General features: G+C 37.8%; 57 protein-coding genes (2 of these 57 running past the window's edge). 42 read left to right on the forward strand and 15 right to left on the reverse strand.

The genetic code is table 11. The annotated features are described in order from the left end of the window. Both rnjA and GZH82_RS03980 read right to left on the reverse strand, forming a co-directional pair. Window positions 1–1,363, reverse strand: the 5' portion of a protein-coding gene (rnjA, locus tag GZH82_RS03975; protein WP_162681411.1) for a ribonuclease J1. It extends 317 nt beyond the left edge of the window; 1,363 of the gene's 1,680 nt are visible here — the first part of the coding sequence; it begins with the start codon at window positions 1,361–1,363; its stop codon lies off the left edge, out of view. Continuing rightward, entirely contained in the window at window positions 1,363–1,578 is a 216-nt protein-coding gene (locus tag GZH82_RS03980; RefSeq protein ID WP_162681412.1) for a DNA-dependent RNA polymerase subunit epsilon, read from the reverse strand. The genes rnjA and GZH82_RS03980 overlap by 1 nt, the downstream gene beginning before the upstream one ends. Window positions 1,579–1,916: 338 nt before the next feature. On the opposite strand from GZH82_RS03980, the gene GZH82_RS03985 reads away from it, so the two are divergent. Next, a complete protein-coding gene (locus GZH82_RS03985) occupies window positions 1,917–2,189 on the forward strand; it encodes a hypothetical protein (protein ID WP_162681413.1) in 273 nt (90 codons plus the stop codon). 673 nt (window positions 2,190–2,862) lie between these two features. On the opposite strand, the gene def is transcribed toward GZH82_RS03985, so the two are convergent. Continuing rightward, window positions 2,863–3,414 (reverse strand): peptide deformylase, encoded by a 552-nt coding sequence (gene def, locus GZH82_RS03990; protein ID WP_162681414.1) that lies wholly within the window; start codon window positions 3,412–3,414, stop codon window positions 2,863–2,865. 245 nt (window positions 3,415–3,659) lie between these two features. Here def and GZH82_RS03995 point away from each other — a divergent pair, with 245 nt between their 5' ends. From GZH82_RS03995 to GZH82_RS04055, 13 genes are all read left to right on the forward strand, one after another. After that, complete coding sequence (locus GZH82_RS03995; RefSeq protein WP_162681415.1) at window positions 3,660–4,292, forward strand: YkyA family protein; 633 nt, start codon at window positions 3,660–3,662, stop codon at window positions 4,290–4,292. A gap of 163 nt (window positions 4,293–4,455) precedes the next feature. Continuing rightward, window positions 4,456–5,568, forward strand: coding sequence for a pyruvate dehydrogenase (acetyl-transferring) E1 component subunit alpha (gene pdhA / locus GZH82_RS04000; protein ID WP_162681416.1), 1,113 nt, complete (start codon window positions 4,456–4,458; stop codon window positions 5,566–5,568). A 3-nt stretch (window positions 5,569–5,571) separates the two neighbouring features. Beyond that, window positions 5,572–6,549 (forward strand): alpha-ketoacid dehydrogenase subunit beta, encoded by a 978-nt coding sequence (locus GZH82_RS04005; protein ID WP_162681417.1) that lies wholly within the window; start codon window positions 5,572–5,574, stop codon window positions 6,547–6,549. Between the two features lie 158 nt (window positions 6,550–6,707). Continuing rightward, a complete protein-coding gene (locus GZH82_RS04010) occupies window positions 6,708–8,021 on the forward strand; it encodes a dihydrolipoamide acetyltransferase family protein (RefSeq protein ID WP_162681418.1) in 1,314 nt (437 codons plus the stop codon). Between the two features lie 3 nt (window positions 8,022–8,024). Beyond that, on the forward strand, window positions 8,025–9,431 hold the full coding sequence (gene lpdA, locus GZH82_RS04015; protein ID WP_162681419.1) for a dihydrolipoyl dehydrogenase: 1,407 nt from the start codon (window positions 8,025–8,027) through the stop codon (window positions 9,429–9,431). Between the two features lie 193 nt (window positions 9,432–9,624). Further along, window positions 9,625–9,897, forward strand: coding sequence for a UPF0223 family protein (locus GZH82_RS04020; protein ID WP_162681420.1), 273 nt, complete (start codon window positions 9,625–9,627; stop codon window positions 9,895–9,897). 102 nt (window positions 9,898–9,999) lie between these two features. Then, window positions 10,000–10,539 carry a helix-turn-helix domain-containing protein gene (locus GZH82_RS04025; RefSeq protein ID WP_019165573.1) on the forward strand — a complete coding sequence of 180 codons (540 nt, stop codon included), beginning with the start codon at window positions 10,000–10,002 and terminating at the stop codon, window positions 10,537–10,539. 14 nt (window positions 10,540–10,553) lie between these two features. Further along, the gene (locus tag GZH82_RS04030; RefSeq protein WP_162681421.1) at window positions 10,554–11,654 is read left to right on the forward strand and encodes an ABC transporter ATP-binding protein; all 1,101 of its coding nucleotides are present in this window, start codon (window positions 10,554–10,556) and stop codon (window positions 11,652–11,654) included. Continuing rightward, window positions 11,641–12,447, forward strand: coding sequence for an ABC transporter permease (locus GZH82_RS04035; RefSeq protein ID WP_162681422.1), 807 nt, complete (start codon window positions 11,641–11,643; stop codon window positions 12,445–12,447). Before GZH82_RS04030 ends, GZH82_RS04035 begins: the two co-directional genes overlap by 14 nt. Then, complete coding sequence (locus GZH82_RS04040) at window positions 12,444–13,256, forward strand: ABC transporter permease (protein ID WP_162681423.1); 813 nt, start codon at window positions 12,444–12,446, stop codon at window positions 13,254–13,256. The genes GZH82_RS04035 and GZH82_RS04040 overlap by 4 nt, the downstream gene beginning before the upstream one ends. Further along, window positions 13,253–14,326 carry an ABC transporter substrate-binding protein gene (locus GZH82_RS04045; RefSeq protein ID WP_162681424.1) on the forward strand — a complete coding sequence of 358 codons (1,074 nt, stop codon included), beginning with the start codon at window positions 13,253–13,255 and terminating at the stop codon, window positions 14,324–14,326. Before GZH82_RS04040 ends, GZH82_RS04045 begins: the two co-directional genes overlap by 4 nt. Window positions 14,327–14,397: 71 nt before the next feature. Then, window positions 14,398–15,417, forward strand: a complete 1,020-nt coding sequence (gene auxB / locus GZH82_RS04050; protein WP_162681425.1) for a lipoteichoic acid stability factor AuxB — start codon at window positions 14,398–14,400, stop codon at window positions 15,415–15,417. 231 nt (window positions 15,418–15,648) lie between these two features. Beyond that, the gene (locus GZH82_RS04055; protein ID WP_162681426.1) at window positions 15,649–16,347 is read left to right on the forward strand and encodes a DUF4064 domain-containing protein; all 699 of its coding nucleotides are present in this window, start codon (window positions 15,649–15,651) and stop codon (window positions 16,345–16,347) included. Window positions 16,348–17,069: 722 nt separating this feature from the next. Here the strand turns inward: GZH82_RS04055 and GZH82_RS04060 are convergent. Next, window positions 17,070–17,681 carry a YktB family protein gene (locus GZH82_RS04060; RefSeq protein ID WP_162681427.1) on the reverse strand — a complete coding sequence of 204 codons (612 nt, stop codon included), beginning with the start codon at window positions 17,679–17,681 and terminating at the stop codon, window positions 17,070–17,072. 117 nt (window positions 17,682–17,798) lie between these two features. On the opposite strand from GZH82_RS04060, the gene GZH82_RS04065 reads away from it, so the two are divergent. Further along, window positions 17,799–18,617 carry an inositol monophosphatase family protein gene (locus tag GZH82_RS04065; RefSeq protein ID WP_162681428.1) on the forward strand — a complete coding sequence of 273 codons (819 nt, stop codon included), beginning with the start codon at window positions 17,799–17,801 and terminating at the stop codon, window positions 18,615–18,617. A gap of 228 nt (window positions 18,618–18,845) precedes the next feature. Here the strand turns inward: GZH82_RS04065 and GZH82_RS04070 are convergent, their stop codons facing one another. Further along, a complete protein-coding gene (locus tag GZH82_RS04070) occupies window positions 18,846–19,037 on the reverse strand; it encodes a DUF5325 family protein (protein WP_224398654.1) in 192 nt (63 codons plus the stop codon). Between the two features lie 90 nt (window positions 19,038–19,127). Here GZH82_RS04070 and typA point away from each other — a divergent pair, with 90 nt between their 5' ends. Together typA and GZH82_RS04080 are read left to right on the forward strand one after the other, a co-directional pair. Beyond that, window positions 19,128–20,978, forward strand: a complete 1,851-nt coding sequence (gene typA / locus GZH82_RS04075) for a translational GTPase TypA (RefSeq protein ID WP_162681429.1) — start codon at window positions 19,128–19,130, stop codon at window positions 20,976–20,978. A gap of 430 nt (window positions 20,979–21,408) precedes the next feature. After that, entirely contained in the window at window positions 21,409–22,536 is a 1,128-nt protein-coding gene (locus GZH82_RS04080) for an NADH-dependent flavin oxidoreductase (RefSeq protein WP_162681430.1), read from the forward strand. A 133-nt stretch (window positions 22,537–22,669) separates the two neighbouring features. Here the strand turns inward: GZH82_RS04080 and GZH82_RS04085 are convergent, their stop codons facing one another. Continuing rightward, a complete protein-coding gene (locus GZH82_RS04085) occupies window positions 22,670–22,873 on the reverse strand; it encodes a DUF2197 domain-containing protein (protein ID WP_162681431.1) in 204 nt (67 codons plus the stop codon). Window position 22,874: 1 nt separating this feature from the next. Beyond that, window positions 22,875–23,357 (reverse strand): hypothetical protein, encoded by a 483-nt coding sequence (locus tag GZH82_RS04090; protein ID WP_019165561.1) that lies wholly within the window; start codon window positions 23,355–23,357, stop codon window positions 22,875–22,877. A 136-nt stretch (window positions 23,358–23,493) separates the two neighbouring features. Between GZH82_RS04090 and GZH82_RS04095 the strand changes: the two genes are divergently transcribed. The 4 genes from GZH82_RS04095 (at window position 23,494) to GZH82_RS04110 (ending at window position 29,248) form a co-directional block, all read left to right on the forward strand. After that, entirely contained in the window at window positions 23,494–23,769 is a 276-nt protein-coding gene (locus tag GZH82_RS04095; RefSeq protein ID WP_014614230.1) for an Fpa/YlaN family protein, read from the forward strand. A gap of 70 nt (window positions 23,770–23,839) precedes the next feature. Continuing rightward, entirely contained in the window at window positions 23,840–25,072 is a 1,233-nt protein-coding gene (gene ftsW / locus GZH82_RS04100) for a cell division peptidoglycan polymerase FtsW (protein ID WP_162681432.1), read from the forward strand. A gap of 179 nt (window positions 25,073–25,251) precedes the next feature. Continuing rightward, entirely contained in the window at window positions 25,252–25,539 is a 288-nt protein-coding gene (locus GZH82_RS04105) for a DUF2087 domain-containing protein (protein WP_203232844.1), read from the forward strand. A gap of 259 nt (window positions 25,540–25,798) precedes the next feature. After that, on the forward strand, window positions 25,799–29,248 hold the full coding sequence (locus GZH82_RS04110) for a pyruvate carboxylase (RefSeq protein ID WP_162681434.1): 3,450 nt from the start codon (window positions 25,799–25,801) through the stop codon (window positions 29,246–29,248). A gap of 140 nt (window positions 29,249–29,388) precedes the next feature. Here the strand turns inward: GZH82_RS04110 and GZH82_RS04115 are convergent, their stop codons facing one another. Next, entirely contained in the window at window positions 29,389–30,303 is a 915-nt protein-coding gene (locus tag GZH82_RS04115) for a COX15/CtaA family protein (protein WP_162681435.1), read from the reverse strand. Window positions 30,304–30,511: 208 nt separating this feature from the next. On the opposite strand from GZH82_RS04115, the gene cyoE reads away from it, so the two are divergent. Next, complete coding sequence (cyoE, locus tag GZH82_RS04120) at window positions 30,512–31,423, forward strand: heme o synthase (RefSeq protein ID WP_162681436.1); 912 nt, start codon at window positions 30,512–30,514, stop codon at window positions 31,421–31,423. A 27-nt stretch (window positions 31,424–31,450) separates the two neighbouring features. Continuing rightward, a complete protein-coding gene (locus tag GZH82_RS04125; RefSeq protein WP_014614224.1) occupies window positions 31,451–31,912 on the forward strand; it encodes a DUF420 domain-containing protein in 462 nt (153 codons plus the stop codon). 278 nt (window positions 31,913–32,190) lie between these two features. Here GZH82_RS04125 and GZH82_RS04130 read toward each other — a convergent pair whose 3' ends face one another. Beyond that, complete coding sequence (locus GZH82_RS04130) at window positions 32,191–32,523, reverse strand: hypothetical protein (protein WP_162681437.1); 333 nt, start codon at window positions 32,521–32,523, stop codon at window positions 32,191–32,193. A gap of 492 nt (window positions 32,524–33,015) precedes the next feature. Here GZH82_RS04130 and GZH82_RS04135 point away from each other — a divergent pair, with 492 nt between their 5' ends. After that, window positions 33,016–34,086 (forward strand): CAP domain-containing protein, encoded by a 1,071-nt coding sequence (locus GZH82_RS04135; RefSeq protein ID WP_162681438.1) that lies wholly within the window; start codon window positions 33,016–33,018, stop codon window positions 34,084–34,086. Window position 34,087: 1 nt separating this feature from the next. Continuing rightward, on the forward strand, window positions 34,088–34,528 hold the full coding sequence (locus tag GZH82_RS04140) for a YlbF/YmcA family competence regulator (protein WP_162681439.1): 441 nt from the start codon (window positions 34,088–34,090) through the stop codon (window positions 34,526–34,528). 63 nt (window positions 34,529–34,591) lie between these two features. On the opposite strand, the gene GZH82_RS04145 is transcribed toward GZH82_RS04140, so the two are convergent. Continuing rightward, on the reverse strand, window positions 34,592–35,524 hold the full coding sequence (locus GZH82_RS04145; RefSeq protein ID WP_162681440.1) for a glycerophosphodiester phosphodiesterase family protein: 933 nt from the start codon (window positions 35,522–35,524) through the stop codon (window positions 34,592–34,594). 88 nt (window positions 35,525–35,612) lie between these two features. On the opposite strand from GZH82_RS04145, the gene GZH82_RS04150 reads away from it, so the two are divergent. Then, entirely contained in the window at window positions 35,613–35,858 is a 246-nt protein-coding gene (locus tag GZH82_RS04150; protein WP_162681441.1) for a YlbG family protein, read from the forward strand. Between the two features lie 2 nt (window positions 35,859–35,860). Here the strand turns inward: GZH82_RS04150 and GZH82_RS04155 are convergent, their stop codons facing one another. After that, window positions 35,861–36,250, reverse strand: a complete 390-nt coding sequence (locus GZH82_RS04155) for a DUF7147 family protein (RefSeq protein WP_162681442.1) — start codon at window positions 36,248–36,250, stop codon at window positions 35,861–35,863. A gap of 62 nt (window positions 36,251–36,312) precedes the next feature. Between GZH82_RS04155 and rsmD the strand changes: the two genes are divergently transcribed. Both rsmD and coaD read left to right on the forward strand, forming a co-directional pair. After that, window positions 36,313–36,864, forward strand: a complete 552-nt coding sequence (gene rsmD, locus GZH82_RS04160; protein WP_162681443.1) for a 16S rRNA (guanine(966)-N(2))-methyltransferase RsmD — start codon at window positions 36,313–36,315, stop codon at window positions 36,862–36,864. Next, complete coding sequence (coaD, locus tag GZH82_RS04165; RefSeq protein WP_162681444.1) at window positions 36,857–37,348, forward strand: pantetheine-phosphate adenylyltransferase; 492 nt, start codon at window positions 36,857–36,859, stop codon at window positions 37,346–37,348. The genes rsmD and coaD overlap by 8 nt, the downstream gene beginning before the upstream one ends. Before the next feature lie 656 nt (window positions 37,349–38,004). On the opposite strand, the gene GZH82_RS04170 is transcribed toward coaD, so the two are convergent. Then, on the reverse strand, window positions 38,005–39,141 hold the full coding sequence (locus GZH82_RS04170; RefSeq protein ID WP_162681445.1) for a nucleotidyltransferase: 1,137 nt from the start codon (window positions 39,139–39,141) through the stop codon (window positions 38,005–38,007). 126 nt (window positions 39,142–39,267) lie between these two features. On the opposite strand from GZH82_RS04170, the gene GZH82_RS04175 reads away from it, so the two are divergent. From GZH82_RS04175 to pheT, 5 genes are all read left to right on the forward strand, one after another. Continuing rightward, window positions 39,268–39,807, forward strand: coding sequence for a YceD family protein (locus GZH82_RS04175; protein ID WP_162681446.1), 540 nt, complete (start codon window positions 39,268–39,270; stop codon window positions 39,805–39,807). Between the two features lie 56 nt (window positions 39,808–39,863). Next, window positions 39,864–40,037, forward strand: a complete 174-nt coding sequence (gene rpmF / locus GZH82_RS04180) for a 50S ribosomal protein L32 (protein ID WP_014614214.1) — start codon at window positions 39,864–39,866, stop codon at window positions 40,035–40,037. 113 nt (window positions 40,038–40,150) lie between these two features. Further along, window positions 40,151–40,897: a TrmH family RNA methyltransferase gene (locus tag GZH82_RS04185; RefSeq protein WP_162681447.1), complete on the forward strand. Its 747-nt coding sequence runs from the start codon at window positions 40,151–40,153 to the stop codon at window positions 40,895–40,897. A gap of 407 nt (window positions 40,898–41,304) precedes the next feature. Continuing rightward, entirely contained in the window at window positions 41,305–42,375 is a 1,071-nt protein-coding gene (gene pheS, locus GZH82_RS04190) for a phenylalanine--tRNA ligase subunit alpha (protein ID WP_019166363.1), read from the forward strand. Next, entirely contained in the window at window positions 42,362–44,767 is a 2,406-nt protein-coding gene (gene pheT / locus GZH82_RS04195; RefSeq protein WP_162681448.1) for a phenylalanine--tRNA ligase subunit beta, read from the forward strand. The genes pheS and pheT overlap by 14 nt, the downstream gene beginning before the upstream one ends. A 106-nt stretch (window positions 44,768–44,873) precedes the next feature. Here the strand turns inward: pheT and merB are convergent, their stop codons facing one another. The 3 genes from merB to rnhC form a co-directional block, all read right to left on the reverse strand. Next, entirely contained in the window at window positions 44,874–45,230 is a 357-nt protein-coding gene (gene merB, locus GZH82_RS14180; RefSeq protein WP_238989638.1) for an organomercurial lyase, read from the reverse strand. Window positions 45,231–45,260: 30 nt separating this feature from the next. Further along, a complete protein-coding gene (locus GZH82_RS14185; protein WP_238989639.1) occupies window positions 45,261–45,428 on the reverse strand; it encodes a hypothetical protein in 168 nt (55 codons plus the stop codon). A 593-nt stretch (window positions 45,429–46,021) separates the two neighbouring features. Then, window positions 46,022–46,960, reverse strand: a complete 939-nt coding sequence (gene rnhC / locus GZH82_RS04205; RefSeq protein WP_162681449.1) for a ribonuclease HIII — start codon at window positions 46,958–46,960, stop codon at window positions 46,022–46,024. A 143-nt stretch (window positions 46,961–47,103) separates the two neighbouring features. Here rnhC and zapA point away from each other — a divergent pair, with 143 nt between their 5' ends. The 9 genes from zapA to sdhB all read left to right on the forward strand — a co-directional run. Then, on the forward strand, window positions 47,104–47,370 hold the full coding sequence (zapA, locus tag GZH82_RS04210) for a cell division protein ZapA (RefSeq protein ID WP_162681450.1): 267 nt from the start codon (window positions 47,104–47,106) through the stop codon (window positions 47,368–47,370). A gap of 43 nt (window positions 47,371–47,413) precedes the next feature. Beyond that, window positions 47,414–47,893, forward strand: coding sequence for a CvpA family protein (locus GZH82_RS04215; protein WP_238989640.1), 480 nt, complete (start codon window positions 47,414–47,416; stop codon window positions 47,891–47,893). Between the two features lie 72 nt (window positions 47,894–47,965). Beyond that, complete coding sequence (gene polX / locus GZH82_RS04220; protein ID WP_162681452.1) at window positions 47,966–49,675, forward strand: DNA polymerase/3'-5' exonuclease PolX; 1,710 nt, start codon at window positions 47,966–47,968, stop codon at window positions 49,673–49,675. A gap of 15 nt (window positions 49,676–49,690) precedes the next feature. Next, window positions 49,691–52,039, forward strand: coding sequence for an endonuclease MutS2 (locus GZH82_RS04225; protein WP_162681453.1), 2,349 nt, complete (start codon window positions 49,691–49,693; stop codon window positions 52,037–52,039). A gap of 78 nt (window positions 52,040–52,117) precedes the next feature. Continuing rightward, window positions 52,118–52,432 carry a thioredoxin gene (gene trxA / locus GZH82_RS04230; RefSeq protein WP_162681454.1) on the forward strand — a complete coding sequence of 105 codons (315 nt, stop codon included), beginning with the start codon at window positions 52,118–52,120 and terminating at the stop codon, window positions 52,430–52,432. A 262-nt stretch (window positions 52,433–52,694) separates the two neighbouring features. Next, a complete protein-coding gene (gene uvrC / locus GZH82_RS04235) occupies window positions 52,695–54,482 on the forward strand; it encodes an excinuclease ABC subunit UvrC (protein WP_162681455.1) in 1,788 nt (595 codons plus the stop codon). A gap of 166 nt (window positions 54,483–54,648) precedes the next feature. Then, the gene (locus tag GZH82_RS04240; protein ID WP_162681456.1) at window positions 54,649–55,260 is read left to right on the forward strand and encodes a succinate dehydrogenase cytochrome b558 subunit; all 612 of its coding nucleotides are present in this window, start codon (window positions 54,649–54,651) and stop codon (window positions 55,258–55,260) included. Between the two features lie 32 nt (window positions 55,261–55,292). Further along, window positions 55,293–57,059, forward strand: a complete 1,767-nt coding sequence (sdhA, locus tag GZH82_RS04245; RefSeq protein WP_096596146.1) for a succinate dehydrogenase flavoprotein subunit — start codon at window positions 55,293–55,295, stop codon at window positions 57,057–57,059. Next, a protein-coding gene (sdhB, locus tag GZH82_RS04250) for a succinate dehydrogenase iron-sulfur subunit (RefSeq protein ID WP_162681457.1) crosses the window boundary here: on the forward strand, window positions 57,059–57,671 show its 5' portion. Its footprint extends 203 nt past the window's final position; 613 of the gene's 816 nt are visible here — the first part of the coding sequence; the start codon lies at window positions 57,059–57,061; its stop codon lies off the right edge, out of view. Before sdhA ends, sdhB begins: the two co-directional genes overlap by 1 nt.

The raw sequence follows: 57,671 nt of genomic DNA on the forward strand, positions 1-57,671 counted from the left end.
TTACGACATTACCAATATCACCAATACCGCTACCATCGACTAATACATTGCCTGATGGAATACGGCCCGCTGTACGTGCGCTGTCTCGTGTCAACGCGAGAACGTCACCGATATCGTGAATGAAGACATTTTCTTCTGGTACGCCACAATCGACACCTGTTTGACCGTGTGCAACGAGCATACGATACTCACCATGGATTGGTAAGAAATATTTCGGTCTAATTAAGCGTAACATCAACTGTTGATCACCTTGAGAGCCGTGACCAGACGTATGGATGTTTGAAATCTTACTATGAATGACTTCAGCACCGGCTTGATATAAGGCATTGATTGTACGGTTAATGCTTTTCGTATTACCTGGAATAGGTGACGAACTGAATACGACCGTGTCTTCAGGAATGATTTTGATCTGCTTATGCGTACCATTTGCGATACGTGATAACGCCGCCATCGGTTCACCTTGCGAGCCTGTACATAAAATTAATAATTCATGCTTTGGAATGCTATTAATTTTGTTTGGCTCAACGAACGTTTCAGGGGGCGCTTTAATGTAGCCTAACTCTGTACCGATTTTGATGTTATTTTCCATCGAACGACCAAACGTCACGATTTTACGGTTGTATTTGACTGCGGCTTCGACGGCTTGCTGCACACGATAAATGTTTGACGCGAAAGTCGCAAAAATAATACGTCCTGTACAATTACGGAAAATTTTATCTACGTTTTGACCGACTTCACGTTCACTCAGCGTAAAGTCTGGCACGAGTGAATTGGTAGAGTCAGAAAGTAAACAGAGTACGCCTTCATCACCGAGTTGCGCCATTTTACCAATATTGGCTGGTGCGCCGACTGGTGTGAAGTCAAACTTAAAGTCACCGGTATGCACGATTTTACCTTCAGGCGTATCGACAATGACACCGTATGCTTCAGGAATACTGTGTGTTGTCAAATAAAAACGCACTTTAAAATGTTTTGAATCAATGACAGTATCCTCATCGATTTCAATCAGTTCAGCTTGGCGTAATAAATGATGTTCTTCTAATTTATTACGAATTAAACCGAGTGCGAGTGGACCGCTGTAGATTGGTACATTAATCTTTTTGAGCAGGTAGGGCACACCACCGATATGATCTTCGTGACCATGTGTGATAATTAAACCTACAATTTTATCTTGGTTTTGTTCAAGATATGTGTAGTCTGGTATGACATAATCAATACCGAGTAAATTATCATCAGGGAATTTGATTCCTGCATCAATGATTACAATTTCATCTTTATACTCGATGGCATAAGTGTTTTTACCGACTTCACCTAAACCACCTAACGCGTATACGCCAACTTCATTTTTTTGAAGTTGTTTCATTATTGCGCGCGCTCCACATTAAAATGTTCGGATTGTTGTTCATATTCTAAATGTGCGCCCTCTAATTTAGTTATGAATTCAATATTGTAGTTGCGTTCTTTCAAATAACGACGAACTTGTTCTTCAGATTGTGCTTCAACATAAATGCTTTGTGTATTTTCACGTACGATGACTTCATCGCGATGATGTTGATAAAAAACTTTAAAAATTGACATATATTTTCCTCCTAAGTTGGATCACTTATCTTTCATTGATTGATATGCTTGAACAATTGAAATGAAGAGTGAAAATAAAAAACATGAATCGAATATGTATCTCTAAGAATGTCTACATCATTCAATTCACCATTCATTCACTGCTCGTTTTCAATATGTATAGCAGTTATTAAATTTCCGTTCTCGTTTGAGTGTATGGCGATGCGCACATACAGCCCAGTTAGTATTATTTTACATGATGTTATCGAATAAATAAAGCGGAATGTGATAAACTAAATAGTATCTTATAATTAAATGAATGGAACCTCATTTAAAATTCCCCGAAATAGGTGATGAAGATGAAAAGTGCGAGTCAATTACTAGAAGAAGTTAAAAACGAACGGAACCGGGAAGATAAGTTTTTGCGCGAAATTCAATTTGAAGTAAGACGTAATGAAGTGACGATGTTTTTTGAGTATGAAGAAGTTCAAACGGCGACGCAAGAAACGCATTATTTCAGAAAACACAATCATGACCCTGAATTTTTGGACATTGAAACATTTGAAACACTTAAAAAGGCATTGGATGAAGAGGGCATTCGTTATAAACAACGTAGAGACATGTTTATGTAACTTATCGGATGAGTTGAAAAGGTATCACAGCGAAGAAAACAGCGGAGAAGGATTGACTTTCCCGCTCTTTTTTTATGCTGTAACATTGTGCAAATGAAAAAAGAAAGGGATGGGGGCATTAAGTTTTCTAAATCCCTATCTATTTATGGACTTATTTCTATTAATGATGATAAAACCATCGAAAAATGAGGATGAATTAGACATAAAAATGGATGCTATTGTTTTCATGATTTCATCAACTTGCCCTCAGTTTCGCTGTATTTCATATAAGATTGACCAGAAGGCTGAGACTCCTGAGGGAATGAGTGCATACTGCTAACAGTCACTTCTTTACTTTAATAGTGGTTGCTGTTTATCGCAGTAGCTGTCTGACTTCTCAATGGGCATGCTTTTGAGAAGTCTAGTCAGCCTTGCGGGGGTAGTACTACGAAACCTTTGTGACACATGAGATTTCAGTACTGCTCCCAAAATCCAATTCGGCATCGATCAAGTGTTCGTTTCAATCAAGCCGAATTGAGTTGAAGGTTCAGCCCTAAGAACGCGAAGCCATGAGGGCAATCAAAAACACAAATCGTAGGGAGAGGGCAAGTTAAACAAAATAATGCATCAATAGCAACCAAATTTTTATATCTCAGCCTCTACCTTCTTAATCGTTTTAAATAGTTTGTTATTCTTAAACTTCCATTGCACCATTTTTAGGTTGTAACGGATGATCTTGGTCGATATGATCATAAAACAGTACGCCGTTAAGATGATCCAATTCATGTTGCACTACAATCGCGGCATAACCTTTCAAGCGTAAGTTAATCTCATTGCCATCAATATCATAACCTTTAAGTTTGATACGGTAATGACGATGAACGAGACCTGGAATATCTTCGTCCACGCTCAAGCAACCTTCACCAGTTGGTAAGTATGCATCTTGAACACTATGACTCACAATTTTGGGGTTTACAATCGCAAAATCATATGAATGTCCTTCACCATCATCAGGTAAATAAACTGCAAACATGCGTTTCGGTACATTAATTTGAGGTGCCGCTAATCCAACACCACTACGTAATTGATATTTTTCAGCAATTTCTGGGTCTTGACTATTTTTTAAAAAAGTTTGCATATCTAATAAAGTTTGTCGTTCTTCTTCAGTTAATGGGAACTCCACTTCGTTTGCTCTTTGGCGAAGTGTAGGATGTCCATCTCGAATAATATCTTTCATTGTTAACATTTTTGACACCTTCCTTATTTAATAATATATCAAAAAAATTCCATAAAGTGATAGTCGAAAACTTTCAAAATTAAAATCGTATATTGACGTATTTTCAACTTCTACATTTAATACGTGTAATAAAGGCAGCATTGTGCATATATCGTTGGATGATGTGTAAAAGGACAAAAAATGTGCGAATGAATATTTGAATTATAACGCTATTTTCATTAATATTACGAGTGACGGATAAGGAGGTCTCCAGAATGAAATTTCATAAAACAATTGGAGTAGCAATTGCAGCAACATTTTTATTGGCTGCTTGTAGTAAAGATGGTGAACATATTGAAAAGTACAATGACGGACTTGAAAATATGCAAAAAGCTGAAGCACCTATTCAAGAAGTTAATAAAGAAATGAATAAGCTTGAGAAAGAAAAAGAAAAACTATCAAAAGAAATTAGTGGTAAAAATATTGCTGAAGTGCAAGATAAAGTGGATCAAGTACTCGACAATGCGAACAAGCGTGAAAAGCAATTGAAAAAAGAAGTTGAAGCGATGAACAATTCTAAAAAAGCTTTCGAAAAGGCAAAAGCAGAGTCGAACAAAATTGAAGATGAAGATGATAAAAAAGAGTTTGATGAATTGAACAAAGCGATTGAAGAGAAAAATAAAAAACATGATGCTTTCGTCAAAGGCTATCAAGATGTCATTAATAAAGAAAAAGATTTGTTCAGTTATTTTAAAGAAGATTCTGGTTCACAAGAGGAAGTAGACAAACGTTCTAAAGCGTTATCTGATGTTCAAAAAAATATGCAGAAAAAAGTAGAGGACTACACAAAAGCAATCCGTAAAGTACAAACAGAAAAGCAAGATGTTGATGAAATCGCTAACAAATAACTATAACAGTTTGAAAGAAATGGTATAACAGTTGCCTCTACTGTTGTGTTATCAAGTGTTACAGAACTTTAGGAAAACTGTTTAACAGTTCGTAGATTTTGTGTTACACTAGAGTAAGTCGAATGTTATTTATTTTATATACGGGAAAGGTATGGTGAATTGCATGGTTACTAAGTTAAACAACCAGTTCGATGCTGAAAAAGTATTGAAAGATACTGAGTCAAAATTTGAAATGGTTCAAATCTTAGATGCAGATGGAAATGTAACAAATGAAGATTTACTTCCGGACTTATCGGATGAGCAGTTAGTAGAATTAATGAGAAGAATGGTTTGGACACGTATTTTAGACCAACGCTCAATCTCATTAAACAGACAAGGACGTTTAGGTTTCTATGCGCCAACTGCTGGTCAAGAAGCATCACAACTTGCTTCACAATTCGCATTAGAGCAAGAAGACTTTATTCTTCCTGGTTACCGTGATGTACCACAATTAATTTGGCATGGCTTACCATTAACAAAAGCTTTCTTATTCTCACGTGGTCACTTCGTAGGGAACCAAATGCCTGAAGGAGTGAACGCGTTAAGTCCACAAATCATTATCGGTGCGCAATACGTCCAAACAGCTGGTGTTGCATTAGGACTTAAAAAACGTGGTAAAAAAGCAGTAGCGATTACGTATACAGGAGACGGTGGTTCTTCACAAGGTGATTTCTATGAAGGTATCAACTTTGCTTCAGCGTACAAAGTGCCTGCAATTTTCGTAATTCAAAATAACAATTACGCGATTTCAACACCACGTGATAAACAAACTGCGGCGCAAACATTGGCTCAAAAAGCGATTGCAGTAGGTATCCCTGGTATCCAAGTTGACGGTATGGATGCATTAGCAGTATACCAAGCAACGAAAGAAGCTCGCGACCGTGCTATCAATGGTGAAGGTCCAACATTAATCGAGACAATGACATATCGTTATGGTCCACATACAATGGCTGGGGACGACCCAACGAAATACAGAACATCTGATGAAGATTCAGAGTGGGAGAAAAAAGATCCACTAGTTCGCTTCAGAAAATTCTTAGAGAACAAAGGCTTATGGTCTGAAGAAAAAGAAAATGAAGTCATCGAACAAGCTAAAAATGAAATCAAAGCTGCGATCAAAGAGGCTGACAGCACTGAAAAACAAACAGTAACTTCATTAATGGAAATCATGTATGAAGATATGCCTGCAAACTTAAAAGAACAATATGAAATCTACAAAGAGAAGGAGTCGAAATAGGCCATGGCACAAATGACAATGGTTCAAGCGATTAACAACGCGCTAGCAACTGAACTTAAAAATGACGAAAACACTTTGTTATTTGGTGAAGACGTTGGTGTTAACGGTGGTGTATTCCGTGTAACTGAGGGATTACAAAAAGAATTCGGTGAAGACCGTGTATTTGACACACCTTTAGCTGAATCTGGTATCGGTGGTTTAGCGTTAGGTCTTTCAACTCAAGGATACCGTCCAATTATGGAAGTTCAATTCTTAGGTTTCGTATTTGAAGTATTCGATTCTGTTGCAGGACAAATCGCACGTCATCGTTTCCGTTCAGGCAACTCAAAAGTAGCGCCAGTTACAGTTCGTGCGCCATTCGGTGGTGGTGTACATACACCGGAATTGCACGCTGATAACTTAGAAGGTATTTTAGCACAATCACCAGGTTTAAAAGTGGTGATTCCATCTGGTCCCTACGATGCAAAAGGTTTATTAATCGAAAGTATCCGTAGCAATGACCCAGTTGTATATTTAGAGCACATGAAATTATACCGTTCATTCCGCGAAGAAGTACCTGAAGAAGAGTACACAATCGAAATCGGTAAAGCGAACGTTAAACGTGAAGGTACTGACTTAACAATCATCACTTACGGTGCAATGGTTCAAGAGTCAATGAAAGCTGCTGAAGAACTTGAAAAAGACGGCTACTCTGTTGAAGTGATTGACTTACGTACAGTTCAACCATTAGACGTTGAAACGCTTGTGAAATCAACTGAAAAAACAGGTCGTGTCGTTGTTGTTCAAGAAGCACAAAAACAAGCAGGTGTAGGCGCAAATGTTGTCGCTGAATTATCAGAACGTGCTATTCTGTCATTAGAAGCACCGATTGGACGTGTTGCAGCGCCAGATACAATTTATCCATTTACACAAGCTGAAAACGTTTGGTTACCAAACAAAACTGACATCGTTGAACAAGCGAAGAAAACTTTGGAATTTTAATGTGTAATTTTTGAAAAGAGTGGAAAAACAGAGAGCTGTGCCATCAGCTTTCTGTCCCACGCCCCTGCGTATGGAGAATGAAATGTTTTTTCGTTTCTTCTCCTATATGTGTGTAAACAAAGTATTGTTTATAATTTAATTATTTAGGAGGAAAGAACGTGGCATTTGAATTTAGATTACCCGATATTGGTGAAGGTATCCACGAAGGTGAAATCGTAAAGTGGTTTGTTAAAGCTGGAGACACTATTGAAGAAGATGACGTACTATGTGAAGTACAAAATGATAAATCAGTTGTAGAAATCCCATCTCCTGTAAGTGGTACAGTACTTGAAGTATTAGTTGAAGAAGGAACTGTAGCAGTTGTAGGTGACACAATTGTTAAAATTGATGCACCTGATGCTGAAGACATGGAATTCAAAGGCGGACACAGTGATGATGCGCCTGCTGCAAAAGCAAAAGAAGAAGCACCTAAAGAAGAAGCGGCTCCTGCTGCTCAAGAAGCTGTAGAAGTTGATGAAAGCAGACAAGTAAAGGCAATGCCATCAGTGCGTAAATACGCACGTGACAATAATGTGAACATTAAAGCTGTTAATGGTACAGGTAAAAATGGTAGAATTACTAAAGAAGATGTAGATGCATACTTAAATGGTGGCGGACAAGCGGCGCCAACTCAAGATACTGCATCAGCTGAATCTTCAGAAGCATCAACTGCACCAGCAGCATCAACTGCACCAGCAGCATCAGCACCAGCAGTTTCAACTGAAGATGAATTCCCTGAAACAACAGAAAAAATCTCTGCAATGCGTAAAGCAATCGCAAAAGCAATGGTGAACTCTAAACATACTGCACCTCACGTAACATTAATGGACGAAATTGATGTTCAAGAGTTATGGGATCACCGTAAGAAATTTAAAGAAATTGCTGCTGAACAAGGTACTAAATTAACATTCTTACCTTATGTTGTTAAAGCTTTAGTATCAGCATTGAAAAAATATCCAGCACTTAACACTTCATTTAACGAAGAAGCTGGCGAAGTTGTACAAAAACATTACTGGAACATTGGTATCGCAGCAGATACAGACAGAGGTCTTTTGGTACCTGTTGTTAAACATGCTGACCGTAAATCAATCTTCCAAATCTCAGATGAAATTAACGAACTTGCTGTGAAAGCACGTGACGGTAAATTAACATCTGACGAAATGAAAGGTGCAACATGTACAATCAGTAACATCGGTTCTGCAGGTGGTCAATGGTTCACACCAGTTATCAACCACCCAGAAGTTGCAATCTTAGGTATTGGTCGTATCGCTCAAAAACCAATCGTTAAAGATGGCGAAATCGTTGCAGCGCCTGTGTTAGCATTATCACTAAGCTTTGACCACAGACAAATTGATGGTGCAACTGGTCAAAATGCAATGAACCACATCAAGCGTTTATTAAACAATCCAGAACTATTATTAATGGAGGGGTAAAATATGGTAGTCGGAGATTTTCCAATTGAAACAGATACTATTGTCATTGGGGCAGGTCCTGGTGGCTATGTTGCAGCAATTCGTGCAGCACAGTTAGGTCAAAAAGTAACGATCGTTGAAAAAGGCAATTTAGGTGGCGTATGCTTAAACGTAGGTTGTATTCCTTCAAAAGCATTATTAAACGTATCTCACCGTTTCGAACAAGCGCAACACGGTGCAGACTTAGGTATCACTGCTGAGAACGTATCTTTAGATTTCGATAAAGTACAATCTTTTAAAGGTTCAGTCGTTAACAAATTAACTGGCGGTGTTGAATCATTATTAAAAGGAAACAAAGTTGAAATCGTTCGCGGTGAAGCTTACTTCGTTGATGAACACAGCTTACGTGTTATGGACGATAAGAGCGCACAAACTTACAACTTCAAAAATGCTATCGTAGCAACAGGTTCACGTCCAATTCAGATTCCTAACTTCGAATTCGGTGGTCGTATCCTTGACTCTACTGGTGCGTTGAACTTACAAGAAGTACCTAAAAAATTAGTTGTCGTTGGTGGCGGCTACATTGGTTCTGAATTAGGTACTGCCTATGCTAACTTTGGTACTGAAGTTACAATTCTTGAAGGTGCAAAAGAAATCCTTGGTGGTTTCGAAAAACAAATGGTTGCACCCGTTAAAAAAGAAATGAAAGCAAAAGGCATGATCATCGAAACAGAAGCTTTAGCTAAATCAGCTGAAGAAACTGATAACGGTGTTAAAGTGACCTACGAAGTTAAAGGTGAAGAGAAAACAATCGAAGCTGACTACGTATTAGTCACTGTAGGTCGTCGTCCAAACACTGACGAACTTGGTTTAGAAGAAGTTGGCGTGAAATTAACTGACCGCGGTTTAGTTGAAGTTGACAAGCAAAGCCGTACATCTGTTGACAGTATCTATGCAATTGGTGATATCGTTCCAGGCTTACCACTTGCACACAAAGCAAGCTACGAAGCTAAAATCGCAGCTGAAGCTATTGCAGGACAAAATTCAGAAGTGGATTACATCGGTATGCCTGCTGTATGTTTCACTGAACCAGAATTAGCTCAAGTAGGTTACACTGAAGCACAAGCGAAAGAAGAAGGTCTTGACATCAAAGCTTCTAAGTTCCCTTACCAAGCGAATGGCCGTGCATTATCGTTAAATGATACAAACGGTTTCGTTAAACTTGTAACACTTAAAGAAGATGACACGCTTATCGGTGCACAAGTTGTGGGTACGAACGCTTCAGACGTTATTGCTGAACTTGGTTTAGCCATTGAAGCAGGTATGAACGCTGAAGATATCGCTTTAACAGTTCACGCTCACCCAACATTAGGTGAAATGAGCATGGAAGCTGCTGAAAAAGCTTTAGGTTTACCAATTCACACAATGTAATAATAGTTGAATAGATAAGGGACTGTGCATGAATTTGTGCAGTCTCTTTTTTAATTTAATGCGCATATTGTCTAATGATAAATGGAAAAGCGAATAAATGCACAATAACCCAATCCATAATGGCAAGCACTTTAAAACTGACACAAAATGATTTATAGTCAACATGAAAGTTCAATCATAAAGGAGTGAAATGATGGAATACACATATCCGATAGATGTCGACTGGTCTCAAGAAGAAATGGTGGCTGTCGTCTCATTTTTTAACGCCATCGAATCGTATTACGAAAGTCAAATTGAACGTGAAACACTCATGACACGATACCGTGAATTTAAGCAAGTTGTCCCAGGCAAAGCAGACGAAAAAAATCTCTTCAATGATTTCAAAAAGCAGAGTGGCTACGACAGTTATCAAGTCATTCAAGAAGCGAAACTACATCCTGATCAAAAAACTTTAAAGAACAGCTAAAAAGGTATTGTAATTTAGTGCGCGATTTGTTATTTTTATTAAGCATTAAACCAAATGTTTAGTAAAAGTAAACAAGTCGCTTTTTTTGAGTGGAGGGACTCTATGGAGATTGGACAAAAGATAAAAAATTTAAGACGTTTAAAAAACTTAACGCAAGAGGAACTTGGAGAACGTACGGATTTGTCTAAAGGTTATATTTCTCAAATAGAAAGTAATAAAACGTCACCCAATATGGAAACTTTTTTAAATATTTTAGAGGTGCTTGGAACGTCACCACGCGATTTTTTTGATGACAAACAAGTAGCGAAAGTGCATTATCCAAAAAGTGAACAGTTAAGTTACTGTGAAGATGAAAAGGGTTATTATTTGCAGTGGCCTGTGAAACGTTCAAATGAGTTTGATATGGAGCCGTTATTGCTCACATTGGAACCACACGCTTCATATAAAGATTTTCAGCCGTCGACATCGGATACTTTCGTCTACTGTTTAGAAGGGGCGGTGACTTTAACTTTAGGGGAGCAACAATATACTGCAGAAGAGGGAGATGCATTATATTTTAAAGCGCTGGCTACTCATCGTTTATCGAATACAAGTCAAGTGAGTGCGAAATTGATGATTGTTGCAACGTCATCGTATTTATAGGAGGTTTTAAAGAATTGAGCGAATTACTAAAGTTTAAAAATGTTACAAAAAAATATGATACAACGACCATTTTGAATGATATTGATTTAGAAATCGAATCAGGACATTTTTATACCATTTTAGGACCATCTGGTTGTGGTAAAACAACAATGTTGAAATTGATTGCTGGCTTTGAAACTCCCGATGCAGGAGAAGTGATTTATTTAGGGAAAAACATTAATCAACTTCCAGCCAATCAACGTCAAGTGAACACAGTTTTCCAAGACTATGCGTTGTTTCCACATTTGAACGTCTATGATAACGTTGCATTTGGGTTAAAGTTAAAAAAGATGAAAAAAGATCAAATAGAGAAAAAAGTAACAGAAGCGTTAAAACTCGTTAAATTAGAAGACTATATGTACAGCGAGATTCATGCGTTAAGTGGGGGCCAAAAACAACGTATTGCAATGGCTCGTGCAATTGTTAATGAACCTGAAATATTGTTATTAGATGAGTCTTTATCAGCACTAGATTTAAAGTTACGTACAGAGATGCAATATGAGTTGCGCGAATTACAATCACGCTTAGGCATTACGTTCGTATTCGTCACACATGATCAGGAGGAAGCACTTGCTTTAAGTGACTTCATTTTTGTCATGCGAGCAGGTAAAATCGAACAGTTTGGGACGCCGCTTGATATTTACGATGAACCGGTCAACCGCTTCGTAGCAGACTTTATTGGCGAGTCGAACATTGTTGAGGGGACGATGGTTAAAGACTATGTAGTGAACATTTACGGACAAGATTTTGACTGTGTCGATAAAGATATCCCACCTCAAACTTTAGTCGATGTTGTCATTCGTCCGGAAGATATTACACTCGTACCGGAAGAAGAAGGGCTGTTTAAAGCGACTGTGACGAGCTCGTTATTTAGAGGCGTGCACTATGAGATGATTTGTGAAGATCGCAAAGGTTATGAGTGGATGATTCAGTCAACGAAAAATGCAGAGATTGGAACACGTGTAGGGTTAGATTTTGAACCTGAAGCCATTCACATCATGGTACCGGGTGAAACAGAAGAAGAGTTCGACAAACGTATTGAAGGTTATGGAGATTTGAATCATGAAACACATTAATCGTTGGCTCGCTATACCGTATTTACTTTGGATGGTTTTCTTCATTGTTATTCCAGTCATTTTACTCTGTTACTTTTCATTCGTTGACGATCATGGGCATTTCACATTGATGAATTACGAACAGTTTTTCTCTGTCCGCTATATGAGAATGCTATTTGAGTCTATAGTTTATGCGACTTTAATTACGCTGATTTGTTTATTAGTAAGTTATCCAGCAGCTTATTTCATTCACCAATCACGTCACGCAGCGTCTTGGTTGTTGGTGATGATTATTCCGACATGGATGAATTTACTACTTAAGACATATGCATTTATTGGGATTTTCAGTCATGATGGTCTTATCAATAAAATTTTGATGACTTTGAACATTCCATCTCAATCGATTTTATTTACCGCACCTGCATTTATTTTTGTAGCAGCGTATATTTATATACCATTCATGTTGTTGCCAATCTACAACAGTATGAAAGATATCCCAAATCAGCTGTTTTTCGCAGCTCAAGATTTAGGCGCGAATACGTTTACTGTCATTCGTAAAGTATTGCTTCCTTTAACAGCTGAAGGGATCAAAACAGGAATTCAAGTGACATTTATTCCTGCGTTGTCACTCTTCATGATTACGAGACTGATCGCTGGTAACAAAGTCATCAATATTGGTACAGCGATTGAAGAGCAATTTTTAGTCATTCAAAACTTTGGAATGGGTTCGACAATTGCGCTCTTCTTAGTGTTATTCATGGCATTGGTTATGATTTTAACACGTAGTAAGCATAAGGGAGGCGCTTCAAAATGAGATGGTATGGAAAGTTTTATTTAATCGCGATGTTAGTTGTATTATACTTGCCCATTTTCTTTTTAGTGCTGTACTCGTTTAATAGTGCTGGCAATATGGTGCAGTTTGAAGGCTTTACGTGGGAACATTATCAAACTTTATTTGACAACAAACGTTTACTTCAAGTTGTATTTAATACGATTGCGGTAGCGTTATTAGCAGCTGGTATTGCGACCCTCATTGGGATATTCGGTGCCCTATTATTGTACCAATTGCGCAATCAAACAGTTAAAATTTCGCTATTAACGTTAAATAACGTGCTCATGGTGTCATCAGATGTTGTTATCGGTGCGTCATTTTTAATTATGTTTACTGCACTAGGACATTTTACAGGATTTGGATTAGGCTTTACGTCTGTCCTCATCTCACATATCGCGTTTTGTATTCCGATCGTTGTCATTATCGTACTGCCAAAGTTGTATGAAATGAACGATTCGATTATGAATGCAGCACGTGATTTAGGTGCGTCAGAGTTTCAATTGTTAAGTAAAGTCGTGATTCCGCATATTATGCCGGGAATTATCAGTGGCTTTTTCATGGCATTAACGTACTCATTAGATGATTTTACAGTGAGTTTCTTCGTTACCGGAAATGGCTTCAGCGTATTATCGGTAGAAGTTTATTCTATGGCTCGACGCGGTATTAGTATGGAGATTAATGCAATTTCTACTATTCTGTTTGCTTTAATTATGCTCGGTTTATTGATTTATCAAGTGATTCAACGTCAAAAACAAAAAATTCAATCCAATAAAAGAGGTGTGTCATTATGAAACAATTAATACAGCTCGTTGGTGGTGCACTGCTATTGGGTTTAATCAGCTTAGGCGTCGGGTATTGGATTAATCATGACGGTATAGGTGGCAAACAACAAGAGAAACTTTACGTCTACAACTGGGGTGAATACATTGACCCCGAGTTGTTAGACCAATTTGAAGAAGAAACCGGTATTAAAGTCGTCTATGAAACATTTGATTCAAACGAGGCAATGGAAGCGAAAATTCGAAACGGCGGCACACATTATGATGTCGCATTCCCGAGTGACTATACCATTGAAAAGATGAAAAAAGAACATTTGTTACGACCACTTGATCATAAAAAGATTCCAAATATGAAGCACCTCGATCCGTATTATATGAATCAACCGTTCGACCGTAAAAATGAATATTCTATGCCATACTTTTTTGGTACGGTCGGTATTTTATATGATAAAGAAAAATATGAGGATATCGATTTTAACAGCTGGAGCGCATTGAAAGATCCACGACTTAAAAATGATGTGCTCTTAGTCGATGGTGCACGCGAAATTATGGGCATTTCATTGAATAGTTTAGGGTACAGTTTAAATGATAAAAATCCTGAACATCTCAAACAAGCGGAACAGCACCTTAAAACTTTTGCGCCAAACATTCGTGGTGTCGTGGGTGATGAGATTCAAATGATGCTAGAACAACATGAAGCGAGTGTAGCTGTTATTTGGAGTGGCTCAGCAGCACCTGTTTTCCATGAAGATGAACGCTTTGATTATGTGGTTCCGAAAGAAGGTTCAAATTTGTGGTTTGATAATATGGTTATTCCTAAGACAGCACAAAATGTGGAAGGTGCGCACAAGTTTATCAATTTCTTGTTAGACCCAGAAGTGAATAAACAAAATACCGAATGGGTGGAATATGCAACACCTAATGAAACAGCGAGAAAGCAATTACCAGAAGAGATTCGTGATGATGAGCGTGTTTATCCGACACGTGAAGAACAAAAAAGGCTAGAAGTCTATCATGATTTAGGGCCAGATGTTTTAAGTGAATACAACGAACGTTTTCTTAATTTTAAAATGGCGCTTTAACTGCGAGTGTAGTGATTTCGCCAAAGTTTAGTTATAATGAGGAGAGTAAGATAAATATGAGGAGTGAAAGCATGGCAGGAGAAACATATACACATATTAGTCGTCCTGTGAATCGACTCGCCGAAAAAATATTAGGTTGGTTGAGTTGGCTATTGCTGCTAGGTACTACTGTAGTCGCGATGTTTTTTGGCTTAGTTTTGTTTAGTAGTGAAAGTTCAATTCAAAGTTTAGAAAACAGTATTGCAAATAACGCGACATTACAAGAGTTATTAACCAACAATAATATGAATGCGACACAGTTTGTCATCATGTTACAAAATGGTGTATGGGCATTTATCGTATATTTAATCATATGTCTATTGATTTCATTCCTAGCACTGATTTCAATGAACCACCGTATCGTATCAGGTTTGTTATTTTTACTTGTGGCGATCGTTACTTTACCGTTATTCTTTATCTTAGTGCCACTCTTCTTCTTTATCATTGCGCTCATGATGTTCATTAGAAAAGAGAAGTATGAAGTGGTACCGACATATTATGATGACGATTACCCATATGGGCCATATGCGACTCATGGACCACAAGACTATCAACAACCTGAGATGTATCGTGAACCTGTTGCATACTCAGAAAATGAACGTCCATCAACTAAATCGTATCGAACTTATGAAGAAACATCTACTTATGAATCTTCAACAGTAAACGACGATGAACCAGAAGTGTTATCACGATCTGCTAAATATCATCAAAAGGCACAAAAGCATCAAGAGGTTTCTCAAGCAGATGATATGGCAGATGAAGCGGACGATACATTAGTGTATGACAGTCGAGCAATGTCAAGAAATGTCGAACAACGTCAACAAGATGATGAAATGATGTCAGATGAAGATACAGAAAGTGAAGCGGCATCAATGTCTAGAGCGGAAATGAAACAACAACGAAAAGAAGAAAAGAAAGCGCGTAAAGCATACGAAAAAGAACAACGTAAGCTTCGACCAAGTGCTTCCTCACAACGACGTCAAAATTATGATGATCGGATGAAATTACAACAAGACCGTTCAAAAAATGATTCACAAATAGACAAGGATTAATAAGATATATATATAAGCGGATAGGTCACTTGATGTGATACACACGGCAATACTCGGTTTGAGGAGAGTCGGACAAGTATGACATTAAAGGTTGCCTATCCGCTTTTGTTATGTCATATTATTTTATAGATAGGTACACATATAAATTAAAACTGATAAATTTAGTGAAAAAATTAAAGTAGGGTTTATTTTAATTAAAACAGGTAATATACTAATCAAGGAGGGTTTTAGATGACAAATCAATATACGTATAATGAACAACAGAATAATCAAGTGCGTTCAAGGGATTTGAATGGTACACAAAAACCGTTTAAACGCACGGTTGAAAAAGTATTAAGCTGGGTTGGAATTGTGTTACATATTATTTGGATTTTGCTATTAGTAGGCTTTGTTCAAGTACTCCAAACACCAGAATTCCAACAAGAAATTGAAGCGACAGGTCAAGATATTGCACAGTTAGACAATATAGGTTCAAGTACATTTCTATTAGCATTAATTCCGATTGTGTTAGCGATTGTTGCAGTGTTTATCTTTAAAAAGAACATTTTAGCGGGTATTCTGTTAATTTTAGCAGCTGCGACAGGTTTCTTTTTAACGATGAGTTTAATTTCTGCAGTATTATGGTTGATTGCCGGTATTATGCTGATCGTGCGTAAACCTAAACGCCAAGATACTGTGATGTACCATGAAAATGACAATGCAAATAATGTCGACCGTCAGCAAGCCACAACAGCTGATCCTTATGTTTATGGTAACGATACAACAAAATCAGTGAGTGATGAACATCGTGTTGAACGTGAGTCGAATTTTAACCGAGAAAACCATCATGAAGAACGCAATGGTTATGAACAAAATATTAAAGACGATACAACAGGCGTAAAAAAAGATCTGAATGAAAGTAAAGACGAAACAGAAGACCGTCTTCGTTAATCGTACAACATCTCAAGTATGTTTGGGTTTTATCCCAGAATGCTTGGGATTTTTTATTTCTGAGACATTGTGTTGCAACGTTATTTTGTTTTCATGAATTTAAGTGGCAAAATTAGGCGCAAGGAAAATGAATATAAAAAAGAAGACGGGGATGGGACACAAAAATCATTGATGCAGTATTCTTGTTTAACTTGCCCTCTCCCTACAATTTGTGTTTTTGATTGCCCTCATGGCTTCGCGTTTCCTAAGGGCTGACCCTCCGACTAACCAACACTTGATTAAATTGTTATATTTGTTGAGGCGTTAGTGGATTTTGGGAGCAGTACAGAAATCTCATGTGCAACAAAGATTTCATCGTACTGCCCCGGCAAGGCTGACTAGACTTCTCAAAAGCATGCCCATTGAGAAGTCAGACAGCTACTGCGATAAACAGCAACCACTATTAAAGTAAAGAAGTGACTGTTAGTAGTATGCCCTCATTCCCTCAGGAGTTTCAGCCTTCTGGGCAATCTTACATTAAATAAAGTCAAACTGAGGGTAAGTTTATGAAATCAAGAAAACAATAGCATCAATTTTGGTATCCCATTCACCCTCATTTTTTGACTGCTTTTTAAATCATTAATGAATCATAAATCTATGAATGGATGGGATGGAAAACTTAATATCCCAGACCCGCAGAGTTCATAATTGAATAGAAAATAAGCAATCACAAAATTTTGATGTTATTGATAAAATTTTAATAACTGTTCAAACGTATCTTCTAAAAATGCGATGAATTTGCGATCTGATTTTAAATGTTCAGATTGTGGCGTGATGGCACGTGCAACAAAAAACTCACCCTTTTTCACATTTTTTGCACGCGCGATGCCTTTTTCAATTTCTTCTTTGGACATGTCTTGAATACAAGATTTCGTCGGTTGCATATGGTCTAACGAAATTTGGAAGTCTTCAGGCAAGTTCAGTAACGTATCTAACTTTTGTTCGAATACCTTCACATCATTTGCTTTGTTTGGATCTTCATGCATCACACCGTACATCACAAATAAATGATCTTCAAATAAGCCAATTTGGAAATGGGGCAGCATTTTATAACCGCGTTTATTTGTAGCAAATGCCACCCATGTGTCTTTAGGTGGATTCACTTTACGACGTGCATGTTTCGCCACGTGAGCGTAAAATGTTTCACCTGTTACTGTTTCTAGATAATCCGCAAAATAGTCACCTAAAGCGTTCAGTTGGGGACGGATTTGCTTTTCGAGCCCTTCCATTCGCGCTTCAAGTCCTTCAATTTGAAAAACTTTAAAATCTTTTGGTTTAAATATGTATTTCGTCATGTATTTACCTCCTTATCGTATGTCTATGAAATTGCTTTTATTGTAGCATATTACAGTCGTTTGAACATTTAAATTGAATCAAATTAGTGTATAATAAATGTAATAGGAGTGAGGCAAATGCATTTATATGATTATGCGAAAAGTCTAGTATTAGAAGCGGGGAATAATGTTCGAAAATGGATGGTAGAAGACCTCGCTATAGAAGAAAAATCAAATCCAAATGATCTTGTTACGAATGTAGATAAAGAGATTGAACAATTCATCGTACAACAAATTCAAGAAAGTTATCCGCATCATCGTATTATCGGTGAAGAGGGGCACGGCCATGATATTGAGTCGACAGAAGGTGTTGTTTGGGTGATTGATCCCATCGATGGAACACTTAATTTTATTCATCAAGGCGAGAATTTTGCGATTTCTGTAGGTATTTTTAAAGATGGGAAGCCATATGCAGGTTTTGTATATGATGTTATGGCTGATTTATTGTATCATGCTAAAGCGGGTCACGGTGTTTACATCAATCAAAATGCGATTCCACAACTAGAGGGCACACACGTCCGTGAAAGTATTATCGGCATGAATCCGAATTGGTTAACGAAGCCGATTTTAAGTTCGATTTTACAACCGATTATTAGTGACTCGAGAAGTGCACGTGCATATGGTTCGGCTGCGTTAGAAATCGTTTATGTTGCGACAGGTCAACTTGCGGCGTATTTAACACCACGATTACAGCCTTGGGATTATGCGGGTGGTATGATTATTTTAAATGAAGTCGGTGGTGTGGCCACAAACTTTGCTGGAGAGCCGTTATCAATCACAGCGCCAAACTCTATTTTAATGGGGAATGCCCAAGTCCACGAAGAAATTAGACGAGAATATTTGCAAGGTTATGATCATGTGTTAACTGCTTTGCAACAAAAATTTAAACGAAAATAAACTTTGGGCTATCATTGTTAAAATCATTCGAATATATACATCGCTACTCAGAAAATCAATGTGTAGCGGTGTTTTTTATTTGTAAAAGGGCACTGGCAATTGTGACATAAAAAAGATAGCGCCAATGATTTTTCATCAAGCACTATCTTATGTAAAAGTATATCATCTCATCACTAAGCCCAATATGTTGCAAGAGTGTTGTGATACGAAGGTATGTGTTTGTTTCAGTTATAGCCAATCATTTTCACGATATTTCTTTTTTAATGTAAAGCCAACGCCAAAAGTAACGACCATTAAGATAAACGTAACAATCATCCAAAAAATGTTCGTTGCAGCAACAGCAAAGCTAAACATTGTTAAAAAGAATACAGCGATGATCGCAAGAATTAAAAAAATGGATTGAGATTTTTTCATTATCAGCCCACCTCACTGTTTCTTCATTCTATTTCTATGATATAATAAACGAGTTGTAAAAGAAAGTGATAATTTACCCGAGAAAGGAATTACAGTATGACAAAATTTAGAGAAGATGTTCGTAACATTGCGATTATCGCTCACGTAGACCATGGTAAAACAACTTTGGTTGATGAATTATTAAAACAATCAGGTATTTTTAGAGAAAATGAACGAGTCGAAGAACGTGCGATGGACTCGAATGATTTGGAGAGAGAACGCGGTATCACAATTTTAGCGAAAAATACTGCGGTTGACTATAAAGATACGAGAATCAATATTTTAGATACGCCAGGGCACGCCGACTTTGGTGGAGAAGTAGAGCGTATTATGAAAATGGTAGATGGTGTTGTATTAGTGGTTGACGCTTATGAGGGGACAATGCCACAAACGCGTTTCGTATTGAAAAAAGCGTTAGAACAAAACTTAAAACCTGTTGTCGTTGTGAATAAAATTGATAAACCTTCAGCCCGTCCAGAAGGGGTTGTTGATGAAGTATTAGATTTATTTATTGAATTAGACGCCAATGATGAACAGCTTGATTTCCCTGTGGTGTATGCTTCAGCGATTAACGGTACAGCAAGTTTAGACTCAGAAAAGCAAGATGAAAACATGCAAAGTCTATACGAAACGATTTTAGAATATGTGCCAGCACCAGTGGACAACAGAGATGAACCATTACAATTCCAACCTGCATTGTTAGATTATAACGATTATGTAGGACGTATCGGCATCGGTCGTATTTTCAGAGGAACGATGCGTGTCGGTGAAAGTGTCTCATTAATTAAATTAGATGGCACTGTGAAAAACTTCCGTGTAACGAAAATATTTGGTTATTTCGGTCTGAAACGTGAAGAAATTCAAGAAGCATATGCTGGAGACCTTATTGCAGTATCGGGTATGGAAGACATTAACGTAGGTGAAACGATTACACCACAAGATCATCAAGAGGCGTTACCAGTGTTACGTATAGATGAACCAACGCTTGAAATGACGTTTAGAGTTAACAATTCACCTTTTGCTGGTCGTGAAGGACAATTTGTGACTGCACGTCAAATCCAAGAACGTCTTGATAACCAATTAGAAACGGACGTGTCATTAAAAGTTACGCCAACAGATTCACCAGATGCGTGGACAGTGGCCGGCCGTGGTGAGCTACACTTATCTATTTTAATTGAAAATATGCGTCGTGAAGGTTTTGAATTACAAGTTTCTAAACCACAAGTTATTTTAAAAGACATTGATGGTGTTTTACATGAACCATTTGAACGTGTACAAACTGAAGTGCCGGAAGAGTATGCTGGTGCAATTATTGAATCTTTAGGTCAACGTAAAGGTGAAATGGTCGACATGGTAACGACAGACAATGGCTTAACACGTCTTATCTTTAACGTACCTGCACGTGGCTTAATCGGTTATACGACAGAATTTATGTCAATGACACGTGGTTACGGTATTATCAACCACACATTTGATGAATTTAGACCACGTATTAAAGGGCGTATCGGTGGCCGTCGTAACGGTGTACTTGTCTCAATGGACCAAGGTTCAGCGAGTGAATACGCGATTTTAGGACTTGAGGATCGTGGTATCAACTTTATGGAACCAGGAACTGAAGTTTATGAAGGCATGATTGTTGGACAAAACAACCGTGAAAATGATTTAACAGTAAATATTACAAAAGTTAAACATCAAACAAACGTGCGTTCAGCGACAAAAGACCAAACTGAAACGATGAAAAAACCACGTAAATTATCATTAGAAGAAGCATTAGAGTTTATTAATGATGATGAGCTTGTGGAAGTAACGCCTGAAAATGTGCGTTTAAGAAAGAAAATCTTAAACAAAGGGCAACGTGAAAAAGAAGCAAAACGTATTAAGCAAATGATGGAATCTGAAGAAAACTAATTTGATTCGTCATTGAATCATACTTTGAAAGAGCTTGGAGAGTATATCTTCCGGCTCTTTTTTTAAGTTTTTTTGAAGTCAGTGCTCATTTTAAAAAGAAAATAGCGATTGACATCCTTTCGCTTAAACTTAACATGAGTATTCGTGAAAATGGATGTGCTCTCATTTACAATAACGTAGTAAATGTAAGTGATGACATAGTTTTGACCAATATAAACTGCAATTTTTTATACGAACATTCCTTATAAAATATTTTTTAATTAAACTATTAAATGATTTAAACTATAAAAGTAATTATTGCCTCAATCCAATATAAAAGGTATATTAATTAGTCTGTTTCCAAAGTAATTTTATTTTTTAAGCTAATTATTTTGTTTTCGTTAGGCGATGTATTAAAATGAAGGCAGTTAATGAATAGGAGGGAAATACAGTGAACAAAAAGTATGAAAAATTATTTGAAACACTTGAATTACCCAACGGAACAACATTAAGAAATCGTTTCGTTTTAGCACCTATGACACACACATTATCTAATGATGATGGGACTGCCTCAGATGTGGAATTAGACTATATGGAATCTCGCTCAAAAGATGTCGGTTTAGCGATTACAGCAGCAACATATGTCAATGAAGAGGGGAAAGCATTCCCAGGTGAACCATCTATTTCAAAAGAAGAAGATCTTGAAGGTTTAAGTGAACTTGCAAGAAGAATGAAAAAAGGTGGCGCAAAAGCAATCGTTCAAATCCATCACGGTGGAGCGAAAGGCTTACCTGAATGGGTACCCAATGGTGACGTCAAAGCGCCAAGTGCTGTTTCAACTGTAGGTTTCGGTCATACAGAACCACATGATGCGCGTGAAATTACAGCTGAAGAAATCGATCAATTGATTAAAGACTTCGGTAAAGCGACATCACTTGCGATTAAAGCTGGATTTGATGGTGTGGAAATTCATGGGGCTAACCACTACATTATCGAACAATTCCAATCACCATACTACAACCGTCGCGATGACAAATGGAAAGAATTATTCTCTTTACCAAATGCGGTTGCAGATGAAGTGTTACGTGTAGCAAAAGAAGAAGGACCAAAAGGCTTTATCGTCGGTTACCGTTTCTCACCTGAAGAAGCAGAAGAACCAGGAATTACAATGGATAACACTGAAAAGTTAATCAAACACTTAATCGAAAAACCACTTGATTATTTACACGTGTCATTAATGAATGTCCATTCAGTTGTACGTCGTGGTGAACATGAAGGTAAAAAACGTGTTGATCTTATTCTTGATTGGATGGAAGACCGCATGCCACTTATCGCAATCGGTTCAGTATTCTCAGCAGATGATGCAGTAAGTGCCATCGATACAGGCGTACCTTTAATTGCGATTGGCCGTGGTTTATTATTTGATGAAAATCTAATTAGTAAAACGAAAGAAGGTAGAGAAGACGAAATTATCTCTTACTTCGACCCAGAAAAAGAAGATCATCATAACATGCCGTATTTATTATGGAAAGCATTTGCTGATAAATGGTATCCATATCCGGAAAAACCAAATGCATAATCTGAGTTAATTGATATAAAAAGGACGAATAGCTTGCTCGTCTTAAACGGGCGGGCCATTCGCCTTTTTCTTATGCTTTACAAACAAAAAAACTGGAGTCATTTTAAGCGCATACCCCCATCTTCATATGAAATTAATCTTCATCATGATATGAAGTCGCGCCTTTTTTATCATTTGTAGTAAAGATAGGTGGACGTTGTTTCGGTGTATCAAGACGACTCTTACATTCATCGCACATAAACGTTTTAATTGGATTATTTTTCAAACGTTTCGCTAATCGTGTATTTTCATCTAACAAAACTTCAGTGTCACATATAACGCAAGTGACTTTACGCATTTTAGAACACCTCTATATGTGTAACGTGCTCGAAAACATAGTCATATCCGTCTTCTAAGGTATAAACAAAACTATCTACACCATCATCTTGATAGAGACGTTTGCCATCTTTAGCGAATTGGAAGAAAAGATAAGGCAAAAGGTCGAATGGCACATCGATATGCGCTTCATCATTAGATAGTCTAATCGTTGTAACGTTTTCAAATGGTTCTGCATTTTTGAAGAAGGGTGTCATGTTAATCGCAAATGAACCTTGTAATACTGCACGTTTTTTATAATCAATTTCAGAATTTAAAGTAGGTGGATTCGTTTGACCTTCTAATATGGCACGATTCCATTCTCTATTGTCTTCAAATTCAATCGGCTTTTGACCTTCAAAAATTCCTTTTTCTAAATCCTCAAGTGAGATTTTTCGATCGTCAAAAATCCATGTCGTACTATCGAGTGTAATTGGAAATTTAACGTCACCTTTTATTTGAATCATTTGTATGCACTCCCTCAGTTTAGCTACGTTTATTTTAACATACTTGTCCCAGAGCGTATGCCAAATTTACTTGCTTTTTAACAGTCGATGAGATAAACTTTTTACATAAGAAGAAAATAAATAGGGGGACTATGTCATGAGCAAGCAACAACAAATGAGCAATGCTGCATATGACCAACTGAATAAAGACGCAGATCGTATTCTGCAACTCATTAAAGTTCAAATAGATAATCTTACGCTACCACAATGTCCTTTATACGAGGAAGTTTTAGATACACAGATGTATGGTTTACAAAAAGAGGTTGACTTTGCAGTGAATCTTGGACTTGTAAGCGAAGAAGATGGCAAAAAGTTAATGTTACGTTTAGAGAAAGAATTATCAAAATTACACGAAGCATTTACTCGCGTTTAATAGTTGCTATCTAACATACAATAGCACGTTTTTTCGACGTCTAAGTGCGAGAATTGGATGATTGACACATATGAATAATATGAAAAGACTATTTCGGTATATTTTGAGATCTTCTAAATATATCGATTTTCCATTATTAATCACATATCTTGCACTCTGCTTTATTGGTTTGACCATGGTATATAGTGCAAGTATGGTCGCAGCAACAAGAGGTACACTCACAGGAGGTATTCCTGTTGTAGGTACATATTTTTATACGAGACAACTCATATACGTCATCGTTGGTTTTTTTATTGTATTTTTTATGGCCTATATTATGGACGTACGCATTTTAAAGCAGCGTAATATTCAACTTGGTATGATGGCGATTATGCTCGGGTTGCTTTTTGCGACACTGTTATTTGGTAGTGAGATTAACGGTTCACGAAGTTGGTTAAAGTTAGGATTCATGAACTTGCAAGCATCTGAACTTTTAAAAATCGCTATCATACTCTACGTGCCATATATAATAGAAAGAAAGCGTTACGAAATTCAGCGACAACCGATTGTTATTTTGTGGCCGATTGCGTTTGTAGGTTTTTGTCTTGGCCTCGTCTTATTACAAAAAGACGTCGGTCAAACATTGTTGATAGGCGGTATATTTTTTAGTATTATCGTTTACTCTGGTATCGGTGTCAAAAACTTGATTAAAATCGGGTCCTACGCGATGTTAGCTTTAATTGTCGTGATTTTAATTATTGTCATTTTCCGCATTAACATTCTACCATCATATTTAACAGCACGTTTTAGCGCGTTGGAAAACCCATTTAATTATGAGTCTGGTATTGGTTACCATTTATCGAATTCGCTACTCGCTATTGGTAATGGTGGACTGTTTGGACGTGGGTTAGGCAATAGTATTATGAAACTGGGTTACTTACCTGAACCGCATACAGACTTTATTTTTGCGATTATTAGTGAAGAACTTGGTTTCGTTGGGGCCTTCATCGTATTAGGCATGATTTTCTTTATCGTCTATCGTGCTTTCGAATTGGCTTCACGTACAGCGTCATACTTTTACAAATTGGTATGTGTCGGTATTGCGAGTTATATCGCATTACAAACATTTGTCAATTTAGGTGGAATTTCAGGCTTAATCCCATTAACAGGTGTACCGCTCCCATTTATCAGTTTTGGGGGGTCATCGATGTTAAGTTTAAGTATTGCGATGGGACTGCTACTCATTATTGCCAAGCAGATTAAATATGATGATGCGAAACAACGCTACATGAAAAAACAACAAGCTCAAATGAGACACTATTAAAAAGTATATATGGAGTGTGCATGACTGTTATTTTTGTGATGCACCCAAAGCTAATTTCTAGACACTACATAGAAGTTAGCTTTTTCTCATCAAGAATGAATAACTCAACAATGAAAATTCTGAAATTTCTTACATTAAAAACGTAATGAAATTGGGAGTAAATGAAATAAGGGGGAACTATGATGAACAAAGTTGTGGAGAGATTTATGAAAGACGATAAAATACAAACGATACCACGTAAGGAGAAAGATAAAATCGCATTGCTACAATACCTTTGTCGAGATTTTGAAGTCGGACACGCTTATAGTGAGAAAGAGGTGAACGTCATCTTAAAAAAATATTATGATGACTTTGCAATATTAAGACGATACTTAGTGGATTATCAGTTTTTACAACGAGATTTGGAAGGCAAATTGTATGAATTAGCTCAAAGGAATCATGGAGGTGAAACATCAACAGCAGAATGACCGAATGTGTCGAGGCACGGTTGAAATGTTAAAAAATAGAGTGATGCAGTATATACTTTGACATCACCAAAAAATATAGATAAAATATGAATTATTAGTTTAAATTATTATAAATGATAAAATTTTGTTATCATTAAACTTGCTTTTGATTTCAAATTTAAAATCATTTTCACACCAGAATCTTTTAATCGCACCTAATTTATTGATATAATAGAGATTGTATTTTTAGAATTTTCACACTATTAAGGAGGTTCACTTCATGAAGCGTATACATAAATTATTAGTCGCTAACCGCGGTGAAATTGCCATTCGAATTTTTCGAGCCGCAACAGAATTGAATATTAAAACGGTAGCTATCTATTCAAAAGAGGATATGGGGTCATTACATCGATATAAAGCGGACGAGTCTTATTTAGTCGGCGAAAACTTAGGACCAGCTGAAAGTTATTTAAATATTGAACAAATCATTAAAGTTGCAAAAGAAGCAAATGTTGATGCCATCCACCCTGGTTATGGGTTTTTGAGTGAAAATATGCAATTTGCGCAACGCTGTGCTGAAGAGGGCATTGTTTTTATCGGTCCGCATGTCGAGCATTTAGATATGTTTGGGGATAAAGTCAAAGCACGTGCCACTGCAATCAAAGCCAACTTGCCTGTTATTCCAGGTACAGATGGGCCAGTGGCAGGATTTGAAGAAGCACAAACTTTTGCCGAAAAAGCCGGCTTCCCATTGATGATTAAAGCAACAAGTGGCGGTGGTGGTAAAGGGATGCGTATCGTGAGAGAACAATCTGAATTACAAGAGGCGTTCACTCGTGCTAAATCTGAAGCAGAAAAGTCATTTGGCAATAGTGAAGTGTATATTGAAAAATTTATTGATCAACCGAAACATATTGAAGTACAAGTGATTGGTGATGAAGCGGGTAACATCATTCATCTTTATGAAAGAGATTGTTCGGTTCAACGCCGTCATCAAAAAGTCGTTGAAGTAGCGCCATCAGTAAGCTTGCCGGATGATTTGCGTGAACAAATTTGTGAAGCGGCTGTCGATTTAATGCGCCAAATTAAATACGTGAATGCAGGAACGGTTGAGTTTTTAGTTTCTGGCAACGAATTTTACTTTATTGAAGTGAATCCACGTGTCCAAGTAGAACATACGATTACGGAAATGATTACGGGCGTGGACATTGTTAAAACACAAATTTTGATTGCGGATGGACAGTTATTACATGACGAAGCGATTGCGATGCCACAACAAACTGATATTCGCACGTTAGGTTATGCAATTCAATGTCGTATTACGACTGAAGATCCTACACAAGATTTCATGCCGGATACGGGGCGTATCGTTGCCTACCGTTCGAGTGGGGGCTTCGGTGTCCGATTAGATGCTGGAGATGCATTCCAAGGTGCAGAAATTTCACCGTATTATGATTCGCTACTCGTTAAAGTTTCGACACATGCGATCAGTTATAAAGAAGCGAGAGAAAAAATGGCGCGTTCACTTCAAGAAATGCGAATTCGTGGGGTGAAAACGAACATTCCATTTTTACGTAATGTGATTCAACATGATAAGTTTGCGTCTGGTGATTACACGACGAAATTTTTAGAAGAAGCGCCAGAGTTATTCACAATTAAAACGTCGCGTGATAGAGGTACAAAAACATTAGAATATATTGGTAATGTAACGATTAACGGTTTTCCAAGTGTCGAAAAAAGACCGAAACCGCATTTCGAGAAACCCCATATTCCGACGACGGATACGAAGGCGATTGATTCATTAAGTGGTACGAAACAATTACTTGATGCAAAAGGACCTCAAGCTGTAGCAGCATGGGTTAAAGCACAAGAAGACGTATTGCTCACTGATACGACATTTCGTGATGCACATCAATCTTTACTCGCAACACGTGTGAGAACACATGATTTACTCAAAATTGCACCAGAAACTGCACAAGTAATGAAAGATAACTTCTCACTTGAACTATGGGGCGGTGCGACGTTTGATGTCGCCTATAACTTCTTAAAAGAAAATCCATGGGAACGTCTCGAAAAATTAAGAAAAGCAATTCCGAATGTGTTATTCCAAATGTTATTGCGTGCTTCTAATGCAGTTGGTTATCGCAATTATCCTGACAATGTCATCCAAAAATTTATTGCGGAAAGTGCTGACGCAGGAATCGACGTCTTTAGAATATTTGACTCGTTGAACTGGTTAGAACAAATGAAAGTCGCTAACGAAGCAGTCCAAAAAGCAGGCAAAATTTCTGAAGGGACAATTTGTTATACAGGTGATATTTTAAATCCTGAACGTTCTAATATTTATACGTTGGAATACTATGTGAAACTCGCGAAAGAGCTAGAGCGTGAAGGTTTCCATATGTTAGCGATTAAAGATATGGCTGGATTATTGAAGCCTAGAGCGGCATATGAATTGATTGGTGAATTGAAAGCCGCTGTTGACTTACCGATTCACCTCCATACACACGATACGAGTGGTAACGGTATTCTCACTTATAAAGAAGCGATCGAAGCAGGTATTGACGTCATTGATACAGCAGTTGCGGCAATGTCAGGTTTAACAAGTCAACCAAGTAGTAATTCATTGTATTATGCCATGAGTGGGTTTGAACGCAATATTCGTATGGACATTGAAGGACATGAAACACTTTCGCATTATTGGGATGCAGTGCGACCGTATTATAGTGATTTTGAAAGTGATATGAAATCGCCACATACAGAAATTTATCAACATGAAATGCCAGGGGGCCAATATTCCAACTTACGTCAACAAGCGAAAAGTTTAGGGCTCGGTGAACGTTTCAGTGAAGTGAAAGACATGTACCGCCGTGTAAACTTTCTCTTCGGTGATATTGTGAAAGTGACGCCATCATCAAAAGTGGTAGGGGATATGGCACTCTACATGGTGCAAAATGAATTGGATGAAACGTCTGTTATCGAGCAAGGTCATAAATTAGATTTTCCTGAATCCGTGGTCTCTTTCTTTAGAGGCGATATTGGTCAACCAGTGAACGGATTTAATGAGACATTGCAACGGGTCATTTTAAAAGGCCAGCAACCATTAACTGCGCGTCCTGGTGAATATCTAGCGCCTATTGATTTCGAATCTTTGCGTGAAGAATTACAAGAAAAGCAACAAGACAAAGTGACTGAACAAGACTTAATTAGCTATGCGTTGTATCCAAAAGTGTACGAACAATACATGCAAACTTATGAGACATTTGGCAATGTTTCAAAGTTAGATACACCTACATTCTTCTTCGGTATGCGCAATAACGAGAAAATTCAAATCGAAATTGATAAAGGTAAAATTTTAATTGTTGAGTTGAAAACTATTACTGAGCCTGATGAAAATGGTGTGCGCACCGTCTTCTTTGATATGAATGGTCAAGCACGTCGTATTCAAGTGAAAGACGAAAATATTCAAACGTCTCATTTAGCGAAAGTGAAGGCAGATAAGAGTAATCCAAATCATATTGGTGCACAAATGCCGGGTACGATTATTGAAGTGAATGTCGTTGAAGGAGATCAAGTTGAAGCGGGGCAATCACTCATTATTAGTGAAGCAATGAAGATGGAAACAACGGTACAAGCGCCGTTTAAAGGGACGATTACAAAAATTCATGTCGCTGCAAACGATAGCGTTGAGACACAAGATTTACTCATTGAAATTAAACCAGAAGTATAAATGTGAATTTGAAAAGGTACGATAAAGCCCGCATTTGTCATTTTAATCAAACATGACATTAAGACCCACGTGACAAAGCAATCAAAAAGACATCAAACAACAATTTCTGCTGTTTGATGTCTTTTAAAATTTCTATCATTTTAAGCTTGTTGATCTCCACGATTCGTACGTAGGATTAACAAGATGAAATAACTAATCATACCGAATAATAACGTGATAAATAGCGCATGGAGTAAAGCGATGATTAGATTCACGTTAGTAACGATAGAGAGCGCCCCTGTTACAACTTGTAAAATAATTAAAATAAAGCTCACTGTATAACCGTAATGAATCGTTCTCATTGTTGGATAATGTCTCACTGCATGGATATAAGTGAACATAATGACGAAAAATGCCACCATTGCCATCAGTCTGTGTGCCAGTTGAACCCAGTCATGCACATCATGAGGCACAATATCGTTAAATGGTAATGGCCATGCACCGTAAGCAAGACTTGAATCTGTATGTCTTACAAGCGCCCCAGTATAAATCGTTAAATATACAACAATGGTCATCAGCCATGTATAGCGTTGCAATGGCTTGCGGATGTGTACTTTATTGGCTTCGTATTTTTTATCCATGTCGAAAATGATTAACGTCAACACGAAAACGGAAGAGAAGCTAATAAGGGAAATTCCGAAATGAAGTGCCAATACATAATCATTTTGTTGCCACATGACGGCAGCAGCACCGACTAAAGCTTGAACGAGTAAAAAGCCAATACTAATCATACCTAAAGGCTTTACTTCTTTAATATGCCCAATGTTTTTCCAAGATGTAATCACAAGCCATGTCACAAAAATAACAGATAATCCAGATACAGCTCTGTGACTCAATTCAATAATTGTTTCTATCGGTAGGTTTTGCGGTAATAATGCGCCATGACACAGTGGCCAATCTGAACCACAACCATCTTCAGAACCTGTTTTTGTTACGAGTGCACCACCAAGCTGAACCCAAGTCATAATCAATGTCGTTACGACAGCAAGCCACTTTAGGTTTCGCTTTTTAAACAATCTCAAACACCTCATTATGTATCAAATTAAATAATCTCTATTCATCAACATCACCCACATTATAACAAAAACTGAACTAAAAAATGTGACTTTATCATGACGTTTTTTGAATGTCGTTAAAGTGTCACAAATTTTTCTTATTTGAACTAGTCATTCTCGACGCTTTCATATATCATGAATGTATATGTTATTTTAAGGGGGGGAACTGATGTCCAAATCAGAGGTTGTATCACAAACTTCCGGTCGTATTACTTATAAAGAACTGAAACAAATTATTAAGTTAGGTCTTGTTCAAGGCAACTTAATTCCATCATTTGCGGGTGCGTGGTTGGCTATAGTCATGACACATCATGCATTTTTAGCTTCTATTCCACAAATTATTGTGATGATCATAGGTTCTACGTTAGTAATGGGCGGAGCATGTGCATTGAACAATTTCTATGACCAAGATATTGATCAATTAATGCCAAGTAAACAAAATCGACCAACTGTTAACAATCGTATTTCAGATCGTCATTTATTGTTATTAAGCTTTGGTATGATGGTCGTTGGTGAAATATTATTGTTCATGTTGAATATGCAAGCAGGTGTTATAGGACTCGTTGGTATCGTTGGTTATGTATCATTTTATTCCATTTGGTCAAAACGACATACGACATGGAATACTGTGGTAGGAAGTGTGCCTGGAGCGGTACCACCATTAATCGGTTGGGTCGCGATTGATGGTCACTTAAGTTTGATGGCTTGGGCATTATTTTTAGTTGTGTTTTGTTGGCAGCCGATTCATTTTTACGCATTAGCAATTAAACGAAAAGATGAATATGCAACAGCACACATTCCAATGTTACCATCTGTTAAAGGCTTTTCGCGCACACGTGTCGGCATGTTTCTATGGCTGATCGCATTATTACCACTTCCATTTTTAATGCAAGATTTAGGTGTGGTCTTCGTCGTGTTAGCCACGTTACTTAACGTTGGATGGATTGCATTAGGGCTTACAAGTTTTAAATCGTCAGCAAATGAAACAAAATGGGCAACAAAAATGTTTATTTACTCTTTAAACTATCTTGTTCTATTTTTTGCACTTGTTGTCGTGATTTCTTTAATACAATTAATTTAGAAGGTCTACGAGTGAGGAATGAATAAAATGAATGTACCTATTTTACCTACGTTAAGTACAACTTGTATTGTAATTAGTGCCATTTTAGTTGCTATCGGTTGGCGCCTCATCTGGAAGCGTCAAATTGAGCGTCATAAAAAAACGATGCTGTGGGCTGCTATTTTTGCAGTTGTCTTTTTTACAATTTATGCGAGTCGTACTATCTTTATTGGTAATACAGCATTTGGAGGACCAGATTCAGTTAAAGTTTATTACACTATCTTCTTGGTTTTCCACATTACATTAGCAACAGTGGGGGCAGTACTTGGTTTAATCCAAATTTTTACAGGATTAAAAGATCGTTACAGTGTTCATCGTAAAATCGGACCAGTCGCATCAGTAATTTGGTTTTTCACAGCGATTACGGGTGTAGCGGTATATATCTTACTTTATGTGCTTTATCCTGGTGGCGAAACGACTTCGCTCATTAAAGCAACATTTGGTTTATAATAAAAAAGCAACAGATGATTGATTTCACATCTGTTGCTTTTTTAGTGCGCCCATTGTGGTAAATCGTTCGATGAGACAATGATATGAATAGAGTCAATTTAAAAGCAAGTGATGTCTATTCCAATTTTGCTCAATATTTTTAAAAACATAAAAAGAGGCAAAACACAGCCGCGTGTTTTACCTCGTATGGTTTCAATTCATAATAGAGCATATTGAAATAGATTGTAACGGTTCAATATCATTTTAGAATGATAAACCATTCTTGTTATTAAGTTGTATTAATTGTTTTGAATTTCTTTTTGATGTTGCGCTGCTTGGCTTTCTCTTAACACATCATACTGTGAAGATAAGTTTTTGTGATGGTTGTAAGCCACTACATCAAAATCATCATTTTTTGTAGATGTTGTATGCACATTTTGTTGTTCTTGCGCTTGACGTTGTCTTAATGCATCATACTGTGAAGATAAGTTTTTGTGTTGATTGTAAGCTGTCGCATCAAAATCGTCTGATTGTGTTGCTGGTGCCTCCTCTGCAGCTTGCACGTTAGTACCTACTAATCCCGCTAGACCAAGTGAAATGGAAAGTGCTGAAACTTTGAATAATTTGTTCATCGTTCTAATACCTCCTTCATTTGATATAAAAAGTATACCAATAATGATATTTATTGTAAATGAAAATGCTTTTAAAAATATAGCAAAACTTATTTTGTAAATAAATGTCATTTCATAAGTACTATCATCAAGCGATTTTCCAGTAATTGATTAAATGTTTGGAATTTAAAGTAAGTATAAGACATTTAGAATTTTAAAAGGAATTGGATTTAAATAAAATAATCACTCTGTTCAATGCATCAAAGGGAAGAAATGGAATTGGACAAAAATGAAAACTTCAGCGCAGACCTTTGTAAATAGTAGAAAGTCAGTGTCAATAATGATACGATAAAATGAAATCAACGGATTGTGATATTTTTAATTTTGACCGTACACAAAGCGAACGAATGGTTTTATAATGAAAAGTGAGTATTAAAGTCGGATAAGATTTGAAGATGTATGCGATCCATATTAATGGAAATAAAAGCAATGATAAATTAAGAGGGGGAACATATGCGAAGAAAATTGATTAAAGTACTAGCAGTGTTGTTATTAGTCGGCTTTTTAGTCTATTTATTTTATTCCCCTCAACTTGAGTTTGATGTACTAGAAAATCCAAATCGTGCTAATCACCAACAACAAGAAAAACCTAAAAATGTGAACCAAACTGACGGACAGAATCCGCCATTAGAAAGTGGTGTCGGAACATATATTGGCAAATCGTTAAATCAAATTACATCACAATTTGGTACACCGGATCGTATTTATTCTTTTCAGCAGGGATATCATAAATACATTTATAAAGGTGACAAACGTTACATTATTTTTGCGGTTAAAAATGACAAAGTGAAGTCTGTTTATGTGACGGGGCAAAATACGGAAAAATTAACTGGACCCATTAAAATTAACGAACAAGCGTCTGATTTGTTTGATAAATTTTCAATCAATACAGAACCTCAATTTAAAGTGAATGGACAAACGTATCATTACGAACTATCGGATAAAGATGTTAAAACTCAAGCTTTAATCCAATTTGATGATACATTTGCACAAGTGTTTATAGATCAACAAAAAAATAAAGTACTCGGGTTACGCTATTTAGACAAAGAAGCATTGACCGATATGAATCCGTATGCGCAAAATAATGAAGAAACGACGTCTCAAGAAACAGAAGAATCAGTAGAAGAAGATGCGCGTCCTGCAGATCAAAATGTGAACGAGCGGCTCACGTTATACGAATTAACGAATGAAATGCGTCAACTGAATGAGCGTCAACCTTTAAAAGTGAATGATACGCTTGAAAATGTTGCGACGGTTGATTTGTTTAATTATGGTAATCAAAAAAATACAGAATTTACAGAAGAGAATTTGATTAATTTGGTGAAACAAACACCACTTAGTTATCAATCTGTCTCTCAAAACGTAGGGTATAACTTTAATGATGTCCCTACGTTGGTGCACAGTTGGATCAATTCAGATGTTCACCGTTCGCGTATGTTAAATTCAAAATATGTTGAAATGGGTGGAGAAGTCCAGCGCCAATATTATATGTTAATCTTTTTAGAGAAAGGGGAGAACGCGTAACATGTACGATGAACCATTGATGCAAGTGCTTGATCAAACCGATGACTTAGCCGATCAAATTCGCCAATCTGATTTGTTTGTCGCTTATCAAAAAGCGAAACAAGTTTTAGTGGAAGATAGGGAAGCACAACGGTTATATGGTCAGTTTTTGAAAAGCAAGATCAATTATGATGAAGTGCAACGATTTGGACGCTATCACCCTGATTATCAAGAAGTGATGCTAACAACGAGACGACTGAAGCGTGAATATGAAATGCATGATACTGTCGTCGCATTTAAGCAAAGTGAAACGGCACTCCAACAACTATTGGATGAAATTGTTACGATGATTGCGACGAGCGTGTCAGAGCATGTCAAAATTGATGCGGGAACGCCATTGTTTGAAGCGTTAACGACAGGTGGGGGATGTGCCACGGGTGCAACGTGTCAATGTCGAGTTTGATAAAGCGAAAGTTTAATACATCATAAAAGTAGCTGGGATGATGAAACTCCCAGCTTCATTATATTAAGACTGTTGTTGGCGATAAGCAGTGAGAAATTGACGGCCAATAGAAGGGCGATCCGTGACGATAGTATGCACGCCTAAATCAACAAGGTGATGCATTAAATCGACACTATTGACGCCATAATAGCCTGGCATCCTGTTAGAACTGTTCAGCCATTGAATGAGCTTCGGTTGAACGAGCGGAACACCATGGAAGTGTGTCGGCATTTGGAATGTTTGAGCTTTTCCGTGATAAAAAAGTTTCAAACCTGTATATAGTTTTAAAATGCCCTCTGTCACTTCAGCTTGACTTGCCCCGATTGCTACCGTCCCTTGGCTAATTTTATGAAAACGTTCAATTTGTTCGCGATAAAAACTTGTGACGAGCACCCGCGATTCAGCTTGATGTTGTACAATGACATCATATAAGCGTTGAGCAGCAATTTGTCCTTCATAGCTATCCGGATGATCTTTAATATCGATATTCACACGTTGTTCAGGATAGCGTGACAAGAGCTCACCCATTGTTAAAATTTTCGCATCTGGGTGATTTTGATAAGGACTTTCTCCGTTAATATCTTTAAAATGATAACCCGCGTCTAAGGCTTTCAATGCCTCGAGTGTATGTTGGCTAACTGGGCCAGAACCATTTGTTGTACGATCCACTTCAGCGTCGTGAAATACAATCACTTGTTCATCTTTAGAAATGCGAATATCTGTTTCGAAGCCAGTCAATTGCATCAGCACAGAATAATCAAATGCTAGTGCAGTAGACTCAGGTCGTTCACCCATGCCACCACGATGACTTAATATGTACGGCGTTTGGCCACTGAAAAATGGCGGTATCGCTCGAGGTTGAGGTGCTTTTGTAGTCTTTTGAAGTAATAGGGCGCCAGTCACCACAGAAGCTGCACCCAATAGTGTCCCTTTTAAAATTTGAGATTTGCGAGTCATTATGAAATACCTCCCATTAAAATAACGTCATACTTTCCGAAGACAGTGACACATGGTACGATAATAATGTAAAATTCGAGGTGAAAAAATGGATATCATACAACGTGAAAATATAATCATTTATCTTAAAAACATGAAGCATGAACGTCATATTCGAAAATATGGTCATATTGTTTATACGAATTCACAACAAAAATACGTATCGATGTATGTGAATCAAAAGGATATTGACGATGTGGTGACACGCCTGATGAAATTGAAATATGTCACACGCGTTGTCGGTTCACCTTATAAAGATTTGAAACAAGAATATTCAAAAGAAGCAAATGAATAAGCTTATTCCAGTGCAGGAATCCAATGTTGCAATCGTAATACACTTTTTAAATAGTTAAAGTAAAGATCAAGCTCAGGATAGTCATCGGGTGCATGAACATCTACACCGACCATTTCGATATTGTAAGGTGCCGCATAAGATTGGATGAGCTCGTATTTACGATTGCTTTCGGGATATGGGTAACGAAAGGCGTCTAACATCATATACATCGCTTGAAACTTACGCCCTTCAGTAGGTTGCATAATAATCGCCACAGATGTCAGTTGACGTGTGGACTTTGGTGTATGGAAAAAGACGATGCGATCGATACGTTCATAATTATATTCGATGAGCGTTTTGAATTCGTATAAATCCGTCAATCCGTGCCCTAAAACGATAAAAGATTGTTGCATTTGGATTCCTCCTCTTACATCAAAGTATATTAAAAATGAAATCGGATTGGAAGTGTAAAAACATGCGTGTCATCGCAGGAAAACATAAAAGTAAATCACTCGAAACGTTGGAAGGGCGCAATACGAGACCGACGATGGATAAAGTGAAAGAAGGTATTTTTAATAGTTTACATACAGTTGAAGGGCTCGGGCTCGATTTATTTGCTGGAAGTGGCAGTTTAGGCATCGAAGCACTTTCTCGAGGGATGGACAAAGTGATTTTTGTCGATCAAAATATCCGTGCTGTTAAAGTTATTCAACACAATTTGAAAAAGTTGGACTTAACGCATCAAGCTGAAGTGTATAAAAATAATGCGGACCGCGCGTTAAAAGCGTTGAACAAACGAGAAATTCAGTTCGATTTAATTTTTCTTGATCCACCATACGAAAAAGGATTCATTGATGAAGCGCTGAAAAGTATTCATCAATTTGATTTATTAAAGCAAAATGGTATCATCGTGTGTGAGTATAGCCATCGTGAATCCATTGATACTTCACTTTTTGAAGAAGTCAAATGCTATCACTATGGTTTAACTGACACTTGTGTTTTGAAAAAAGGAGAAAGTCATGGTTAATACGAAAGCTGTTATCCCTGGAAGTTTTGACCCTATTACAAAAGGACATATTGATATCGTTGAAAGAAGTGCGGACCGTTTTGATGAATTGCACGTCTGTGTATTACGAAACAGTAGTAAAAAAGGGACATTTACAGTAGATGAACGACTTGAATTAATTGAAAAGTCCGTCGCGCATTTACCGAATGTGTATGTCCATTCCTTCAGTGGTTTATTAGTAGATTTTTGTGACGAAATTGGTGCGACAACAATCATTCGTGGTTTGCGTGCGGTCAGTGATTTTGAATATGAGCTACGAATTACTTCAATGAACAAAAAGTTGAATGATAAAGTGGAAACCTTATATATGATGAGTTCGACAGATTATTCATTTATTAGTTCGAGTATGGTGAAAGAAGTCGCGCAATATGATGCCGATATTTCTGAATTTGTACCGAAACATGTTGAAGAGGCGTTGTTAAAAAAATTTAAGCGAGAAAACTAACGGGGAATGTCAATTAAATAGACGGACTCAAAAACCATTTGGAGCATGATGAAACAAAGAGTTAGTATAAAAATTTTTGATGCTATTGATGCAGTATTTTGTTTAACTTGCCCTCTTCCTACGATTTGTGGCTTTTGATTGCCTTCATGGCTTCGCGTTCCTAGGGGCTGGCCCTTCAACTCAATTCGGCTTGATTGAAGCATACATGAGATGGAAGCCGAATTGGATTTTGGGAGCAGTACAGAAATCTCATGTGTCACAAAGATTTTGTAGTACTACCCCCGCAAGGCTGACTAGACTTCTCAAAAGCCTACGTATTGAGAAGTCAGACAGCTACTGCGATAAACAGTAATCGCTATTTAAAGTAAAGACGTGATTGTTAACAGTATGCACTCATTCCCTCAGGAGTCTCAGCCTTCTGGGCAATCTTACATCAAATTCAGGAAACTGAGGGTAAGTTGATGAATTCAAGAAAATCAATAGCATTATTTTTTTATATCCCATTCACTCTCGTTTTCCGACAGTTTTATCATTATTAATGAATCATAAATCTATGAGTAAATAAATGTTAGGATGAACTTAATGTCCCATCTTCGTTCCTACGATATGAAAGTTGAGTGAATGGCCAATGTCCAATCGTGTTAAAATGGGGGAATTCATTGATGCGCAATGTACACAGGCGTATTGAAATCGGTCATAGTACCGCCCGTCAAAACGTTATAAATTCCCGTTGCCTTTACTTCATTTTGAAATAGCTTTGCCGTTTCGCGATTGATAGTTGTGATGATGCGGTGCTCAGGAAAATGTGCCTTCAAATATTTCAAGTAGCGTTGCCCTTGAGGCGTCATTGCTAACACTCTTACGGCATGGATATCTTCGGTGACATCAGCATATTGAAAATGCAACAACACATTCATTAAAATCCGCTGAATATGGGTATACGTATAACGCTTCGTTTTTAATGTGTGCATAAACGATGGGTAATCTGTTGCTGACAACGCTGCACGGTATAAACGATTTTCAAAACCTTCACTCATCGTATAAATTTGCTTTAATGTTTCAGGTGTATGTTGCAAAATCGCGAATTTAATCAAATCGAATAAACGCTGTTGATCATGAAATGGTGTGGTCATTAAAGGTATGTTTTGTTCTGGTACCATCTTTTGCCAAGTCTGATCACCGTTCATGATACCTTCGCGAATCGCTGTACCACTTGCGATAGAGGCGTGATGCATGTCGGAATCGTGGTGTTGGGCGTGTGCACGCGTAACGGTCATCGGTTGAATGGGACTGTGTTGTAATTGTAATTGTTTCAGGTAGGCGATAGCCAAAATGTTATTCGGCATACTTAATAGGTCGCTTTGCAATGTTTCAGCTGCAATTCTGGCATAACTTTTACCTGACTTGATTGCTGTTTGAAAAGCAGTTGTTTGCTCGAGTTCAACGAGTTGGTTTGCAGCGTATTCTAATTGCGATAGGTCACCGCTTTCACTCCCGAAACTCAATACATCAACTTGTAAATATTCTGCCACTTTGACACCGGTTTGAGCGAAAATGTCACTCGAGGATAGTGAGCCGACTAATGGCATTTCGACTACTAAATCGACACCTGCTGTTGCCATTTGTGCACGTTTAAATTTGTTATACATCGCGGGCATCCCACGCATCATAAATTGGCCGCTCATGATGGCAATTGCAACGTCACTTTGAGAAAGTTGTTTACTTTGTTGCGCGTGATAGAGATGACCGTGATGAAAAGGGTGATATTCTGTAATCATTGCGACACTTTTCATTTGCATTCTGTCCTTTCGTGTCTCATTATGAATATTGTATCAGAACTTAAGATGTTAAGAAAAAATCTTGACAACTTAACTATCAATAGTTAAAATAAATTTTGTGCTTGTTAGAGGTGAAGCCATATGAAGTGGTCAATAACACAATTGAGAAAATACCAAGGACAACCTTTTAAATTTAATCAGACCGTAACGTTTAACCATCTGATTCAAAACTTGGCTCTATTAGACTTGTCACCGATTGACATCGAGGGTGAGTTGATTGTTAAATCGAATGAGGTTGTTGCGACAATGCATTTAACTGGGCAGTATACGATGGCATGCGTGCGTACATTAGTGCCTGTGAATGTCCCATTGGATGCAACAACAACGGAAGTATTTGATTTAGATGGTTTGTATGAGGATGAGGACGATGAACATTATCATCTTGTCACTAATGGTATGATTGATCTTCGCGAAATTGCTGAAGAGATTGTTATGCTTGAAAAACCAATGCGTGTCGTTGCGGATGACAGCGATCAAATGCTCACTGGTGGTCAAGGTTGGGAAGTTATTGACGAAGATAATTTGGATAACGACCCATCTCAAGATGAATCACATGTGAATGTCGATCCAAGGCTTCAGAAATTACAACAATTATACGATGATAGTAATCATGCACGCTAAGTTTTTTGAACTACGATGCGTCAAATGAATCGAATAAAAGGGAGGATTAACTAACCATGGCAGTACCAAAAAGAAGAACTTCTAAAACAAGAAAAAACAAACGCCGTACACATTTTAAATTAGCAGTACCAGGTATGCAAGAATGCCCAAACTGTGGTGAATTAAAATTATCTCACCGTGTATGTCCAAACTGTGGTTCATACAAAGGTGAAGAAGTCGTTTCTAAATAATAGACTTTTTACAGTAACTGAATATTAATGTAAAATAGGACTGGAACTATCACTGTTCCAGTCCTATTTTTTGAGCAGTATACGAACATAAGATGAAGTGAGATGAGGCAAAAATGGAAGCTATTACATCGATACAAAATCCGAAAATTAAAAACTATAATAAATTAAAAAAGAAGAAAGAACGCGATAAGCAAGGACTTGCAATTCTAGAAGGATTTCATTTAATTGAAGAAGCAGTACAAAGTCAGATTAAGGTGACACAATTGTTTATGATTGAGCCGAGCCGTGTCCCGACAGAACTCATTGAAGCGGCGGAGGAAGTGTACGAAATCACCCAAAAAGTCGCTGAAACATTATCTGGAACCGTCACACCTCAAGGGATATTTGCAATCATTGAAAAGCCACAAGTTGATGTCACTGCTGCCAAACAAGTATTGATTTTAGATCGCATTCAAGATCCGGGCAACCTCGGTACGATGATTCGTACGGCTGACGCAGCGGGATTAGACTTAATTGTGATGACGAAAGGAACTGCTGATGTCTACCAAGATAAAGTATTACGTGCAAGTCAAGGCAGTGTCTTTCACATTCCAATTCAATATGTGGATGATATGCCAGCATGGATGTCGTCGTTTGAAGGACCGATATATGGGACAGCATTGCAAGATGCGACGAGGTATCATCAAGTCGAAAGCCAGCAAGAGACATTTGCGCTTATTCTCGGTAATGAAGGCGAAGGGGTTGCGACCGATTTATTAGCCCACACGACACAAAACTTGATCATTCCTATTTATGGACAATCTGAAAGTTTAAATGTTGCCGTCGCTGCTGGCATTTTAATGTTTTATTTAAAGGGCTAGACTTTGGGTTGACCCTTGATGGACGCATGTATATAATAGACGTATTAACAATTCAACAAACTGCTGATAAAAAGACGTAAACTATTATTGAGATTGTTCAGGGAAGTCTGACATGAACTGTGAGTTGGACTCAATCTACATAGTTTTTTTCACCTTTTTAGCTACTTAAAGAGATTTAAGTCGGAAGTAAAATCCGTTATCAATATGAATTCAGAGTGTATGTGTCTTGGATACATAAAACTGGGTGGTACCACGGAAGAGATTTCGTCCCAATAGTGCGGGCGGAGTCTTTTTTATTTGTGTACGATGTGATTGAGGACAAAAGACACATCCGACATTTGACATGATGAAGTGCGATAAAGAGGTTTCAGTATGAATGTCGTTAAAGAATCAAAGGAGGAATGACAATGGTGCAAAATGAAGCAATGATTCAAATTAAAAATGAAGCAATGACTGATATTGAGCAAGCACAAGATGAAAAAGCGTTACAAGATGTAAAGGTCAAATATTTAGGTAAAAAAGGTCAAGTGACAGGTCTTATGAAACAAATGAAAGACTTGCCGAAAGAAGACAGACCGGCTTATGGCCAAAGTGTCAATGAAGTGCGTCAAGCGATTGAAGGGGCGATTGCTGAACGTCAAACGCTACTAGCTGAAGCACAATTAAACCAACAACTTGCAGAAGAGTCGATTGATGTGACATTACCAGGGCGTACAGTCGCTACAGGGGCACAACATCCTTTAACACGTACAGTTGAAGAAATTGAAGACTTATTTTTAGGTTTAGGTTATGAAATTGTGACAGGTTTTGAAGTAGAACAAGATTACTACAACTTCGAAGCACTCAACTTACCGAAATCACATCCAGCTCGTGATATGCAAGATAGTTTTTACATTACTGAAGAGGTATTATTACGTACCCACACGTCACCTGTACAAGCGCGTACGATGGAGCAACGTAACGGTCAAGGTCCAGTGAAAATCATTTGTCCGGGTAAAGTGTATCGTCGTGACTCTGATGACGCGACACATAGTCATCAATTTACACAAATCGAAGGACTCGTTGTCGACGAAAATATTAAAATGAGTGATTTAAAAGGGACACTCGAATTATTAGCGAAATCGCTGTTTGGTGCAGATCGTGAAATTCGTTTACGTCCAAGTTATTTCCCATTTACTGAGCCGTCTGTTGAAGTTGACGTATCATGTTTTAAATGTAAAGGGAAAGGCTGTAACGTGTGTAAACATACAGGCTGGATCGAAATTTTAGGGGCAGGTATGGTGCATCCGAACGTACTTGAAATGGCAGGTTTTGATTCGAAAAAATATTCAGGCTTTGCGTTTGGAATGGGACCTGACCGTATCGCGATGTTGAAATATGGTATTGAAGATATTCGCCATTTCTACACGAACGATATTCGTTTCTTAAATCAATTTAAAGCAGTAGAAGATAGAGGTGAACAACATGTTAATATCTAAAGAATGGCTAGAAACATATGTCGATTTAGATGTCTCAATTGAAGCGTTGGCTGAACGTATTACGCGTACAGGAATTGAAGTTGATGATATTCAAGACTTTACGAAAGAGATTAAAAATTTAGTTGTAGGTTATGTTGAAGAAATTGCACCACATCCAGATGCAGATAAACTTAACATTTGCCAAGTGAATATCGGTGAAGCAGCATCTGTACAAATTGTTTGTGGTGCTCCAAATGTCGGCGCAGGTCAAACAGTCATCGTCGCAAAAGTAGGGGGTCGTTTGCCGGGTGGTGTTAAAATTAAACGTGCCAAATTACGTGGTCAAGTGTCTGAAGGTATGATTTGTTCACTTCAAGAAATTGGTCTGCCAAGCAATGTTGTACCAAAAGTGTTTGAAGGAGGGATTTATCAATTTTCTACTGCCATTGAACCAGGTACAGATGCGTTAAAAGCGCTATACTTAGATGACCAAATGATGGAATTTGATTTAACACCAAACCGTGCGGATGCATTAAGTATGATTGGAACAGCTTACGAGGCAGCAGCATTGTACGATAAACAAGTTCGAAAACCAGAAACAACAGTAACAGCACAGGCGAAAGCAGCGCATGAGACATTAACAGTCAAAGTTGAAGATACGACACAAGTCCCTTACTACAGTGCACGCGTGGTTGAAAATGTACAAATCGCACCTTCACCTGAATGGATGCAAGCACGTTTAATGAAAGCGGGCATTCGTCCAATTAATAACGTCGTTGATATTTCAAACTATGTCATGTTAGAATACGGTCAACCATTGCACATGTTTGATAAAGATCACATCGGTTCAAACGATATTGTAGTTCGACTTGCACATGAAAATGAAAAAATGACAACTTTAGATGATCAAGAACGCGAATTATTATCAAGCGATATCGTCATTACGAATGGTCAACAACCCATTGCACTTGGTGGTGTAATGGGTGGCGATTTCTCTGAAGTGACGCCGGAAACAAGAAATGTCGTCGTTGAAGGGGCGATTTTCAACCCAGTTGCGATTCGTCATACATCACGTCGTTTAAACTTGCGTAGTGAATCATCAAGCCGTTTTGAAAAAGGCATTGCGACAGAATTTTTAGATGAAGCTGTGGATCGAGCATGTTATTTACTTGAAACATTGGCACAAGGTCAAGTGTTAGATGGCCGTGTGACAGATGGTGATTTAGGTGCATTAGTAACAGATATTACAATTACAGCTGATAAAGTGAATCGTACAGTCGGTTTCGATTTAACAGAAGAGGATATCGTGCGTGTATTTGAACAACTCGGCTTTAACACAGACATTACGAATAACGACATTCATGTAAAAGTCCCATCACGTCGTCGTGATATTACGATTGAAGCGGATTTAATTGAAGAAATCGCACGTATTTACGGTTATGACAACATTCCATCGACGTTACCAATATTTGAAGATGTGACAAGTGGTGCACTGACTGACCGTCAACGTAAAACACGTGTTGTGAAACGTACATTAGAAGGTGCAGGTTTATCACAAGCGATTACGTATTCATTAGTGGACCGCGAACGTGCAACATCATTTACAACAGCAGCACATCAAACAGTTGAGTTGTTAATGCCAATGAGTGAAGCCCATTCAACATTACGTCAAAGTTTAATTCCGCATTTGATTGACGCAACACAATATAACGTTGCGCGTAAAAATCAAGATATTGCACTTTATGAATTAGGAAATGTCTTTTTCGGTCAAGAAGGCGAAACATTACCAGAACAAGTAGAATACTTAAGCGGGATTATGACAGGGGAATACGTATCGAATCCATGGCAAGGCAAAAAAGAAGTCGTTGATTTTTATCTTGTTAAAGGTATGGTAGAGCGTGTTGCTGACCAACTCGCATTACACTTTGACTATGAAACAACACAAATCGATGAGCTTCACCCAGGTCGTACAGCTGCAGTCATTTTAAATGGGGAGGCGATTGGTTTTATTGGTGAATTACATCCAATTGTAGCGAAAACATATGATTTAGGTCGTACGTATGTTTTTGAACTTAACTACGAAAAAATCATGCAACAATCAGTCGGTTATATTAACTATCAACCAATTCCGAAATTCCCAGGCGTGACACGTGACATTGCACTTGTTGTAGCGTCAGAAGTACGTGCCGCAAGCCTCATTCAAACAATTCATCAAAATGGCGGTTCTATTTTAAAAGACGCGCATGTGTTTGACGTTTACGAAGGCGAGCATATGGAAGCAGGCAAAAAATCAGTCGCAATTCGTTTAGCTTACTTAGACGAAAATAATACTTTAACAGAAGAACAAGTCACAAAAGTACACGAAGCAATCCTTGCAGCGTTAGAAGCACAAGGCGCAACACTACGAGGATAAAAAACGATAATAGGAAACACCAAGTAACGAGTGAAGTTGCTTGGTGTTTTTTTGAGTTGTTTTGTTTTAAGAAGAAACGTTGATGTTTGAAGTAATATCGTCGTTTTTAGAATGATTGGCAACAGTGATCACATTCAAGTTGCTCATAACGAAACAATGCTTTTGCGATGTCATTCGCTTCATCTAAGTTTAATATTTGATAGGGTCCGGTAAATTGAACTTGCTCGAGATAGTATTTGATATTTTGTGGACTCGTGAAAAAGTGAATATAAGGGCAACATTCAAGATTGCAATTCTCTTTTTGAGTGATGATTTGTCCATTTTTGACTGCGAGGTGGATCGGTACATGTGTCAACGCATCTTCACTTTTAATCGTAATATCCTCATGAATCGTATAGTAGACGCCAATCGCATCAATAGCACACATCGTATAAACCGGTATTGCACTTTTCTTCGTATACACGAGCTTATCCGTCGGTTGAAGAGATATCGGTTAAATCGACACCAACGCGCCATTTTCTGCAACCACAACATTTTTGGCAATGAGTGGTTGGAATTCAAGCGTTACTGTGATACTTTCCACAGGATTGTTACAAATTTTATCAATGATTTCCAGTCTTAAATCATTTTCCTCTTGAGTTAAGCCATGCGTAAAATTCAAGTCAATCCCTCAAATCGTAATTATTTTGATTTATTATACATGGAACGCAACTTTAAGTAAATTTAAAAGCTACTGAAAATATAAAATTCATAAAGCAGCCACAAATATGGCATCGTAAAGAGGAGGATGATGTGAAAGTAAAATACAGCTATGAGAATAGTGGATTCAACGAAATGTAGAAAAGCAGAAAAGCACCAAAGATTGTACGACGCCTGTGTAAACCGTGCAAGACTCCTGAGGGAATGAGTGCATACTGCTAACATTTACTGCTTTACATTAAATAGTGGTTATTGTTTATCGCAGTAGCTGTCTGACTTCTCAATACGCATGCTTTTGAGAAGTCTAGTCATCCTTGCGGGGTCAGGTACTACGAAATCTTTGTTGTACATGAGATTTTTGTACTGCTCCCAAAATCCAATTCGGCTACCTCCAAATGTACACTCTAATCAAGCCGAATTGAGTTGAAGGGCCAGCCCCTAGGAAAGCGCCGCACGGTTCAGTAATCAAAGGTTGCAAATTCTAATGTCAACAAGTGTTCCTTACACCAATCCAAGGTGCAATGACTACTGTTAACAGTTATTCCTCACACTCAATCAATGCTTTGGATTCACAAGACACATCGCTTTATTTCGATTACTAAAATGACTTTTACTCATCCCATCAAGCACCTCAAGCCCATACTTCTCAATCACCTTTGCCGCAGTTACATCCACCTTATGACTCGCCCCTTTCAAAATCTCCATACGATAACGTTTCGACAACTGATCCATATGTTTCACAAAAGCATACCGTGAAATGATACTCGCCGCTGCAATCGCCAATGATTTCGACTCACCTTTCGTCTCAAATTGCGTTTTCTGGCGTTCTGGAATCGCACCTAACGCATAATGTTCATAGACCTCTTGTTTCGCAAACTGATCAATGACAATATAATCTACTTCAGATGCATCTACTTTTTTCAATACATTTTTAATACATTCGTTATGTAAAACAGCTTTCATTTTAACTTGTGACCAGCCTAATTGTTTGCGCTCGTTATATTTTGGGTTATCTAATACGAGTAAAGAATGGGGTAAGAATGAAACGAGTTGTTCGGCTAAGGCAACAATTTTTTTATCGGTTAAACGTTTGGAATCATCTACACCCAATTCTTTCAATACAGGGATATGCTGTGCAGAAACGTAACACGCACATACAGTTAATGGTCCGAAATAATCTCCGCTGCCTGCTTCATCACTGCCGATACAACTATGTGAATTGTAACGAATTTGATGTGTAGGCGTTGTTTGTTTCTTTTTTGATGTCGACTTCACAGGGGACTCGCTTTTAGAGTGGCCAATCAGTTTGTTCCATAGCGCTTCTGCATTTTTACCTTGAAACATTACTTTTTGTGAGTTGTAAATACTGATTGTGACCCCTTCATATTTCGCTCTTGCGCGCATGCCAGTAGGGAGGTCTTGCGTATCGGGTTGAAGTCGTTGTATGAGTTGCTCAATTTCATTTGGATTGAGCTTTTTAACAATGTGGGTCATTTGATCACTCCAGTTATTTTTTTACTTTCAAATGGTAACATAGAATCATATCGACGGAAACAATGAATGATACACAAATAAGCCTAACTCGTGTATAATGTACCATGACAAATCAAAAAGATAATAAGGCTAGGTGAGTGAAGATGGGTGAGTTTAAAAACCGAATCAATGTAACGATTAATAATCAAAACTATACGATTTTAGGGGAAGACGATCCTGAACGCATTCGTTATGTCGCTGACTTAGTAGATGGTAAAATTCGAGAGTTGGGACGTAGAAACGCAGGACTTGATTCTGTGCGCAAAGCTGTACTAACTGCGGTCAATGTGATGCACGAACTCGTGTTATTAGAAGAAGAAAATGCACTGTTACGAGAAGAAATTCAACGTTTAAAACATAGAGGACACTAATGTGTATCTACTATTTATTATAATCGTCTTGCTGTTTTTTGCAATGACAGGATTTCATAGAGGTTGGAAAGTCAGTACGTTACATTTGGGTAGTACATATTTTTCTTTATGGGTTGCAGCTCAATTTTATCAACCACTCAGTCATTATTTTAGGTTGTTTATTCCTTATCCACGAACTGTCGCATATGATACCCAATTTGCTATGAATATCGCGCAACCAGAAATGCGGTTCAATTATGTTATCGTATTCCTTTTGCTTGTGTTGATTGTGAAAACGATGCTGTATTTTGCGATTGGCAGTTTTAATGGTGTGTTTGCATTGCAACGCCCCGGATGGTCCAGTAGAATAATAGGCGCATGTCTCGCTTGTTGTTCAGGTATCATTTTTATCCATTTTACTTGTTATGTTACAGCATTGTATCCGAATGAGATGATACAATATGCACTTGCACAATCACAAGTAGCCCAATGGTTCATTAACGGTATTCCATTTTTATCAGAATTTACATTGAATTTGAAATAAAACAGACGAACGAGGCTGAGACTGATATGTGTTGTCACATGGTTTCACCCTCTTTTTTAATGAGGTGATGAGATGACTAAGAAAGATGTTATTCGTTTATTAGAAGAAATCGCAACTTATATGGAGTTAAAGGGAGAAAATACGTTCAAAGTCTCTGCATATCGTAAAGCTGTCCAAAGTTTAGAAGCAGATGAACGTACAATGAATCAAATAGAAGATGTGACAGAATTAAAAAATATCGGCAAAGGTGTAGGTGAAGTCATCAACACATTTTTAAAAACAGGGGAATCACCTACACTGAATGCCTTAAAAGAAGAAGTGCCTAGTGGTTTAATTCCATTATTGAAAATTAAAGGGCTTGGAAGTAAACGTATTGCACGACTCTATCAAGAACTCAATATTACGGATAAAGATTCATTTCAAAAAGCGGCTGAAAATCATGAAATTAGTGCATTAGACGGCTTTGGTAAGAAGACAGAAGAAAAATATATAGAAGCCGTTCGTGAGTTAGGTGCGAAAAAAGAGGCTTATCCGATTGACACGATGAAAGGATTAAACGCGCTCATTACAAAGCATTTACAGTCGATAGAAGCGATAGAACGTTTTGAAGTGGCGGGTAGTTTTCGTCGTAAGAAAGAAATGAGTAAAGATTTAGACTATATTATTAGTACAAATGATCCGCTTGAAGTTCAACAGCAACTGTTAGCGATACCTGAAAAAATGGAAGAGGTCGCTGTTGGGAAGACTAAAGTATCACTGGAACTTGCCTTTGATGACGAAACCATTAGCGTTGATTTTCGTTTGATTGAACCTGCTGCATTTTATCATACGTTGCAACATTTTACGGGTTCTAAAGATCATAACATTCGCATTCGTCAAATTGCGAAACAAACGAACGAAAAAGTAAGTGAATACGGCATCGAACAACCGGATGGCACATTACTACAGCTAGATAGTGAAGCGGCGATTTATGAACATTTTGGCGTGAAATGGATGGCGCCAAGTATGCGTGAAGACGGTACAGAATTTGATAAAGATTTATCAGAAATTGTCACACTCGATGACATTAATGGTGATATCCATATGCATACGACGGCGAGTGACGGTGCATTTTCATTGAGAGAAATGGTTGAAGCGAACATTAAAAAAGGCTACCAATTTATGTGTATTACGGATCACTCACAAAGTTTACGTGTGGCGAATGGTTTATCTGTTGAGCGCTTATTGAAACAAAATGAAGAGATTAAAAAGTTAAATGAAGAATACTCAGAAATTGATATTTATTCGGGTACAGAAATGGATATTTTGCCTGATGGTCGTTTAGATTACGATGATGAAGTGCTCGCACAACTCGATTATGTCATTGCGGCGATTCACCAAAGTTTTAATCAATCAGAAGAAGAGATAATGAAGCGATTGGAAGCAGCATGTCGTAACCCTTATGTTCGCCACATTGCACATCCGACTGGTCGTATTATCGGACGTCGCGAAGGTTATGCACCGAATATGACAAAGTTGATTGAGTTATGTCGTGAAACAGGGACAGTGCTTGAAATTAATGCGAACCCGAAACGTTTAGATTTAAGTGCAGAAGTGTTACGACAAAATCCAGGTTTGAAAGTAACGATTAATACAGATGCGCATCATGTGGACCATTTAAACTTTATGAATTACGGTATCGCTACAGCGCAAAAAGGCTTCGTCAAAAAAGAGGACGTGGTGAATGCGATGTCTCGAAAAGCATTCAAACAATTTATAACGCAACCCAAATCTGTTGAATAGAAATTGAGGGATTGGATGAAACAAAAAACTTTAGAAATATTGGAATTTAATAAAGTTAAGTCATTGATTGAGCAAGAGGTCATCAGTGATTTAGCGATTGAAAAAGTAAAACAATTAGTGCCAGCGTCTGATTATGAGACGGTTGTCTATCAAATGAATGAAGTGGATGAAATTTCACAAATCTACAATCAATATCGTTTGCCAAGTATGAGCGGTTTGTCACGCGTGCAACCGTATATTAAGCGTTCGCAAATTGGTGGGACATTGAACGTACAAGAACTGAATGCGATTAAAGCGTTAATTCAAGTTCAAAATCAGTTTAAAACGTTTTATAACCAACTTGTAGAAGATGAAGAAACCATTAATTATGAAATTTTGAATGGGCAGATGCAGCAGTTACCTGTATTGACGCATTTATACCAATCAATTCATCAAAAGTGTGATATGCAAGACTTATATGATTCTGCAAGTATGGAGTTACAGTCGATTCGGAGCCGGATTGCTAAAACGAATCAACGTGTCCGTGCACAATTAGATCGTATGGTGAAGTCCACAAGTAATCAGAAAAAGTTATCCGATGCAATTGTGACGGTGAGAAATGAGCGCAATGTTATTCCTGTGCGTGCAGAGTATCGCCAAGATTTTAACGGGATTGTACATGATCAATCTGCTTCAGGTCAAACGCTATATATCGAACCTTCTGCAGTGGTCGAGTTGAACAATCAAATCAGTCGTCTAAGCAGCGAGGAAGCAACGGAAGTTCAACGTATTCTTGCTGAGTTAACGGCCGAAGTAGCAGAAGAAGCTGAAGCATGTCTTATCTCTGAACAAGTGATGGGTCATTTAGATTTTCTTATTGGGAAAGCGCGGTATGCTGCTAAAATTAAAGGGACAAAACCGACATTTTCAGAACAACGCCAAGTGTATTTGCCGAAAGCATTTCACCCGTTACTGGACCGAGAAACGGTAGTGGCGAATACGATTGAATTTGAGTCGTCTATTCAAACTGTCATTATTACCGGTCCGAACACTGGTGGTAAAACAGTCACATTGAAAACGTTAGGCTTAATTATTCTGATGGCGCAGTCTGGCTTGTTAATTCCAACGTTAGACGGCAGTCAGTTAAGCGTGTTTGATAACGTCTTTTGTGACATTGGTGATGAACAGTCGATTGAGCAATCATTGTCTACATTTTCTTCTCATATGAAAACGATTGTGAATATTTTAGAAGAAGCCAATGATAAAAGCCTGATTTTATTTGATGAGCTTGGTGCTGGGACTGATCCGAGTGAAGGTGCGGCACTCGCGATGAGTATTTTAGATCACGTACATGGTATGGGTGCGCTTGTTATGGCAACGACGCACTATCCTGAATTGAAAGCGTACAGTTACAATCGCGAAGGTGTCATGAATGCAAGTGTGGAATTTGATGTGGACACTTTAAGCCCGACTTACAAACTTTTAATGGGTGTGCCAGGGCGTTCGAATGCATTTGATATATCGAAACGTTTAGGCCTCGGTTTAAAAATCATTAATCATGCGAAATCCATGATTGGTCAAGATGAACAAGAAATTAATGAAATGATTGCGTCGCTCGAAAAAAATGCGAAACGTGTGGATGATCAACGAATTGAACTTGATCGACTTGTCCGTGAAGCTTCACAAATTCATAATGACTTATCGCGTGCATATGAACAGTATCAAAATATGGCATCCCGTTTAATTGAAGAAGCAAAAGATAAGGCGAATCAGCGTGTCAAAGCAGCGATGGAAGAAGCGGATGATATTTTAAAATCGTTACGTGACATGCGCGATCAAAAAGGTGCTGAAGTAAAAGAACACGAGCTCATTGATCAACGTAAACGCCTAGAAGATCAATATGAAGCGAAATCAATTAAACAAAACGTGCAAAAGCAAAAATGGGATGAAATTAAAGCAGGTGACGAAGTAAAAGTACTTTCTTATGGTCAAAAAGGGGAAGTGCTTGAAGTGTTGAGTGATGAAGAAGTGGTCGTTCAAATGGGCATTATTAAAATGAAATTACCATTAAGTGACCTTGAGAAAAAAGAAAAGGCAAAAGAGCAACCGAAAAAAGTCGTCACACGTACGAATCGTTCCACTGTAAAAATGGAACTGGATTTAAGAGGCTATCGTTACGATGAAGCGATGGTTGCACTCGATCAGTATCTTGATCAAGCCGTGCTCAGTAACTATGAAGATGTTTATATTATTCACGGTAAAGGGACGGGTGCATTACAAAAAGGCGTGCAACAACATTTGCAACGTCATAAAAGTGTTGCTACGTTCAGAGGTGGCATGCCAAGTGAAGGTGGATTTGGAGTCACAGTCGCAACATTGAAATAATTGAGCAATGATAATGAAATCATGCATACAATTTGTTATAATTTTAACATCACACGATATTTAAGGAGGAAACTTCCTATGGCAATAATAGAAGTGAAAGATTCTAATTTTGACGAACAAATTCAATCAGGTGTTAAGTTAGTAGACTTTTGGGCAACTTGGTGTGGCCCATGTAAAATGATTGCACCTGTATTAGAAGATTTAGCAGGTGACTACGAAGGTAAAGCTGACATTTTAAAATTAGATGTTGACCAAAACCAAGCAACAGCAGCAAAATTTGAAGTTATGAGTATTCCAACATTAATCGTATTTAAAGACGGTCAACCAGTAGACAAAGTTGTTGGATTCCAACCAAAAGAAAACTTAGCACAAGTATTGGATAAACACGTATAATCTCATATTCACTTTTATTAAAATAAATGAATTTAAAAAGTTAGAATATCAAATTACAGTTATTTTATTAAATGGAAAGCGCAGTCGGTGATAAGTGACTCCGCGTGCTTGTAAATATGAAGTGAGTCACCGTTGCGGGAGTGAAACAGTCATTGAAGTATTGCTATGACGTTCGTTTCACTCCTTTTCGTTGTTTGAAATTACGATGGTGTTATTTGACGAGGATGTTTAAGGTAGGAGATGTAAAGAAGGTGAATGATGCATGGAGGAGACCCAAAGTCGAATTAAACAAAAGCTAGGCGTTTTACCGATGGAGCCGGGTTGTTATTTAATGAAAGATCGGCAAAACCAAGTGATATATGTTGGGAAAGCGAAAAAGCTAAGAAATCGTGTGCGGTCTTATTTTACAGGAGCTCATGATACAAAGACGACGCGTTTAGTGCGAGAGATTGTTGATTTTGAATATATCGTGACCTCAAGTGAAACGGAATCATTGTTGCTTGAGCTGAATTTAATTAAAAAATACCAACCGCGCTATAATATTTTACTCAAAGATGACAAGAGCTATCCTTTTATAAAAATCACGAAAGAACGCCATCCGAAATTAATTGTGACGCGAACAGTGCGTAAAGGGAGTGGGAAATATTTCGGTCCTTATCCGAATGCCTACTCCGCACATGAAACGAAGAAGTTGTTAGATCGTATTTATCCATTTCGAAAATGTGATAAAATGCCAGACCGCTTATGTTTGTATTATCATATTGGGCAATGTTTAGGGCCGTGTGTTTATCCCGTTCAGCAAAATGAATATGAGCGCATGACGAAAGAAATCACCGAATTTTTGAATGGTGAAGATAAGACCATCTTAAAAAATTTAGAAGAGAAAATGGTCAAGGCGAGTGAAAATTTAGAGTTCGAGCAGGCGAAAGAATATCGTGATTTGATTCAACACGTGAATAATTTGACGAAAAAACAAAAAATTATGTCTGTCGATCAAACGGTGCGAGATGTATTTGGCTATTATGTCAATAAAGGTTGGATGTGTATTCAAGTGTTCTTTATTCGACAAGGGAATTTGATTGAACGTGAAGCGACGATGTTTCCGTTACAACAAACGCCTGAAGAAGAATTTTATACATTTATCGGTCAATTTTATCAACTGAATCAACATTTTTTACCTAAAGAAGTGCACATTCCGAAACAATTAGATGTAGAAATGGTGCATTCTGTCGTGGATACGAACATCGTCACACCGCAACGAGGACAGAAAAAGCAATTAGTGGATATGGCAAATAAAAATGCGCGTATTTCATTAGAGAATAAATTTGAACTGATTGCGCGTGATGAATCTCGTACGGTGAAAGCAATTGAACAACTTGGTGATGCGATGGGGATACAAACACCGATTCGTATTGAAGCTTTCGATAACTCTAACATTCAAGGTGTGGACCCTGTATCAGCAATGGTGAGCTTTGTAGACGGGAAACCGGATAAAAAAGGGTATCGTAAATATAAGATTAAATCTGTTGAAGGGCCAGATGATTATAAATCGATGCAAGAAGCCGTACGTCGCCGTTATACACGTGTACTGAATGAAGGATTACCGTTGCCAGACTTAATTATTGTTGACGGTGGGAAAGGTCACATGTCGAGTGTGACTGATGTCCTTGAAAATGAACTTGGATTAGACATTCCTATTGCAGGTCTTGCGAAAAATGATAAACATCAAACGTCAGAATTATTATATGGAGAATCAGCACAAGTAGTCCCATTAAAGAAAAACAGTCAAGCGTTCTATTTATTACAACGCATTCAAGATGAAGTCCATCGATTCGCGATTACTTTCCATCGTCAAACACGACAAAAGACTGGACTACGCTCGATTTTAGATCAAGTTGAAGGTATTGGTCCAAAACGGAAGACAAAATTATTGCGTACATTTGGTTCAATTAAAAAAATGCGTGAAGCATCTGTAGAGACACTACAAGAGGCGGGATTGCCGAAAAAAACGGCTGAGGTCCTTTTTAAAACATTGCAAGAGGAAGGCTAGATAAATTCGGGTATGAGAATCATTCTCATACCCAAATTTGTCACAATTAATGTTACAATAATAGAGAGTTGATTTCTTTTTTTTTACATGATATGCAAACGTTTTCTCGACAGCCAACTACAAAAAGAAATCAAAAAAATTAATAGTATTGCAGGGGGGACTTCCTTTGGCACATTCAAAGAACCAATTCTACCTTAGACGTTTACATTCGTTACTTGGTGTCATTCCGTTAGGTGGCTTTTTACTCGTTCACTTAATGGTTAACCATCAAGCAACTCAAGGGGTGGAAGCATTTAATAAGGCGGCAGGCGTGATGGAGTCGCTACCATTTTTATATGCTTTAGAGATTATCATGATCTATATTCCAATTTTGTATCATGCAGTCTACGGCGTACATATCGCGTTTACAGCTAGTCACAACATCGGGCATCATTCGTATATGCGAAATTGGATGTTCTTATTTCAACGTATTTCGGGCATTTTAACGTTTATTTTCGTAATGATTCACATGTGGCAAACACGCATTCAAAAGTTTTTTGGCCAAGAAGTGAACTACGATATGGTACATGATATCGTATCGAATCCTATTTGGTTAGTGTTCTACATCGTATGTATCATTGCGGTGGTATTCCATTTCTCAAATGGTTTATGGTCATTTTTAGTAACTTGGGGCATTTTGCAATCACCAAAATCACAAAAAGTATTCACTTGGGTATCACTTGTCATCTTTATTGTGGTGACATACATCGGTGTAAGTGCAATTTTAGCTTTCGTATAAACGTTTAATCATTTCAGGGGAGTGACAATTCTATGGCAGAGAAGAAAATTATTGTTGTCGGAGGCGGTCTTGCCGGTTTAATGTCAACAATTAAAGCAGCGGAACAAGGGGCACATGTTGATTTGTTCTCGATTGTTCCAGTAAAACGCTCTCACTCAGTATGTGCACAGGGCGGTATTAACGGAGCGGTAAATACAAAAGGTGAAGGTGACTCTCCGTGGGTTCATTTTGATGACACAGTTTACGGTGGAGACTTCTTAGCGGATCAACCGCCTGTTAAAGCAATGACTGAAGCAGCACCACAAATCATCCATTTATTAGACCGTATGGGTGTCATGTTTAACCGTACAGCTGAAGGACTTTTAGATTTCCGTCGTTTCGGTGGAACATTACATCACAGAACTGCATTCGCAGGGGCAACGACAGGTCAACAATTATTATATGCATTAGATGAACAAGTGCGTAGTTATGAAGTGGATGGACTTGTTACAAAATATGAAGGATGGGAATTTTTAGGTATCGTAAAAGATGATGACAATGCGGCACGTGGTATTGTCGCGCAAAACATCACAACTTCTGAAATTCAATCTTTCGGTTCTGATGCAGTCATTATGGCAACTGGTGGTCCAGGTATCATTTTCGGTAAGACGACAAACTCTATGATCAACACAGGATCAGCTGCGTCTATCGTATATCAACAAGGGGTCAAATACGGTAACGGTGAGTTTATCCAAATTCACCCAACAGCCATTCCTGGTGACGATAAATTACGTTTAATGAGTGAATCAGCACGTGGTGAAGGTGGCCGTATTTGGACGTATAAAGACGGTAAACCTTGGTATTTCTTAGAAGAGAAGTATCCTGATTATGGTAATTTAGTTCCTCGTGATATTGCGACACGTGAAATTTTCGATGTCTGTGTGAATCAAAAGCTCGGTATTAACGGTGAAAACATGGTATATCTTGATTTATCACACAAAGATCCACATGAATTAGACGTAAAACTAGGTGGTATCATCGAAATTTACGAAAAATTCACAGGTGACGATCCACGTAAAGTACCAATGAAAATCTTCCCAGCAGTACATTACTCAATGGGTGGTCTATATGTAGATTATGATCAAATGACGAACATTGACGGTTTATTTGCAGCAGGGGAATGTGATTTCTCACAACACGGTGGTAACCGTTTAGGTGCCAACTCGTTATTGTCAGCGATTTATGGTGGTACTGTTGCAGGACCAAATGCTGTTAAATATGTAGAAAACATTGAAAAGTCATACGTTGACATGGATGACAGCATGTATCAAAAACGTGTGGATGAAGAACAAGCACGTTTTGACAAGTTGTTAAACATGAAAGGTTCTGAAAACGCATATAAATTGCATCGTGAACTTGGTGAAATTATGACAGCGAATGTTACAGTAGTTCGTCATAATGACAAATTGTTAGAAACTGACAAGAAAATTGTTGAATTGATGAAACGTTACCAAGATATTGACATGGAAGATACATCGCAATGGAGTAACCAAGCCGTATTCTTCACACGTCAATTGTGGAACATGCTTGTGTTGGCGCGCGTAATTACAATCGGTGCTTATAATCGTAATGAATCTCGTGGTGCGCACTATAAGCCAGAATTCCCAGAAAGAAATGACGATGAGTGGTTAAAACACACATTAGCTGAATATAAAGGTCCAGATGCACCACCAGAATTTACTTACAAACCTGTTGATGTCAGCTTAATCCCACCTCGTAAACGTGACTACACAAGTAAGTCAAAAGGGGGTAAAAAATAATGGCAGAAACACTAGAGAAACAACAAACATCACAACAAGCACAAAATAGCACTTCAAATAGAACAATCAAATTAATTATTAAACGACAAAAGGATCAAAATTCATCACCATATGAAGAATCTTTTGAAATTCCTTATCGTGAAAATATGAATGTTATCGCAGCATTAATGGAAATTCGTCGTAACCCAATCAATACAAAAGGTGAAAAAACAACACCTGTGACATGGGATATGAACTGTTTAGAAGAGGTCTGCGGTGCATGTTCAATGGTCATTAACGGCAAAGCACGTCAATCATGTTCGGCGATTATCGACCAACTAGAACAACCGATTCGTCTTGAACCGATGACGACATTCCCAGTAATTCGTGACTTACAAGTAGATCGTACGCGTATGTTTGATAACTTGAAACGTATGAAAGCATGGGTTCCGATTGATGGTACGTATGACTTAGGTCCTGGTCCACGTATGCCAGAGAAGAAACGTCAAACAGCATACGAATTATCAAAATGTATGACGTGTGGCGTATGTTTAGAAGTATGTCCAAACGTGACAAAAACAAATAGTTTCGTCGGAGCTCAAGCCATTTCTCAAGTCCGTTTGTTTAACTTAC

This window comes from Staphylococcus sp. MI 10-1553 (assembly GCF_010365305.1).
Classification (GTDB): Bacteria; Bacillota; Bacilli; order Staphylococcales; family Staphylococcaceae; genus Staphylococcus.

Excerpts from the sequence above, each read along its gene's own strand:
- GZH82_RS03980 (WP_162681412.1), bottom strand. The coding sequence starts at position 1,578 with ATGTCAATTTTTAAAGTTTTTTATCAACATCATCGCGATGAAGTCATC.
- GZH82_RS03985 (WP_162681413.1), top strand. The coding sequence starts at position 1,917 with ATGAAAAGTGCGAGTCAATTACTAGAAGAAGTTAAAAACGAACGGAAC.
- def (WP_162681414.1), bottom strand. The coding sequence starts at position 3,414 with ATGTTAACAATGAAAGATATTATTCGAGATGGACATCCTACACTTCGC.
- GZH82_RS03995 (WP_162681415.1), top strand. The coding sequence starts at position 3,660 with ATGAAATTTCATAAAACAATTGGAGTAGCAATTGCAGCAACATTTTTA.
- pdhA (WP_162681416.1), top strand. The coding sequence starts at position 4,456 with ATGGTTACTAAGTTAAACAACCAGTTCGATGCTGAAAAAGTATTGAAA.
- GZH82_RS04005 (WP_162681417.1), top strand. The coding sequence starts at position 5,572 with ATGGCACAAATGACAATGGTTCAAGCGATTAACAACGCGCTAGCAACT.
- lpdA (WP_162681419.1), top strand. The coding sequence starts at position 8,025 with ATGGTAGTCGGAGATTTTCCAATTGAAACAGATACTATTGTCATTGGG.
- GZH82_RS04020 (WP_162681420.1), top strand. The coding sequence starts at position 9,625 with ATGGAATACACATATCCGATAGATGTCGACTGGTCTCAAGAAGAAATG.
- GZH82_RS04025 (WP_019165573.1), top strand. The coding sequence starts at position 10,000 with ATGGAGATTGGACAAAAGATAAAAAATTTAAGACGTTTAAAAAACTTA.
- GZH82_RS04035 (WP_162681422.1), top strand. The coding sequence starts at position 11,641 with ATGAAACACATTAATCGTTGGCTCGCTATACCGTATTTACTTTGGATG.
- GZH82_RS04040 (WP_162681423.1), top strand. The coding sequence starts at position 12,444 with ATGAGATGGTATGGAAAGTTTTATTTAATCGCGATGTTAGTTGTATTA.
- GZH82_RS04045 (WP_162681424.1), top strand. The coding sequence starts at position 13,253 with ATGAAACAATTAATACAGCTCGTTGGTGGTGCACTGCTATTGGGTTTA.
- auxB (WP_162681425.1), top strand. The coding sequence starts at position 14,398 with ATGGCAGGAGAAACATATACACATATTAGTCGTCCTGTGAATCGACTC.
- GZH82_RS04055 (WP_162681426.1), top strand. The coding sequence starts at position 15,649 with ATGACAAATCAATATACGTATAATGAACAACAGAATAATCAAGTGCGT.
- GZH82_RS04060 (WP_162681427.1), bottom strand. The coding sequence starts at position 17,681 with ATGACGAAATACATATTTAAACCAAAAGATTTTAAAGTTTTTCAAATT.
- GZH82_RS04065 (WP_162681428.1), top strand. The coding sequence starts at position 17,799 with ATGCATTTATATGATTATGCGAAAAGTCTAGTATTAGAAGCGGGGAAT.
- typA (WP_162681429.1), top strand. The coding sequence starts at position 19,128 with ATGACAAAATTTAGAGAAGATGTTCGTAACATTGCGATTATCGCTCAC.
- GZH82_RS04085 (WP_162681431.1), bottom strand. The coding sequence starts at position 22,873 with ATGCGTAAAGTCACTTGCGTTATATGTGACACTGAAGTTTTGTTAGAT.
- GZH82_RS04090 (WP_019165561.1), bottom strand. The coding sequence starts at position 23,357 with ATGATTCAAATAAAAGGTGACGTTAAATTTCCAATTACACTCGATAGT.
- GZH82_RS04095 (WP_014614230.1), top strand. The coding sequence starts at position 23,494 with ATGAGCAAGCAACAACAAATGAGCAATGCTGCATATGACCAACTGAAT.
- ftsW (WP_162681432.1), top strand. The coding sequence starts at position 23,840 with ATGAATAATATGAAAAGACTATTTCGGTATATTTTGAGATCTTCTAAA.
- GZH82_RS04105 (WP_203232844.1), top strand. The coding sequence starts at position 25,252 with ATGATGAACAAAGTTGTGGAGAGATTTATGAAAGACGATAAAATACAA.
- GZH82_RS04110 (WP_162681434.1), top strand. The coding sequence starts at position 25,799 with ATGAAGCGTATACATAAATTATTAGTCGCTAACCGCGGTGAAATTGCC.
- cyoE (WP_162681436.1), top strand. The coding sequence starts at position 30,512 with ATGTCCAAATCAGAGGTTGTATCACAAACTTCCGGTCGTATTACTTAT.
- GZH82_RS04125 (WP_014614224.1), top strand. The coding sequence starts at position 31,451 with ATGAATGTACCTATTTTACCTACGTTAAGTACAACTTGTATTGTAATT.
- GZH82_RS04130 (WP_162681437.1), bottom strand. The coding sequence starts at position 32,523 with ATGAACAAATTATTCAAAGTTTCAGCACTTTCCATTTCACTTGGTCTA.
- GZH82_RS04135 (WP_162681438.1), top strand. The coding sequence starts at position 33,016 with ATGCGAAGAAAATTGATTAAAGTACTAGCAGTGTTGTTATTAGTCGGC.
- GZH82_RS04140 (WP_162681439.1), top strand. The coding sequence starts at position 34,088 with ATGTACGATGAACCATTGATGCAAGTGCTTGATCAAACCGATGACTTA.
- GZH82_RS04145 (WP_162681440.1), bottom strand. The coding sequence starts at position 35,524 with ATGACTCGCAAATCTCAAATTTTAAAAGGGACACTATTGGGTGCAGCT.
- GZH82_RS04150 (WP_162681441.1), top strand. The coding sequence starts at position 35,613 with ATGGATATCATACAACGTGAAAATATAATCATTTATCTTAAAAACATG.
- GZH82_RS04155 (WP_162681442.1), bottom strand. The coding sequence starts at position 36,250 with ATGCAACAATCTTTTATCGTTTTAGGGCACGGATTGACGGATTTATAC.
- rsmD (WP_162681443.1), top strand. The coding sequence starts at position 36,313 with ATGCGTGTCATCGCAGGAAAACATAAAAGTAAATCACTCGAAACGTTG.
- coaD (WP_162681444.1), top strand. The coding sequence starts at position 36,857 with ATGGTTAATACGAAAGCTGTTATCCCTGGAAGTTTTGACCCTATTACA.
- GZH82_RS04170 (WP_162681445.1), bottom strand. The coding sequence starts at position 39,141 with ATGAAAAGTGTCGCAATGATTACAGAATATCACCCTTTTCATCACGGT.
- GZH82_RS04175 (WP_162681446.1), top strand. The coding sequence starts at position 39,268 with ATGAAGTGGTCAATAACACAATTGAGAAAATACCAAGGACAACCTTTT.
- rpmF (WP_014614214.1), top strand. The coding sequence starts at position 39,864 with ATGGCAGTACCAAAAAGAAGAACTTCTAAAACAAGAAAAAACAAACGC.
- GZH82_RS04185 (WP_162681447.1), top strand. The coding sequence starts at position 40,151 with ATGGAAGCTATTACATCGATACAAAATCCGAAAATTAAAAACTATAAT.
- pheS (WP_019166363.1), top strand. The coding sequence starts at position 41,305 with ATGGTGCAAAATGAAGCAATGATTCAAATTAAAAATGAAGCAATGACT.
- pheT (WP_162681448.1), top strand. The coding sequence starts at position 42,362 with ATGTTAATATCTAAAGAATGGCTAGAAACATATGTCGATTTAGATGTC.
- rnhC (WP_162681449.1), bottom strand. The coding sequence starts at position 46,960 with ATGACCCACATTGTTAAAAAGCTCAATCCAAATGAAATTGAGCAACTC.
- zapA (WP_162681450.1), top strand. The coding sequence starts at position 47,104 with ATGGGTGAGTTTAAAAACCGAATCAATGTAACGATTAATAATCAAAAC.
- GZH82_RS04215 (WP_238989640.1), top strand. The coding sequence starts at position 47,414 with ATGACAGGATTTCATAGAGGTTGGAAAGTCAGTACGTTACATTTGGGT.
- polX (WP_162681452.1), top strand. The coding sequence starts at position 47,966 with ATGACTAAGAAAGATGTTATTCGTTTATTAGAAGAAATCGCAACTTAT.
- GZH82_RS04225 (WP_162681453.1), top strand. The coding sequence starts at position 49,691 with ATGAAACAAAAAACTTTAGAAATATTGGAATTTAATAAAGTTAAGTCA.
- trxA (WP_162681454.1), top strand. The coding sequence starts at position 52,118 with ATGGCAATAATAGAAGTGAAAGATTCTAATTTTGACGAACAAATTCAA.
- uvrC (WP_162681455.1), top strand. The coding sequence starts at position 52,695 with ATGGAGGAGACCCAAAGTCGAATTAAACAAAAGCTAGGCGTTTTACCG.
- sdhA (WP_096596146.1), top strand. The coding sequence starts at position 55,293 with ATGGCAGAGAAGAAAATTATTGTTGTCGGAGGCGGTCTTGCCGGTTTA.